Annotated in this window: 61 protein-coding genes, 10 tRNA genes and 4 pseudogenes (1 of these 75 cut by a window edge); 74 read left to right on the plus strand and 1 reads right to left on the minus strand. The window is 41.6% G+C overall.

What is annotated here, in order from left to right; translation table 11 throughout:
• The 74 genes and pseudogenes from G613_RS0112645 to G613_RS0113010 all read left to right on the plus strand — a co-directional run.
• Positions 1-974: the 3' portion of a recombinase family protein gene (locus tag G613_RS0112645; protein WP_029232981.1), read on the plus strand. Its footprint begins 724 nt before the window's first position; 974 of the gene's 1,698 nt are visible here — the last part of the coding sequence; its start codon lies off the left edge, out of view; the stop codon is at positions 972-974.
• On the plus strand, positions 958-2,226 hold the full coding sequence (locus G613_RS0112650) for a recombinase family protein (RefSeq protein WP_029232982.1): 1,269 nt from the start codon (positions 958-960) through the stop codon (positions 2,224-2,226). Before G613_RS0112645 ends, G613_RS0112650 begins: the two co-directional genes overlap by 17 nt.
• Complete coding sequence (locus G613_RS0112655; RefSeq protein WP_029232983.1) at positions 2,210-3,922, plus strand: recombinase family protein; 1,713 nt, start codon at positions 2,210-2,212, stop codon at positions 3,920-3,922. The genes G613_RS0112650 and G613_RS0112655 overlap by 17 nt, the downstream gene beginning before the upstream one ends.
• Positions 3,909-5,459, plus strand: coding sequence for a recombinase family protein (locus tag G613_RS18090; RefSeq protein ID WP_035774726.1), 1,551 nt, complete (start codon positions 3,909-3,911; stop codon positions 5,457-5,459). Before G613_RS0112655 ends, G613_RS18090 begins: the two co-directional genes overlap by 14 nt.
• Positions 5,460-5,589: 130 nt before the next feature.
• Complete coding sequence (locus G613_RS0112665; RefSeq protein ID WP_051151076.1) at positions 5,590-6,240, plus strand: site-specific integrase; 651 nt, start codon at positions 5,590-5,592, stop codon at positions 6,238-6,240.
• A 628-nt stretch (positions 6,241-6,868) separates the two neighbouring features.
• The gene (locus G613_RS0112670; protein WP_155828090.1) at positions 6,869-7,078 is read left to right on the plus strand and encodes a hypothetical protein; all 210 of its coding nucleotides are present in this window, start codon (positions 6,869-6,871) and stop codon (positions 7,076-7,078) included.
• Positions 7,079-7,109: 31 nt separating this feature from the next.
• On the plus strand, positions 7,110-7,388 hold the full coding sequence (locus G613_RS0112675; protein WP_029232985.1) for a type II toxin-antitoxin system RelE/ParE family toxin: 279 nt from the start codon (positions 7,110-7,112) through the stop codon (positions 7,386-7,388).
• Positions 7,389-7,405: 17 nt separating this feature from the next.
• Positions 7,406-7,702 (plus strand): HigA family addiction module antitoxin, encoded by a 297-nt coding sequence (locus G613_RS0112680; protein ID WP_026518461.1) that lies wholly within the window; start codon positions 7,406-7,408, stop codon positions 7,700-7,702.
• A gap of 331 nt (positions 7,703-8,033) precedes the next feature.
• Positions 8,034-8,117: transfer RNA gene (locus G613_RS0112685), tRNA-Ser, on the plus strand.
• 99 nt (positions 8,118-8,216) lie between these two features.
• A tRNA-Leu gene (locus tag G613_RS19540) sits at positions 8,217-8,324 on the plus strand.
• Positions 8,325-8,352: 28 nt separating this feature from the next.
• Complete coding sequence (locus G613_RS0112690) at positions 8,353-8,610, plus strand: helix-turn-helix domain-containing protein (protein ID WP_035774729.1); 258 nt, start codon at positions 8,353-8,355, stop codon at positions 8,608-8,610.
• A gap of 39 nt (positions 8,611-8,649) precedes the next feature.
• Positions 8,650-8,723, plus strand: a tRNA-Glu gene (locus tag G613_RS0112695).
• A gap of 165 nt (positions 8,724-8,888) precedes the next feature.
• A tRNA-Tyr gene (locus G613_RS19545) sits at positions 8,889-8,972 on the plus strand.
• 9 nt (positions 8,973-8,981) lie between these two features.
• A tRNA-Ser gene (locus G613_RS0112700) sits at positions 8,982-9,066 on the plus strand.
• A gap of 344 nt (positions 9,067-9,410) precedes the next feature.
• On the plus strand, positions 9,411-9,632 hold the full coding sequence (locus G613_RS0112710) for a helix-turn-helix domain-containing protein (RefSeq protein WP_027206587.1): 222 nt from the start codon (positions 9,411-9,413) through the stop codon (positions 9,630-9,632).
• Positions 9,633-9,642: 10 nt separating this feature from the next.
• Positions 9,643-9,713 (plus strand) — tRNA-Gln (locus G613_RS0112715).
• Between the two features lie 4 nt (positions 9,714-9,717).
• Positions 9,718-9,789 (plus strand) — tRNA-Cys (locus G613_RS0112720).
• A 6-nt stretch (positions 9,790-9,795) separates the two neighbouring features.
• Positions 9,796-9,868: transfer RNA gene (locus G613_RS0112725), tRNA-Gln, on the plus strand.
• 2 nt (positions 9,869-9,870) lie between these two features.
• Positions 9,871-9,989: transfer RNA gene (locus G613_RS19550), tRNA-Asn, on the plus strand.
• A 533-nt stretch (positions 9,990-10,522) separates the two neighbouring features.
• Positions 10,523-10,996 (plus strand): nucleotidyltransferase domain-containing protein, encoded by a 474-nt coding sequence (locus G613_RS0112735; RefSeq protein ID WP_029232987.1) that lies wholly within the window; start codon positions 10,523-10,525, stop codon positions 10,994-10,996.
• A gap of 154 nt (positions 10,997-11,150) precedes the next feature.
• Complete coding sequence (locus tag G613_RS0112740; RefSeq protein WP_029232988.1) at positions 11,151-12,500, plus strand: MATE family efflux transporter; 1,350 nt, start codon at positions 11,151-11,153, stop codon at positions 12,498-12,500.
• Between the two features lie 182 nt (positions 12,501-12,682).
• Positions 12,683-14,818: a DNA/RNA helicase domain-containing protein gene (locus G613_RS0112745; RefSeq protein WP_029674923.1), complete on the plus strand. Its 2,136-nt coding sequence runs from the start codon at positions 12,683-12,685 to the stop codon at positions 14,816-14,818.
• 7 nt (positions 14,819-14,825) lie between these two features.
• Positions 14,826-16,001 carry an HNH endonuclease domain-containing protein gene (locus G613_RS19715; protein ID WP_029232990.1) on the plus strand — a complete coding sequence of 392 codons (1,176 nt, stop codon included), beginning with the start codon at positions 14,826-14,828 and terminating at the stop codon, positions 15,999-16,001.
• Positions 16,002-16,018: 17 nt separating this feature from the next.
• Positions 16,019-16,402 (plus strand): annotated as a pseudogene (locus G613_RS20130) ((deoxy)nucleoside triphosphate pyrophosphohydrolase); the annotation flags it as partial.
• An 81-nt stretch (positions 16,403-16,483) separates the two neighbouring features.
• Positions 16,484-17,002 (plus strand): annotated as a pseudogene (locus G613_RS20135) (class I SAM-dependent methyltransferase); the annotation flags it as partial.
• A 9-nt stretch (positions 17,003-17,011) separates the two neighbouring features.
• On the plus strand, positions 17,012-18,136 hold the full coding sequence (locus G613_RS0112765) for a macro domain-containing protein (protein WP_029232992.1): 1,125 nt from the start codon (positions 17,012-17,014) through the stop codon (positions 18,134-18,136).
• A gap of 128 nt (positions 18,137-18,264) precedes the next feature.
• The gene (locus G613_RS0112770) at positions 18,265-18,951 is read left to right on the plus strand and encodes a vWA domain-containing protein (protein WP_029232993.1); all 687 of its coding nucleotides are present in this window, start codon (positions 18,265-18,267) and stop codon (positions 18,949-18,951) included.
• A complete protein-coding gene (locus G613_RS0112775; protein WP_196805063.1) occupies positions 18,896-19,741 on the plus strand; it encodes an ADP-ribosylglycohydrolase family protein in 846 nt (281 codons plus the stop codon). The genes G613_RS0112770 and G613_RS0112775 overlap by 56 nt, the downstream gene beginning before the upstream one ends.
• A gap of 158 nt (positions 19,742-19,899) precedes the next feature.
• A tRNA-Ala gene (locus tag G613_RS0112780) sits at positions 19,900-19,972 on the plus strand.
• A gap of 29 nt (positions 19,973-20,001) precedes the next feature.
• Positions 20,002-20,430, plus strand: a complete 429-nt coding sequence (locus tag G613_RS0112785; protein ID WP_029232995.1) for an SWIM zinc finger family protein — start codon at positions 20,002-20,004, stop codon at positions 20,428-20,430.
• 18 nt (positions 20,431-20,448) lie between these two features.
• Complete coding sequence (locus tag G613_RS0112790) at positions 20,449-20,787, plus strand: hypothetical protein (RefSeq protein WP_029232996.1); 339 nt, start codon at positions 20,449-20,451, stop codon at positions 20,785-20,787.
• The gene (locus G613_RS0112795; RefSeq protein ID WP_029232997.1) at positions 20,787-21,296 is read left to right on the plus strand and encodes a pyridoxamine 5'-phosphate oxidase family protein; all 510 of its coding nucleotides are present in this window, start codon (positions 20,787-20,789) and stop codon (positions 21,294-21,296) included. Before G613_RS0112790 ends, G613_RS0112795 begins: the two co-directional genes overlap by 1 nt.
• 308 nt (positions 21,297-21,604) lie before the next feature.
• Positions 21,605-22,015: a peptide deformylase gene (locus tag G613_RS0112805; RefSeq protein WP_029232998.1), complete on the plus strand. Its 411-nt coding sequence runs from the start codon at positions 21,605-21,607 to the stop codon at positions 22,013-22,015.
• 15 nt (positions 22,016-22,030) lie between these two features.
• A complete protein-coding gene (locus G613_RS0112810) occupies positions 22,031-22,576 on the plus strand; it encodes a prolyl-tRNA synthetase associated domain-containing protein (RefSeq protein ID WP_029232999.1) in 546 nt (181 codons plus the stop codon).
• A gap of 2 nt (positions 22,577-22,578) precedes the next feature.
• Positions 22,579-22,950 (plus strand): YccF domain-containing protein, encoded by a 372-nt coding sequence (locus G613_RS0112815; protein WP_029233000.1) that lies wholly within the window; start codon positions 22,579-22,581, stop codon positions 22,948-22,950.
• Between the two features lie 19 nt (positions 22,951-22,969).
• Positions 22,970-23,347 carry a zinc ribbon domain-containing protein gene (locus G613_RS0112820; RefSeq protein ID WP_029233001.1) on the plus strand — a complete coding sequence of 126 codons (378 nt, stop codon included), beginning with the start codon at positions 22,970-22,972 and terminating at the stop codon, positions 23,345-23,347.
• Entirely contained in the window at positions 23,348-23,530 is a 183-nt protein-coding gene (locus G613_RS0112825) for a hypothetical protein (RefSeq protein WP_029233002.1), read from the plus strand.
• Positions 23,531-23,555: 25 nt separating this feature from the next.
• Positions 23,556-24,566 (plus strand): immunoglobulin-like domain-containing protein, encoded by a 1,011-nt coding sequence (locus G613_RS18765; RefSeq protein ID WP_029233003.1) that lies wholly within the window; start codon positions 23,556-23,558, stop codon positions 24,564-24,566.
• Between the two features lie 13 nt (positions 24,567-24,579).
• Entirely contained in the window at positions 24,580-25,179 is a 600-nt protein-coding gene (locus tag G613_RS0112835) for a DUF1349 domain-containing protein (RefSeq protein WP_029233004.1), read from the plus strand.
• 31 nt (positions 25,180-25,210) lie between these two features.
• Positions 25,211-25,819: pseudogene (locus G613_RS20140) on the plus strand (DUF1284 domain-containing protein); the annotation flags it as partial.
• A gap of 27 nt (positions 25,820-25,846) precedes the next feature.
• Positions 25,847-26,149, plus strand: coding sequence for a Dabb family protein (locus tag G613_RS20145; RefSeq protein ID WP_029233005.1), 303 nt, complete (start codon positions 25,847-25,849; stop codon positions 26,147-26,149).
• A 1-nt stretch (position 26,150) separates the two neighbouring features.
• Positions 26,151-27,008 carry an AAA family ATPase gene (locus G613_RS0112845; RefSeq protein ID WP_029233006.1) on the plus strand — a complete coding sequence of 286 codons (858 nt, stop codon included), beginning with the start codon at positions 26,151-26,153 and terminating at the stop codon, positions 27,006-27,008.
• A gap of 63 nt (positions 27,009-27,071) precedes the next feature.
• On the plus strand, positions 27,072-27,251 hold the full coding sequence (locus G613_RS0112850; protein WP_035774730.1) for a hypothetical protein: 180 nt from the start codon (positions 27,072-27,074) through the stop codon (positions 27,249-27,251).
• 55 nt (positions 27,252-27,306) lie between these two features.
• The gene (locus tag G613_RS0112855) at positions 27,307-27,690 is read left to right on the plus strand and encodes a VOC family protein (protein ID WP_029233008.1); all 384 of its coding nucleotides are present in this window, start codon (positions 27,307-27,309) and stop codon (positions 27,688-27,690) included.
• Between the two features lie 21 nt (positions 27,691-27,711).
• Positions 27,712-28,125 (plus strand): EamA family transporter, encoded by a 414-nt coding sequence (locus G613_RS0112860; RefSeq protein WP_029233009.1) that lies wholly within the window; start codon positions 27,712-27,714, stop codon positions 28,123-28,125.
• 23 nt (positions 28,126-28,148) lie between these two features.
• Positions 28,149-28,898: an MmcQ/YjbR family DNA-binding protein gene (locus G613_RS0112865; protein WP_029233010.1), complete on the plus strand. Its 750-nt coding sequence runs from the start codon at positions 28,149-28,151 to the stop codon at positions 28,896-28,898.
• A 132-nt stretch (positions 28,899-29,030) separates the two neighbouring features.
• On the plus strand, positions 29,031-29,336 hold the full coding sequence (locus G613_RS0112870) for a cytochrome c biogenesis protein (RefSeq protein ID WP_029233011.1): 306 nt from the start codon (positions 29,031-29,033) through the stop codon (positions 29,334-29,336).
• Between the two features lie 134 nt (positions 29,337-29,470).
• Positions 29,471-29,632 carry a hypothetical protein gene (locus tag G613_RS19925; RefSeq protein WP_242826146.1) on the plus strand — a complete coding sequence of 54 codons (162 nt, stop codon included), beginning with the start codon at positions 29,471-29,473 and terminating at the stop codon, positions 29,630-29,632.
• Positions 29,622-30,143 carry a hypothetical protein gene (locus G613_RS0112880; protein WP_029233012.1) on the plus strand — a complete coding sequence of 174 codons (522 nt, stop codon included), beginning with the start codon at positions 29,622-29,624 and terminating at the stop codon, positions 30,141-30,143. Before G613_RS19925 ends, G613_RS0112880 begins: the two co-directional genes overlap by 11 nt.
• Positions 30,140-30,346, plus strand: a complete 207-nt coding sequence (locus tag G613_RS0112885) for a hypothetical protein (RefSeq protein ID WP_029233013.1) — start codon at positions 30,140-30,142, stop codon at positions 30,344-30,346. The genes G613_RS0112880 and G613_RS0112885 overlap by 4 nt, the downstream gene beginning before the upstream one ends.
• Positions 30,347-30,527: 181 nt before the next feature.
• Positions 30,528-31,115, plus strand: coding sequence for an HD domain-containing protein (locus tag G613_RS0112890; RefSeq protein ID WP_029233014.1), 588 nt, complete (start codon positions 30,528-30,530; stop codon positions 31,113-31,115).
• A gap of 64 nt (positions 31,116-31,179) precedes the next feature.
• A complete protein-coding gene (locus G613_RS19570) occupies positions 31,180-31,317 on the plus strand; it encodes a hypothetical protein (RefSeq protein WP_155828091.1) in 138 nt (45 codons plus the stop codon).
• A 112-nt stretch (positions 31,318-31,429) separates the two neighbouring features.
• Positions 31,430-31,903, plus strand: coding sequence for a flavin reductase family protein (locus G613_RS0112900; protein WP_029233015.1), 474 nt, complete (start codon positions 31,430-31,432; stop codon positions 31,901-31,903).
• 88 nt (positions 31,904-31,991) lie between these two features.
• A complete protein-coding gene (locus G613_RS0112905) occupies positions 31,992-32,471 on the plus strand; it encodes a YbaK/EbsC family protein (RefSeq protein ID WP_029233016.1) in 480 nt (159 codons plus the stop codon).
• 3 nt (positions 32,472-32,474) lie between these two features.
• A complete protein-coding gene (locus G613_RS0112910; RefSeq protein WP_029233017.1) occupies positions 32,475-32,987 on the plus strand; it encodes a nitroreductase family protein in 513 nt (170 codons plus the stop codon).
• 125 nt (positions 32,988-33,112) lie between these two features.
• On the plus strand, positions 33,113-33,613 hold the full coding sequence (locus G613_RS0112915; RefSeq protein ID WP_029233018.1) for a hypothetical protein: 501 nt from the start codon (positions 33,113-33,115) through the stop codon (positions 33,611-33,613).
• A 143-nt stretch (positions 33,614-33,756) separates the two neighbouring features.
• On the plus strand, positions 33,757-33,975 hold the full coding sequence (locus tag G613_RS19575; protein WP_029233019.1) for a hypothetical protein: 219 nt from the start codon (positions 33,757-33,759) through the stop codon (positions 33,973-33,975).
• Positions 33,975-34,790 (plus strand): nitroreductase family protein, encoded by an 816-nt coding sequence (locus G613_RS0112925; RefSeq protein ID WP_029233020.1) that lies wholly within the window; start codon positions 33,975-33,977, stop codon positions 34,788-34,790. The genes G613_RS19575 and G613_RS0112925 overlap by 1 nt, the downstream gene beginning before the upstream one ends.
• A 217-nt stretch (positions 34,791-35,007) precedes the next feature.
• Positions 35,008-35,529, plus strand: coding sequence for a DUF4256 domain-containing protein (locus G613_RS0112930; RefSeq protein ID WP_029233021.1), 522 nt, complete (start codon positions 35,008-35,010; stop codon positions 35,527-35,529).
• A 191-nt stretch (positions 35,530-35,720) separates the two neighbouring features.
• Entirely contained in the window at positions 35,721-37,496 is a 1,776-nt protein-coding gene (locus G613_RS0112935) for a methyl-accepting chemotaxis protein (RefSeq protein WP_029233022.1), read from the plus strand.
• A gap of 166 nt (positions 37,497-37,662) precedes the next feature.
• Positions 37,663-38,505, plus strand: a complete 843-nt coding sequence (locus tag G613_RS0112940; RefSeq protein ID WP_051151077.1) for a bifunctional hydroxymethylpyrimidine kinase/phosphomethylpyrimidine kinase — start codon at positions 37,663-37,665, stop codon at positions 38,503-38,505.
• A 1-nt stretch (position 38,506) separates the two neighbouring features.
• Positions 38,507-39,034 carry a TIGR04002 family protein gene (locus tag G613_RS0112945; RefSeq protein WP_029233024.1) on the plus strand — a complete coding sequence of 176 codons (528 nt, stop codon included), beginning with the start codon at positions 38,507-38,509 and terminating at the stop codon, positions 39,032-39,034.
• Positions 39,035-39,046: 12 nt separating this feature from the next.
• Positions 39,047-39,643: a TIGR04100 family radical SAM protein gene (locus tag G613_RS0112950; protein WP_029233025.1), complete on the plus strand. Its 597-nt coding sequence runs from the start codon at positions 39,047-39,049 to the stop codon at positions 39,641-39,643.
• Between the two features lie 74 nt (positions 39,644-39,717).
• Complete coding sequence (locus G613_RS0112955; RefSeq protein ID WP_026661844.1) at positions 39,718-39,939, plus strand: hypothetical protein; 222 nt, start codon at positions 39,718-39,720, stop codon at positions 39,937-39,939.
• A gap of 13 nt (positions 39,940-39,952) precedes the next feature.
• The gene (locus G613_RS0112960; RefSeq protein WP_029233026.1) at positions 39,953-40,150 is read left to right on the plus strand and encodes a hypothetical protein; all 198 of its coding nucleotides are present in this window, start codon (positions 39,953-39,955) and stop codon (positions 40,148-40,150) included.
• An 89-nt stretch (positions 40,151-40,239) separates the two neighbouring features.
• Complete coding sequence (locus G613_RS18770) at positions 40,240-40,641, plus strand: flavodoxin family protein (RefSeq protein ID WP_029233027.1); 402 nt, start codon at positions 40,240-40,242, stop codon at positions 40,639-40,641.
• Positions 40,642-40,731: 90 nt separating this feature from the next.
• Entirely contained in the window at positions 40,732-41,268 is a 537-nt protein-coding gene (locus G613_RS0112970; RefSeq protein WP_029233028.1) for a flavin reductase, read from the plus strand.
• 28 nt (positions 41,269-41,296) lie between these two features.
• Positions 41,297-41,425, plus strand: coding sequence for a hypothetical protein (locus G613_RS20000; RefSeq protein ID WP_278246505.1), 129 nt, complete (start codon positions 41,297-41,299; stop codon positions 41,423-41,425).
• Positions 41,426-41,647: 222 nt separating this feature from the next.
• Positions 41,648-42,073, plus strand: a complete 426-nt coding sequence (locus G613_RS0112980; RefSeq protein WP_029233029.1) for a DUF523 domain-containing protein — start codon at positions 41,648-41,650, stop codon at positions 42,071-42,073.
• Positions 42,073-42,174 carry a tautomerase family protein gene (locus G613_RS19260; RefSeq protein WP_081647893.1) on the plus strand — a complete coding sequence of 34 codons (102 nt, stop codon included), beginning with the start codon at positions 42,073-42,075 and terminating at the stop codon, positions 42,172-42,174. The genes G613_RS0112980 and G613_RS19260 overlap by 1 nt, the downstream gene beginning before the upstream one ends.
• A 4-nt stretch (positions 42,175-42,178) precedes the next feature.
• Positions 42,179-42,628 carry a GNAT family N-acetyltransferase gene (locus G613_RS0112990; protein ID WP_029233030.1) on the plus strand — a complete coding sequence of 150 codons (450 nt, stop codon included), beginning with the start codon at positions 42,179-42,181 and terminating at the stop codon, positions 42,626-42,628.
• A gap of 35 nt (positions 42,629-42,663) precedes the next feature.
• Positions 42,664-42,786, plus strand: a pseudogene (locus G613_RS0112995) (TfoX/Sxy family protein); the annotation flags it as partial.
• Positions 42,787-42,797: 11 nt separating this feature from the next.
• Positions 42,798-43,403 (plus strand): HD domain-containing protein, encoded by a 606-nt coding sequence (locus tag G613_RS0113000; protein WP_026654007.1) that lies wholly within the window; start codon positions 42,798-42,800, stop codon positions 43,401-43,403.
• Between the two features lie 101 nt (positions 43,404-43,504).
• Positions 43,505-43,957 carry a GNAT family N-acetyltransferase gene (locus G613_RS0113010; protein WP_029233031.1) on the plus strand — a complete coding sequence of 151 codons (453 nt, stop codon included), beginning with the start codon at positions 43,505-43,507 and terminating at the stop codon, positions 43,955-43,957.
• A gap of 52 nt (positions 43,958-44,009) precedes the next feature.
• Here G613_RS0113010 and tnpA read toward each other — a convergent pair whose 3' ends face one another.
• The gene (gene tnpA, locus G613_RS0113015; RefSeq protein ID WP_051151078.1) at positions 44,010-44,495 is read right to left on the minus strand and encodes an IS200/IS605 family transposase; all 486 of its coding nucleotides are present in this window, start codon (positions 44,493-44,495) and stop codon (positions 44,010-44,012) included.
• Positions 44,496-44,733: the final 238 nt, after the last annotated feature.

Raw genomic sequence — 44,733 nt, forward strand, 5'->3', positions numbered from 1 at the left:
ATGATAATTGCCCCTGGAATCCGAGCACGGTCAGATTCATCCTTACCAACCGAATCTACGTTGGGGATCTGATTCAAGGAAAGATCACGACTCCAAACCATAAGGTAAAGAAGCACTACGTTAAGCCGGAGAATGAATGGACAGTATGCAAGGATAATCACGAACCTATTATTGGGAAAAGAGAGTTTGATCTGGTACAGAGATTACTTGGCATGGACACCAGGACATCACCTTATGAGGAAGTAGTATATCCGCTGAGTGGGCTTGTTATATGCCCTGATTGCGGATTGGGCATGGTAAAAAAGAATATTCCGGTAGCAGGAAGAGAGTATCACTACTATTTATGCAACACAAATAAAAAGACAAAAAAGTGCTCAAGTCACAGAATTCGACAGGAAAAGTTGGAATCAATCGTACTTAAAGTGATACAGACCTTTATAGAAAACATTCTTGATATTCAGAGAATCCTTAAGTATCTGAAGGATGTTCCTCTTCAGGAGATAGATATAAAGGAAATTGAAAAGAAGAAGGAACTTAAGATCAAGGAGCTTAGGAGATGCAAAGAACATAGAAATCTCCTGTATGAAGACCTTAAGGATGGCACAGTGTCTCAGGAAGAGTATAACGAGCTTTACGAATCCTATAACAAAAGGGCCAGAAATGCTGAGGAAATGATACGAACCTACGAGCATGAGATCAGAGACATTATCGAGAACCGATCAGATAAGTTTAAATGGATTGATTATTTTGCAGAGTACCAGAACATACAGGAGCTTACAAGAATTGCTGCTATTGAACTTATAGACAAGATTATTGTTCATGATAAGAACAAGGTTGAAGTGGTTTTTAACTTTGATGACATGTACCAGCAGCTTATTTACGCCCTTGAAAAGCAGGGAGAAATTACCGGTGTAGATGAGAATGGCAGAATACAGCTTGCTACAGGAGAATTTAGTGATGAAACGAAAATATAAAGTTGGTGTATATGCACACTATGATCCTTCATCTTATGAGGAGGAAAAGCATACCAGTCTGAAGCGTCAGCTTCGGACGATACATAGTTTTTTAGATGCGGACAAGGACTTTGAAGTAGTTGAGGAGTACCTGGATACAGGGGACAGATCCAGCGATAACGAGGTCTTTGAGAAGCTGCTCTATGATATCGATGAGTACAAGATTGACTGCGTTGTTGTCAGAAGTATCGAAGTGGTTGGGCGCAACTATCAGGAAGCAGTGGATTTTCTTTCCAAGTACTGTCCGTTTGCGGAAGTTCGTCTGATAGCAGTTAAAGATAATTATGACTCTGAAAAGGACAACAAATGGACCTGGAAAAGAAGATATCATTTGGCAGATGAGACAGTAAGAAGATCCCTTAGCAGGAATATCTTTGATAGCAGAAACCGCAATTGGGAAGAAGGTAAATACCATCTGGGCCCTGTTCCTTATGGATACATCAGGATCGACAATCGTTTATATATTGATCCGGATACAGCGCCTATTGTGAAGAACATTTTTGAGAGATATCTGAGAAATGACAGGGCATATGAAATTGCAAGGGATCTCAAGGAAATGAATGTGTTGTCTCCTAGAGCATATGAAGTGTTTCAGAGAACAGGGCAAGTTACTGACAGATATAACTGGAAGGACTGCACTGTCTGGAGAATCTTAAGAAGCAGGTTCTATGCCGGAGATACTGTTCATACGCAACATAAGAAACATCCTGATGAAGAAAGGGCAAAGCAACATCTTGATAAAGAGGATTGGATAATTGTCCCTAATACGCATGAGCCTATTATTTCCAGGGAGATGTTTGATGAAGTACAGGAACGCATTGCTCAGATAAGTGCGGGAAAGATACTTCCTAAAGGATATTCAGGACCACGAACACATGGTGTTTCCACCAACTGCTATAAAGGAAAGATATTCTGCGGTGTATGTGGAAGACCTGGAAGCTACAGAACAGATGGGAACTACATAGTTTATCGTTGCCGAAGTATAGATGTTAAGGCTACCAATTGTGGCACACGACCGGCACATCTTAAGTATATTAACGAAGCTGTGATAGATGTTCTAAGACTCAGATATGGCTTATGGATCGAGGAACTAACCCAGGAGCATATAGATAAATATGTAAGAAAGATACTGTTTTATGGAAAAGACAGCATCTACGTTGAACTTAATGACGATCACATAGAAGGAGATAGTACAGATGGCAAGGAAAAGTAGAAAAGTTAGCATAGATTACAAACCGGAAGAAAAGGAAAAAGAAGAAGTTGTTGTTATTCCCGCGAAGCAGGAACTTAAGCCTCTTTCGGAATTTGCTGTTTACAGGGCCGGTGTATATGCCAGGCTCTCCAGTGAGAAAGAAGAGGATAGGGAGAGAGGCTCAATCGAGAATCAGGTTCTTATCTGTAAGAAGTTTGTTGAGACACAGGAAGATATAGTTATCCAGAAGCATTACTATGACATCTCTATGACTGGTACCAACTTTGACCGTGCTGGCTTTGAAGAGATGATGGATGATGCAAGAAAAGGCTTTATAAACTGCATCATAGTTAAGGATCTTTCAAGACTTGGAAGAAACTATGTTGACGCAGGCAATTTTATTGAGAGGATATTTCCATTCCTTGGCATTAGATTCATAGCAGTTAATGATAACTATGATTCGGATAAGAACGATGGCTCTATGCTTCTTGGAGTAACCAATATCCTTAATGAGATGTATGCAAGAGACATATCAAAAAAGATACGAGCATCTTACAGAACAGCATGGGAAGATCAAAAATGTGTTGCCGGAAAGCTTCCATATGGCTACAAAAGGGATCCGGATGATAGTCACAAGATGATTATTGATGAAGCAGTTGCTGATAATGTAAGACTTATTTTTGATGATTACATAGCAGGGAAAAGCTGTGCAGAAATTGCCCGTGAATTAAATGATAAAGGCGCACTGACTCCTGAGGAATACAGGAAATCTCTCAGAGGTGCCAAATACAGGAAAATAAATTGGCAGGGACATAATGTAATCAAGATTCTTGATAACAGAGCTTATACCGGTGATGGTATTCACAATAGATACTATACCAGCAAAATTGGGCAGAAAGTTATGCGGGAAAACCCTAAGGAAGAATGGATTATCAATCCCAACGAGCATCCCGCAATAGTCAGTTATCGCACATATCAGCTGGCTGAAAAAGAAACGAAGAAGAGAAGAGAAAAAGAAGTCATTAGTCCCGGAAAGTATTCTGCAAGACATCTCAATTTCTTTAAAGGAAAAATTTTCTGTGCTGATTGTGGATCAACTATGAGTATTGGAAAAGGCTGGGCCAGAGTCAATTATTTCTGTTCGGGCCATGCTTCAAACAGAAAGTTTTGCACACCTCATACAACATGGGACATGACAGTTAATGATCAGGTGCTTAGGGTTATACATACACATATCAATGTTTATACAGATAACCTGGCACTGATAAAGAAAATCAATAGCAGGAAAGATAATGTTGAACAGTACACTATCTTCAATAAGGAAGTGAAACGCCTTCAAAAAGAATTGGACAGACTTGCAACTGACAGACAGCGTTTATATGAGGACTATGTTACTAAGATCATTGATTCTGAACAGTATGTTAAGTTCAAGAAGGAATACGAAGAGAGGGAAAAGTATTATAAGGCAGAATATGCTGAAATGTTTGAAGCCAGAGCAAGATACGATACTAAATATAAGACAAATAAAGAGTGGGATGACTTAATCAATTCATTTAGGGATAAGCGCCTTCTGACCAAGAAGATGGTTGATGCTTTTGTTAAAAAGGTAAGCATTGATGAAGATGGAAATGCTGAAGTTGAGCTCGTATATGACGACATGCTGGCTGATCTTGTTAAGTTTGCCAGAGAGAGGGAAAAAGAAAATGAAAAGAATTGATCCAATAGTGGCTTTGTACATAAGGCTGTCAGATGAAGACGAGGATAATGATGACGTAGTTAAAAGAGAAAGTAATAGCATAACGAATCAGAGATTATTGCTTCGTCAGGTTGTAAAGAATCACCCGGAGTTTAAAGGGATGACTGTTGTGGAATATGCAGATGATGGGTATTCAGGAATGAATTTTGGAAGGCCTCAGTTTAATCTGATGATGACAGAACTTATGCGTGGAAACATCTGCTGTGTCATAGTAAAAGATCTTAGCAGGTTCGCCAGAAACTACATAGAAGGCGGGAACTATTTGGAGAGAATTTTCCCAATGTATCATGTTCGTTTCATCGCTGTTAATGATAATTATGATAGCAATGATTACATTGGTATGACCGGTGGAATGGAAATGGCATTTAAAAACTATATGAATACCATGTATGCAAGAGATCTCTCACTTAAAGTGGTTTCAGGGAGGAACATCATGGCCAGGGAAGGCCTGTTTGTCGGAGCTCACGCGCCATATGGCTATAAGAAAGATCCTAAGAATTGTCACAAGTTAATTATAGATGAAGAATCAGCGGCTATTGTCAGAAGGATTTTCGAAGAGGCAGCAGCCGGCATAAATAAAAGCGCCATTGCCACATATTTAAACAATGACGGTGTTCCAACAGTCATAGAATATCAAAGATCACAGGGGCATGGAAGAAAGTGGGTCATTGAAAAAGAAAAGAAGCTTTGGACCATTACTACAATTAGTGACATGCTTCGAAATAAAGTATACATAGGAACTACTATTACTAATAAGTATAAGCGATTAGAGGTTGGCTCTCACCGTCAAAGGAGGACTCCGGAAAGTGAGTGGATTGTAGTTGAAAACACTCATGAAGCAATTGTAAGTAAGGAGCTTTTCCAAAAGGCAAATGAAGTAGCATTCACTGGTCAGGGACAAAAGAGAATGGAACCAGGAAAACCGCGGTTGTTTATCTGTGGTTCTTGTGGAAGAACAATGGGATTTACCGGTAGCAATATGGCTTATAGGTGCGCAAGAGCAAGTAGCTCAGGCTTACCTGAATGTAAACTCATAAAGCGTAAGCGATATCCTTTTGAAGAAGAGGTGCTTGCGACAGCAAAGAAAAAAGCAGATGAGACGAATGTTCAGCTTAAGAAAGACATCGCCACCTGGAATCACAATATAAGAGAATGGAAAGGTACCACTGAGCTGCGTGAAAAAGCAGAGAAGCTTTCTATAAAGAAGCTTAAGCTCTATGACCAGTACAGGGAGGGGAAAATCTCCAAAAATACATATATGCAAGCGTCTGAGAAAATCAGTGCCAAGCAGATGGAACTGGCAGATCAGCTTGCAGAAATAGATAAGAAGACTTATGAAGCAAACAGAAATCTTGCAGCAAGTGTTGATGTTAAGACAACACTTACGGAGGTAAGAAAGCTTGATTCATTTGATACAGCGGTCTTGAAAAAGATAATTAAGTATGTGAAGGTATATGAAGATCACATCGAGTATGAATGGGCCAATTTTGTAAAATGAAAAAGCGTTCAAAAAATGCCTTAAATGAGTCTGGATTTTAGGTCTGCGAATAGGGTTAAAAGGAATAATTAATAATATGACTAATGGATTTTTTTGACACTTTTGAAAACTGGTCAAAAAAGACCGATTTTTGAAACCCAGATATTTCAAGGCTCGCACGGTTGCGAGCTTTGAGCAAAATCTTTTTTTTAGTCACTGTGATGATTCCGCAGAGGCTTTAGGCCTTACATGGAGCGACCTGAATTTCGAAGAGAGAACAATCTCTATTAATCATGCATTTAGCGATAGACCTGATGAGAATCGCAAGACAAGAAAGCGCATCGAGTCTACCAAGAGCAAGGCTGGAACAAGAACCATTCCAATGTTTGATGAAGTATACCAGGCTTTCCTTGATGAGTATGAGATCCAGAAGTGCATCGGATTCTGTGAAGAAGAGATCGATGGATATTCCGGATTTGTCTTCTCTACAGCTGGTCATACAGTTTATCTTCCTGCTGCTATCAATCATGCAATCCATCGCATTATCACTCATTACAATGATGAAGAGAAAGCGAGGGCAGCATACGAAGATAGAGAGCCAGTATATTTACCTGACTTCTCATGTCATCACCTTAGACATACCTTTTGTACAAGACTCTGTGAGAACGATGTTAATCCCAAGGTAATCCAGGTCATCATGGGACACTCAGATATCACAACTACCATGAACATCTATGCAGAAGTCAAGAAAGAAAAGAAACAGGAGACATTCGAAAGTCTGCAGGGCAAGATTATATTTTGATGATGAGCGGGCGGCATATTACTTGCTGCCCGTTATTACTATCAAATGAGATGTACTGTGACTTCCGGTTGAGATATGTCAGCAGCATGTGTTGTTGTGTGCGTCAAACAGAGACGTGTTGTTGTGGAGTACACTTCAAACCCGCATAAATACTGGGCTTTCTTGAAAAAAGATGGTGACAAAGGTATATAAAAGTGATAGAATAAGAGAGTAATAAATGACATTTCCGAGATGTGCTGTTGAGAGCACGATGTCCTTGGATCAAAGAGATATTGATTAGGACCCGGAAGTCCAAAAAAGTGGTATTCGGAATAGAAGACCACGGGCAGAGGTGTCTGACACACCGGCCACAACACTATTATTCCGCTCTATGGTCTTACAAGACCAGTATTGATGAGAGTTCAAAGGTTCTTATTCCTCTCCATTCGCTCCAATTCTGGATTAGGGGAGGTGTCGAACAAATGTTCCCGACCTTGAAATCACAGAAGTAACACACGGACTCATTAGGAATCACTGAAATCCATAGACGTACTATGTTATCCAAAAATGCAACGAAAGTACTCCTGTATTTCTTGTACGGAACCAGGGCTATGATAAAGTAACCAACTGGATTATTTTCGGCATAACAGTGTTCTTTGCGCTTTTACTGCAGCATATGTTTGTAATTGCCAAGATACTTGCTTCTGTCTTCAGTTGCATGACTATTGCTTTTTTATGCTCAATCTGGAAGAACTATGACACTAAGGCAGCGCAGATTACCGTGGTTACAATTGGAACAATCATAGCTGCTATATGGAATCTGCAGTATTGGACAGATTTTTCAGAAAGGGAAGTTTGACACCTGTAACGTTACAGGTTATAATGTTGATATGATAAAATCATTTGCACATAAAGGCTTAAAGGATTTTTATGAAACTGGCTCTAAGAAGGGGATTCAGCCAGATCATGCGCCTAAATTGGCAAGAATGCTTGACCGATTGGATGCCAGCATTAGTGCTCAGGATATGAATTTGCCAGGCTATAGATTGCATCCACTTAAAGGAGATAAGCAGGATATGTGGTCTGTCACTGTGAATGGCAATTGGAGAATGACTTTTTACTTTGAAGGTCAGGATGCATATCTTGTGGACTATATGGATTATCACTGAGGAAGGAGGAAAGATATATGACTAGAAGACCTACACATCCAGGAAATGTATTCTTGGAAGATGTGATGAAACCACTAAATCTTACAGTTACTGATGCGGCTAGAATGCTTGGAGTCAGCAGAAAAGCTTTATCGGAGTTTGTTAATGAGAAAGCATCACTGAGTCCTGAGATGGCTATCAGAATAAGCAAGGCAACCAATACATCAGCAGAAAGCTGGATGAACATGCAGCAGAAACTGACACTGTGGATTGCACAGCAACACGAACCGTCAAATGTAATACCATTTCCTCTGGATGCAGTTAAAGAGGGATGATATTTTATACTACACGTATAATGCAATCTAAAGAATGATGTGTTACTATACGATATAGAAAGAGAGAAGCGGAGCAAAAATATAAGCTCCCGGAAAGGAAAAACAGAGACATGACAACAATGAATTGCAATTATTGCCTCTATAGCGAAAGTTATGAATCATCACTCCAGAGCAAATCAGAGTGGATGTTTAATTTCATGCGCTCATTTAGAGATAGGCAAATGCGAGAAAATGTTGTTAGGCAAGAATCCTGATAGATAGGATTAGGCTTATAGATGAACATGAACTGCGTACCGCTTACCTTTAGATGAGGCAAGCGGTATTTTTTTATGCAGAGTTGGCTCAATTGGTACAGCAGCGGTCCTGAAAACCGCCATCCTTAACGGGTTTCTGGGTTCGAGTCCCAGACTCTGCGCTCATAGATTCGTGGTGTAATTGGATGCGTGGTCTCCGGGGGAGACCGAGCTACGCATTCGGACGACGCGAAGCGAGGACGCAACAGTCCCAAAACTATGCACGAGTGGCGAAGTTGGTAGACGCACCTGATTTAGGATCAGACGCGGTAACGCATGTGGGTTTCCCTTCCAGAGACTAGCTCCGCGTCGCAATCCCACCTCGTGTACTTGGCTTAGGCCAGAAAGGAGTCAAAAATGACACAGAATATTCCAGCGATCAACATGGTCGCTACGGGACAGAGAATTACAGATTTAAGAGTGGCAGCCGGTATGTCTGTTAGGGATTTACAGGATGTGTTCGGTTTTGCTACTCCACAGGCGATTTACAAGTGGCAGCATGGAACAGCTATGCCGACATTGGACAATTTAGTTGTATTGGCAGCTGTTTTGGGAGTTGCTATGGATGACATTATCGTTACCGAAGGGGAATGGCTTTATTCACTAAGCGCATGAAATGAATATAGATTAGCAGGCACTATATTGCCTGCACATGGTCCCATAGTCTAATGGTTCAGGACACTGGCCTTTCACGCCAGAGATACCGGGTTCGAGTCCCGTTGGGATCACTATGTCTCCTTAGTCTAAATGGATGCGTGACCTCCGGGGGAGGTCGAGCTACGCATTCGGAGGAAGCGCAGCGACGACGGACGCCAGCCTCTCAAGCTGGAGATGTCGGGTTTCCACAAGGGACTAGGCACTACGTGCCGTCGCAGCCCCGCAGGAGCTATTATGGGTGGGTATGCCTAGAAGCGAGGGCAAGAGTCTGTAAAACTCCCACATTAGAAACACCGCAGGTGCAATTCCTGCTCCACCCACTTAAATATGCCGTGGTGGCCGAGTGGTAAGGCACCTGATTGCTAATCAGCGGTTTCCTTCACGGGAAGATAGGTTCGATCCCTATTCACGGCGTTGTGTCATCTGATGACACTATACAAAACGGCCCGTCAGGACGATAATACAAACAGAACAAAGATATGGAGCTGCGGGGAGCAGCAGAAAGTTAAGAGGATTTATTGTAAATGTACTACGGAACTATCAACAAGCAATTTAATAACAAACAGTTCATGCAGTTCTGCAAAAATCAGAAGTGCTTTGTTAGTTATGCAAATTGCAAGTTGGTGGAAAGTGGTCCTGGATATGCCAAATGATGGATGGTCCGGAGCATTAAGAATAAATGAGGTCATTGAGATCTGTAGCCACTTAGCTTGCAAGAGTTAAGTGGTTTTTTTAATGCGAAAAAGGAGATTAAGAAGATGGATTATCCAGTAATTGATATCGAAGGAACAGGAATTAGAATCAGGGAATTAATCAGAGAGAGCGGACATACAGTGCCAGAGGTTTCTGAGTACCTGGGAGCAAGTACATCGCTTGTATATAGATACCTAAGAGGAGAAGTGCTTCCAAGCATCGACAGGATCGTAGCTCTTTCAGTTTACCTTGAAGTTCCGATTGATGACATAATTGCAGTCGATTAAGACTGCACAATGCGGCATGGGGTAATGGTAGCCCACAGGATTTTGGTTCCAGTAACCTTGGTTCGATTCCAAGTGCCGTAGTTAAGACATGGTAGCCAAGCTGGAAAGGCAGCGGACTGCAACTCCGCCATCGTGGGTTCGAATCCCACCTATGTCTCTTAGGGCTTGTAGCTCAATTGGTAGAGCACCTGACTCTGACTCAGGGTGTTGCAGGTTCGAGTCCTGCTACCGTAGCTTTGGACACATAGCTCAATCGGCAGAGCGCCCGGCTGTTAACCGGGAGGTTGTGGGTTCCCTTCGCAAGCTCGGAGTCGCAAGCGTGACATCCCCTGGATGTCTGCGACCCCTCTGTGTCCGCTATTCCAGGATAGCTCAAGAGGTAGAGCATCCGCTTCATACGCGGAAGGTTATGGGATCCCTCGCAGAGCTCGGAGTCGCAAGCGTGGCATCCCCCGGATGCCAGCGACCCGTTCCTGGGACTATTCCTTTTTCTTGCTAGAGATTAATAAACTGGCCAAAAGAGTTACAGGCACAGCAAGTACAGATATGAGCGCAGCAGCTCCTGTACTGATGCTGTGCATATTTTTATTGTTGGAATTGTTATCGCTCATGGTAGATATCCTTTCTTTGAAAATAAGGGATTTTCATACAATAATTATAGTGCTATTACAATGAAATTTGGTGCTGACAATAGTAAAATAGAATGTGAATTATCTCAATAAAGATAGAGATATAATATCTCATAATAACCGACATTAAAGCTAAATAAAAAATGTACAAATTGAGCAGGTGCAATATTTGCACCTGCTCTTGACATTAAAGTGCAAATATTGCATTGTTAAAATGTATCTGGTGCAAAGTGTGCATTTGAATGCTTGATGAGGTGCAAAATGAGTAAGGTTAAAGAACTAAGATTAGAAAAAAAGCTTACACAACAGCAAGTGGCTGATTTAGTGGGTATTTCACTTAGATCATATAAATCATATGAGAACGATAAGGAAAAAGAAGGCACCATCAAATATACTTACATTTTGGATAAACTTAAAGCTTTGAATCCAATAGATGAGGAACATGGTATTTTGGATATGGATTTCATCAGAAATAAGTGTAAAGAAGTATTTGATGAATATCCTGTGCATTACTGTATTTTGTTTGGCTCTTATGCCAAAGGAAAAGCTACAGAATCCAGTGATTTGGACTTTCTTATTTCTTCTGATGTGAAGGGACTTAAGTTTTATGGGCTAGTTGAAAAACTCAGGTTGGCTTTACATAAGAAAGTGGATGTTCTTAATCTGGACCAGCTTAAGGATAACCTTGAACTTACTAATGAAATACTTAGGGATGGTATTAGGATTTATGATTAACTTGCATTCTTTTTTCAAATAGATTAGTATCTCTATATTGAATCGAATAACTGTTAATTCATCGGAGGGTGAGTTGTTCTTGAAACGACAAGCTGGATAAGATGACTGGTTGAAATGCCGGTTTCTTATCCGGCTTTTTTTGGAGGTAATGTACGTGTCTAATCAGCAAAATTTTACAGAAGGTAAAATACTGGGGCCGCTTCTTAAGTTCGCTATCCCTGTGCTTTTGGCACTATTTCTGCAATCACTATATGGCGCTGTTGATCTTATGATTGTAGGCAAATTTGCAGAACCTGCTGATGTGTCTGGTGTATCAACCGGTTCACAGATCATGATGACGCTTACAAATCTTGTAAGTTCATTATCAATGGGTATGACCGTGTTTTTAGGACAAAAGATTGGTGAAAGAAAAGCTTCTGAGGGTGGGAAAATAGTGGCAAATGGAATAATGCTGTTTTTGTCGACAGGTCTTTTCCTGACAGCATTCATTTCATTGTTTGCAGGAAATCTTGCCAGTATCATGAATGCGCCGGAGGAGGCTTATGGTCTTACGGTTTCATATATCAGGATATGCGGAGCTGGAGCAGTGGTAATAATATCTTACAACCTGATAGGAAGTATATTCAGAGGACTTGGAGATTCTGTCACTCCGCTTGTAACAGTGCTTATAGCGTGTGCCTGTAACATTATCGGAGATTTAACTCTGGTTGCAGGATTCAAAATGGGAACAAAAGGAGCTGCTATAGCAACAGTAGCCGCGCAGCTGATAAGTGTTGTGATATCTTTGCTACTGATAAGCAAAAAGGAACTACCATTTAAGCTTGATAGATTCTGCTTTAAACTGAATAAAGAAATAATCAAAAAAATAGTGTTTATCGGAGCTCCGGTTGCGTTGCAAGATCTTCTTGTGGGTATTTCCTTCCTTGTTATTCTGGCTATAGTTAATTCACTTGGTGTAATTGCATCCGCAGGAGTAGGCGTTGCAGAGAAGGTTTGCGCATTTATCATGCTAATACCTTCAGCTTTTGCTCAGTCAATGTCGGCGTTTGTATCTCAAAACAGAGGCGCAGGCAAATATGATAGGGCCTTCAAAGGTCTCAGATATGTCATCGGAGTATCATTCATATTTGCAGTGCTCATGTTTTACAATGCTTTTTTTCATGGAGATTTATTGTCCGGGATATTTGCAAAAGATGCAGAAGTTGTTGCTGCTTCCTGGGACTACCTTAAAGCATATGCCATTGATTGCCTGTTTACTTGTTTCCTTTTCTGTTTTATAGGATTTTTCAATGGGATGGAATATACAAGATTTGTCATGGCTCAGGGCATAGTGGGAGCTTTCCTTGTGAGAATACCTGTATCTTATATTATGAGTAAGCAGGAACCTGTATCGCTCTTTCATATAGGCTTGGCAACACCGTGCGCTACAGTTACTCAGATTATTATGTGCTTTATTTGCCTGTTTGTTTTGAAAAGAAAGCTGAGAGGGAAAATTAGTAAATAATATTGATGTATTACATAGATTAGAGAATACGAGAAAACAGACATTGTGAGTTTTTGTGCTCATAAATGTCTGTTTTTTAATAAACATATAATAAACCGTTAAAGAAAGAGCTTTTAAACATGATAGAATTATTATGATGATCTTTAATCGTAAATAATCTATGAGAATTGGAGCTTATAGTTATGAATAGTTCACGATGTTTGTTTGATAGCGATATAAAGAAGTTTCTTTTGAAAGAGAAAGAAGCGATATTCGGTGTGCTATGCGATAAATATCATGGAGACGCATTAACTACAACGAGAGAGGCATGGCTTAGCGAAATAGATATTCTACAGGGAGTACTTATTCCCTGGAAAGAATCAGAAGGTCGTATCATTTTTGAGTATGATATTCCACGATTAGGGAAAAGGCTTGATGTAGTACTACTTCTAAATGGGATTATTTTTTGTCTCGAGTTTAAGGTCGGAGAAACTAAGATTCTTGAGGGAGATGTTGATCAGGTTCTTGACTATGCTCTGGATCTTAAGAATTTCCATAGATATAGCCATGATAAGTTGATAGTTCCAATTCTGGTAGCAACGAAATATAAAAAGGTATCTTCAGTAATACAGGCTTCTGTTTATAATGACAGAGTTGTAAATCCTCTAGTTACTGGTGAGAAGGGACTTCAGGAGCTGATTACAGATGTTCTAAAGAATTTTCCAAATGAATCTGCCATAGATCCTAACTGGATTATCAGTCCATATGCTCCGACGCCAACAATTATTGAAGCTGCGAAGGCACTCTATGAGAGCCATTCTGTTGAAGACATTACGAGACATGAAGCAGATAAAGTAACTACAGATCGCACGATTGCTTACATACTCGATGTTATAAAAAAGAGCAAAAGGAATGGAGAGAAAAGTATTTGTTTTGTAACTGGAGTTCCTGGAGCAGGCAAGACATTGGTCGGTTTGGATGTGGCAGTGAAACAGACTTATCAAGGATCTGATAAGCCTATAGAAGATGAAGGAGCAGTTTACCTGTCTGGAAATGGACCACTAGTAGCGGTTCTTAACGAGGCCCTGGCTAAAGACAACTATGTTAAGTGCAGGGAAAGAGGGGAAGCAAAGAAGCTTTCTGATTCCAGGCGTGAAGTGGGAAAATTCATCCAGATTATTCACAGATATAGAGATAATATGCTTGCCAAGATCAAGAATCCTGTTGAGAATGGTGTACTTGAGATTGACCCCGCTAAAGCTGTTAAAATGCAGGATGCTGGTTATGGCGAAGTGGAGCATGTTGCTATTTTTGACGAAGCACAGCGTTCATGGACCCATAAACGACTGGCGGATTATTTGAAAAGAGGTGGAACCTACGGAAATAAGCTTAAGGTTCCTAATTTTCCAATGTCGGAGGCAGCCTTTTTGATATGGGCACTCGATCAACGTGAGGACTGGGCGACCATTGTATGTCTTGTTGGCGGTGGCCAGGAGATAAATACAGGAGAGGCTGGAATCACAGAGTGGATCAGGGCATTAAATGATAAGTTTACTCATTGGAAAGTCTATATTTCGCCGCAGCTTACAGAAGCTGAATATGCTGAAGGCAGAGTTAATGAGTTGTTAAAGGAAAATGGAAATGTGACGTTCGCTCCGGATCTCCACTTGGCAGTATCATTACGTTCTTTTAGGGCAGAGAAACTGTCTGCTATGGTTCATGCTCTTCTTTCTATAGATCCATGCGCAGCTGCTATTTACTCTGAGATTAAAGATAAATATTCTATTTTTCTTACAAGAGATATGGAGAAAGCAAAGCGATGGCTCCATGAAAAGGTTAGAGGAACGGAAAGAACTGGTGTATTAATTACAAAAGAATCTGCAAGATATAAGCCTCTTGGTATACATGTTCTTCAGTCAGATGTTGATAACGCAGTTCATTGGTTCTTGGAAGATAAGGCAGATACTAGATCATCTAATTACCTTGAAGATGCAGCAACTGAAATTCAGGTCCAGGGATTAGAACTAGATTATACTTGCCTCTTGTGGGATGCGGACATGCGTTATGATAATGGAGAGTGGCATTACTACAAGTTTAATGGTAAGGAAAAATGGAATGAGGTTGTTGCAGATAGCGAAAGCAGACTTGAGCAGATAAAGTATATGCTTAACGCATATAGGGTATTACTTACAAGAGCAAGATCTGGAATGATTATTTGTGTTCCTGAAGGAAATGCACATAAAACATCAACTGGATTCTGGGAGGATGAAACTCGTCTTCCGGAATACTATAATGGAACTTATGAGTATTTAAAGAGTATCGGATTCGAAGAAATATAGGAAAAACATGGCTGAGCTTTATTCCAATAAAATCGAATATGGCTTAAGGATTGAAGGAGACTACTATAACCATCTGGATATAGAAGGCTTCTCTCTTATGATGAAGAATCCGTCTTATTGCTATAAGTTCTACTGGCTTGAAGCTATTGTTAATCTGATTTCTGAAGATGTGACAGAGACAACTTTCGATGAGATTATAAATGAGATGATCGCTAATGCCTGGTACTCTGTATTGGAGTTTCATATCCACCTTAGTGGCATTGTGCTTGGAGATGTGAAAGATGGTCTTGAAAGAGCAGTCAAAAAACTCAGTGATATAAGTGGACTTCCGGCAAATGCATCTAAGCTTGAGATTAAGAACGCAATTAAGGAGCATGATGCGGAGTTAAAGTCAGAAAAAGAACAGCTTACCAATATGGTGCCGTATAGAGCGCTTGCAGGTTTCTTTAGCAAGTTCGATGAAACCGCAGATTGGGAAAGCACACGCAGGATGATTGCCTATATTGAGCGGGTTAATAAAGTTAACATCCTGCCATACACATTGGGGAGTAGTAGCAAGCTTAAGAAGGAAGTGTATTTTAATCCTTCATGGATTAAGATGATAAATGATAATACTGTAGCTATATTGGGCTGGATACAGTTTGAAAAAGTAAAGTGGCTGCAGAATAATAATCCTGAGGTTCCCGGACTTGTTTATAAATTGGCGCCTATGGATGAGAAAATGCGCAAGCTAAATGCTGTAAGAAAACTCTGGGATGCTGTACTTGAACTAAAACAGATAGTAGATGTCTTTACAGACAAAGCTATCGATCCTAAGGGATATGATGTAGATCATTTTATCCCATGGTCTTTTGTTATGAATGATGAGCTATGGAATCTTATGCCTATGGATTCATCACTCAATTCATCGAAGAGCAACAAGCTTCCAGCATGGGATCCATTTTTTAGCAGGTTTTCTCAGAATCAGTACCTTCTATATCAGCTAATACATGATGAGAATTACCCGGGAATGCATAAACGTTTTGAGGCCTGTTACAAGGATAATATTCATTCAATATGGGCCAATCAGGAATTATATAGGCCTGGGAATACACCGGAAGAATTTGGCACCATCCTGGAAAAGAATATGCGTCCAGTTTATGACTCTGCCAGAAGACAGGGGTATGAACTGTGGAAAATATAGAATAAGCGAGTGAGTGTATGAAAACAGTTAACGTGGTCGCAGCTATTATCTGCGACGATTACAAGAAGAAAACAAAGGTTTTCGCAACCCAGCGAGGATATGGTGAATTCAAGGATGGATGGGAATTTCCTGGGGGAAAGATTGAAGAAGGTGAAACACCACAGCAGGCTTTGGTTAGGGAAATCAGAGAGGAGCTAGGAGCCGAGATTGAAGTACATGACCTTATCGATGTTATAGATTATGATTACGAGAAGTTTCATCTTCATATGAACTGCTACTGGGCTACAGTTGAGGAGGGAAAACTGCAGCTTCTTGAACATGAGGCCGCAAAGTGGCTTGAATATAGTGACCTTAATAGTGTTGATTGGCTTCCTGCAGATCTGGCGCTTCTTCCAAAACTTGCTGAAGGAATGGTTGATAATAACGTAGAGTATTATAACGTAAACGCAGATTCCTTTTATGAAGGAAGCGTGAATGCAGATATGTCCGATGATAGAAATAAGTTCACGGCCTATCTTCCAGAAAATGCACTCATTTTGGATGCCGGATGCGGAAGTGGAAGAGATAGTAAAGCGTTCCTAGATGCTGGATATGATGTAGTTTCTTTTGATGCGTCTATTGAGATGTGCAAGCGAGCATCAGAGTTGACCGGCAGAGAAGTCAAGAACATGAGATTTGAGGATATGTCTTTTGAAAATGAGTTCGATGGTATATGGGCATCAGCAACTCTTCTGCATGTACCAATGGCTGAAATTCCTATAATTATGCAGAAAATGAATGCTGCACTTAAGGATGGCGGAGTTATATATGCATCATTTAAGTATGGCGATGGAACAAAGATGCGTGGAGAGCGTAGGTTTAGCGACTTTAACGAGAAGAGTATAGTTCCACTTTTTGAAAATGCGGGTTTTACAATACTCATAAATGAGGTAGGCCATGATAACAGACCTGGAAGAGAAAAGGAGATGTGGGTTCAGGTAATAGCCAAGAAGGAGTCTTAGAAGGGAACTATGCCATTTCAGATTATCAGAGCGGACATAACAAAAGTAAAAGCAGATGCCATCGTAAACACAGCTAATCCGGCTGTGGCTATTGGTGATGGAGTTGATTCTGCCATATATAATGCTGCAGGCAGAGAGAAGCTTCTAGAAGAGCGTAAGAAGATCGGCACTTTGGAGCCTGGAGAGGTTGGTATCACGCCGGCCTTTGATCTAGATGCCAAGTACATTATTCACGCCAGTGGCCCCTGGTGGGATGGCGGCAAGAATAATGAGGTGCAGCTTCTTAGGGCTTGCTATGACAAGTCCCTTCAGATGGCTTATGACAGTGGATGCAAGAGCATTGCTTTTCCTCTCCTTGCTACGGGAACCTATGGATTTCCCAAGGAGCTGGGACTTGATATAGCCGTTAGTTCTTTTACCAGATTCCTGGAAGATCACGAGATGGACATAACACTTGTGGTATTCGGGAAAAAAGCTGTGGACGTATCAGGAAGGCTTTTCGATGAGGTAAAGAGCTTTGTTGATGACGATTACGTAGAGAGTGCCACTTCTGAAGAATACAGGCATGATAATGCTATAAGTTATACCGGAGCCAGAAGGCACGAAAAGGGCAGCAGGCGTGGCCTGTTTGCGGCAAGGAAGGCGGAGGAGACTTTCCATCTTGATGATATTGAAGGTGATGGATCAGACTTTGACATGGTGGGTTCTGCACCTTCTGAGATGATGATGTGCAACGCGGCGCCTATGATGGCGGAGCATACAGGAAAAGATCTTGAGGATGAACTCAAGGACATCTACACAGACTCTTTTGCCAAGCATCTTCAGCAGCTTATCAACAAGAAGGGACTCAAGAATTCTGAGGTTTATGCAGCTGCGAATATTTCAAAGCAGTATTTTTCTAAGCTTATAAAGGGGCAAGTCAATCCTTCCAAGGAAAAGGTCCTTGCCCTGGCAGTTGGACTACGCTTGAATCTTGATGAGGCTATGGATTTCCTTAAGCTTGCCGGATATGCTCTTTCGCCTATATCCCAGACGGATAAGGTGGTGGAGTATTTCATCAGGAAAGAGGAATACAACGTAATGAAAATTGATATTGTGCTGTTTGATTATGGCTTGGAGCCGCTTTCTAACTGATTTTTCAATGGTCGCCTTCGGGTTGACCATTTTTCTTTTCCCAGGAAGTATTATTACCTTACAAACAAACGAAAGCTCTACTGCAGGGAGCTAAATGAGTGATTAAACCGGAAAGGTAGGGTAATGATATGAGTAAAGGATATACAGAGATTGTTTACATACTTGATAGATCAGGTTCAATGGGAGGCCTGGAGTCAGACACCATTGGAGGCTTCAATTCCATGATGGAGAAGCAGAAGAAAACCGGAGAAAAGGCGGTTGTATCAACAGTTCTTTTTGATGATGAGTGCGAAGTGATCCATGACAGGGTTCCTATTGAAAAGATCGAGAAAATGACTGACAAGCAGTACTATGTAAGAGGATGCACAGCGCTTCTGGACGCAGTTGGCGGAGCAATTCATCACATTGGAAATGTTCACAAGTATGCCAGAGAAGAGGACAGGCCGGAAAAGACCATATTTGTCATTACTACAGATGGTATGGAGAACGCCAGCAGTCGCTATTCCCGTGAGAAGATCGAGAAGATGGTCAAGAAGCAGCAAAAGAAATATGGCTGGGAGTTTATTTTTATCGGAGCCAACATCGATGCTTATGCTGAGGCTCAGAAGTACGGAATCCGTAAAGACAGAGCTGTTAATTATGTATGTGACAGCGTTGGTACAGCCAATGTATATGCGGGAGTTTCAAAGGCTGTTTGCTCAGTAATGATGGCAGAGAAGGCCTGCGACGTGGAAGGCAGCCTAACCGGAAGCGGATGGAATGACGAGATTGAAGAAGACTACAATAGACGTGGAAATAGAAAGGCGAAAAGGTGATCGTATGGCAATAAAAGGAGCAGTTCTTGGAGATATATTAGGTGCGCAGTACGAGTTCGATAGACCAAAGAACCTGGATTGGAAGAATGTACCACTGACTATCGGAGATGCTATTGGTTTCACGGATGATTCCGTAATGTCACTGGCAATTAAGAAGGCCCTGGTAGAGGGAAAAGATCTTGTGGAGACCATGGTGAGTGTTGGGCGAGAGTATCCTTTCTGTGGCTATGGCGGAAGATTCTATAACTGGATCAATGGCCAGAATCATGAGCCTTACAATAGCTGGGGCAACGGATCTGCCATGAGAGTTTCATTTGTGGGTGAGTTTTACGATGATTATGATGAGATGCAGAAAATGGCGGAGGCCACAGCTGTAGTTTCACACAATCACCCTGAAGGAATCAAAGGAGCAGTTGTAACTGCAACTTGCATCTGGATGGCAAGACATGGTAAGAGCAAGCAGGAGATCTACGATTACGTATTGGAGCAGTATCCAAAGGCTGATTATGAGTACAGCATCGCTTACAGCCTTGATGAGATCCGCCCTCGCTATAAGTGGAATGAGAGCTGTCAGGGCTCAGTACCTGCAGCAATGAGATGCTTCTACGAGAGTGACGACTACGAATCCTTTATCCGAAATGTCTTTTCCCTGGAATGTGATTCTGATACCTTCGGAGCAATTGCAGGCGGCGTAGCAGAGGAGTTCTATAAGGACTTTGGCAAGGTGGATGCGGAAGGAATTCTGAAGAAGTATCTGACACCGGAGCTGTATGAGATACTGATTGCATAATATATCCCATAACGTAGTACAGGGAAGAAATCCAAGAATATGGACCATTCCTCCCAACATCAACCCGCTTATAAAAGGGGATTTAGCATAGATGCACTTTCATGACTCATATAGCATGGAAGTGTTTTTTTGCATATAATAGAGTAAGTTGGAAATTAGGGGCATTGGCGCAGCTGGGAGCGCGCTTCCATGGCATGGAAGAGGTCACGAGTTCGAGCCTCGTATGCTCCATGAATAAGAATATTTAAGGGGAGTGTTGTATGGGGCTGATTGAACTTGCCAGTGGAAATTCAGTATGGCGTGGAATGGATTATTACAATGCCAAGAAAACGAAATCTGTAGAGAAGACAGGTCCGTATACATACGATGGAACTGTTCGTGGTGAGCAGCTTTATCATGTTCACATAGACAAGGAGCATCCGAGGAGATCTACGTGTACATGTCCTTTTGCTGAGGGTAGGAGAGTTATCTGTAAGCACATGATAGCTCTTTATTTCACTGCGGAGCCAAAGGCGGCAGAAGACTTCCTTAAGCAGGTTGAGGAATGGGAAAAAGAGGAAGAAGAGGAAGAACAGCGCCACTATGAGGAGCTTAGAGAGTATGTTTATAGTTTAAGCAAGGCAGAACTGCAGCAGCTATATCTTGAGGTGCTTATTGAAGAGGAAGAACGAAGGAATAGGTATTGGTGATTAGGAGGTTTGTTGGGGATGCAGGGGAAATATTCGGTAATTACGCTGTGTGGGAGCACACGTTTTAAAGATCAGTTTATGGAAGCCCAGAAGAAGCTGACGCTGGAAGGCAACATAGTAATCAGTGTTGGATTGTTTGACCATTCAGGGGATTCTGAAGTCTGGGAAAATATGGATGAAGGTACTCTTACCAAGACCAAGGAAATGCTGGATGATATCCATAAGCGCAAGATTGATATGTCTGACGAGATCTTTGTTATCAATGTCGGAGGCTATATCGGCGACAGTACCAGAAGTGAGATTGAGTATGCTTTGGCTCATGGAAAGAAGGTTAGGTATTTGGAGGAACAAAAGTAATGTGGGAAATGGATTATGAAAAAGCAGCATCAGTGTGGTTAGAAAAGGATAAGGAATCTGTCCACATGGAGGAAGATGTTCTTAAGGATAAGATTGATGAGTTTATAAAGGCACACAATACATGTGCATTGGCTGTCGCATCAGGGGATTTTGTGAGATGTACTCCGATTGAGTACAACTATGTGGATGGCAGCTTTTATCTCTTTTCCGAAGGAGGTCTGAAGTTCAAGGCTCTGAAGGATAATAAGCATGTGGCATTTGCTATCTATGAGCCCTATGGTGGATTCCATCAGCTTAAGAGTCTTCAGGTGATGGGACTTGCCAGCATGGTTGAGCCCTTCACGGATGAATACCTGAAGATCATGGAGCACAAGAAGATTCCTGTAGAAGCGATGAAGAAGCTTCCGATGCCTATGAATCTGATTAAGATTGCACCGGAGAGTTATGATCTGCTTGATTCAGATCTTAAGAAGGATGGCTTTGGAAACAGGCAGCATTTTGAAGTTTGAGCGGCGACGCTTTAACGAACAATAAACAAAAAGCAAGATTGGAGGAGAAACAAATGGGAAGTATTTTGGACGTAGCAGACATTATCAAGAAGATCAATGGTAACAAAGAGCTCAAGGATCTTGCAGGTGGATTGTTCAAGAAGTAATTAAGTGGTTTAAGCCGCGATTCCTACGGGGGTCGCGGCGAACTAATAAGCGCGAAAGGAAAGAGAGAAGCAAGGAGTTTACAACGATGGTGACGCGCTACACGACATGTATATTGGTGAAGTGGTTGATATTATTAAGTGATTAAGGTAAGGGGAACGAGAATGGTTAAGAAGATAGTCAGAGACCAGTTCTTTTTACAACAGAAGTCAGAGCCTGCAACAGAGGCAGACAGGCAGGTTGTAGAAGATCTTTTGGATACATTAAGAGCAAATCAGGACAGATGTGTGGGCATGGCTGCGAATATGATCGGTGTAAAGAAGCAGATTATTGTTGTGGCTATGGGACCATTCATTTTTCCTATGATCAATCCGGTTATTACAAAGAAGACCGGAGAGTATCAGACGGAAGAAAGCTGCCTTTCTCTGGATGGGGTAAGGCCCTGCACAAGATATAAAGAGATTGAGGTTGATTACCTGGATCAGGACTTCAAGCCAAAGCATGGGAAATACAGTGGTTTTACGGCTCAAATAATCTGCCATGAGTGCGATCACCTAGCCGGACGATTGATATGATGAGGGTTAAAGAAAATGGAATTGTTTGATGGAAGACCAGTAAGCTGTGAAGGCCGTTTGCCCAGAGAGGTCAAGGTATATGACTATTTGGATAAGATTGGGATAGAGTATAAACGAGTTGATCATGATCCTGCTACAACTATGGAAGCCTGTGAAGAGGTGGATAAGGTACTGGGCACATTGATGTGCAAGAATCTTTTTCTTTGTAACAGACAGAAGACCAGGTTTTATCTGCTGCTCATGCCGGGGGATAAGAAATTTAAGACAAAAGAGCTCTCGAATCAGATAAACTCAGCCAGGCTTTCTTTTGCCGAAGCAGAGGACATGCTGAAATATCTGGATATCGAGCCCGGAGCAGTAAGCGTGATGGGGCTTATGAATGATAAGAACCATGAAGTGCAGCTCCTTGTGGATGAGGAGCTTAAAACATCAGAGTTTTTTGGTTGTCATCCATGTGTATGTACATCAAGCTTGAAGATCAGGACGGCTGATATTTTTGAGAAGTTTTTGCCAGCTGTGGGGCATGAACCACAGACAGTGCATCTTGTGGGAGAGGATTGATTATGAGATTTCTTGGTAATTTGATTTGGATTTTGTGCGGAGGGCTGCTTAGTGCCCTGGGATGGTGGATTGTAGGACTTCTTTGGTGCTGCACAGTTGTAGGAATACCTGTAGGGCTCCAGTGTTTTAAGCTTTCTTCAATATCACTGAATCCTTTTGGAAAAGAGATTGTGGACGAAGGCGGAGCAGTATCTCTGCTTCTTAACATCCTTTGGATTTGTCTTTCCGGGATTGAACTTGCGATTGCAAACGCGGTGATTGGCTGCATTTTCTGCATTACTATTATCGGAATACCTTTCGGTAAGCAGTTCTTTAAGATTGCGAGAGTAGCTCTTTTACCATTTGGAGCAAAGGTTGTGAGAGTACATTACTAAGAACGGAGCGAGGAAGTAGATGTTTTTTATCATGGGAATAACAGATGGCAGGAAGGATTTTGATTTTAATCAGCTGATTACCTGCGCAATCTGTGGGAAATATGGACGCTTCAACGTGTTCATGACATATACAGTGCTGTCTCTTTTCTTTATACCGACCTTCAAGTGGAACATGCATTACTACGTGCAGACCAGCTGCTGCGGAACTGTTTATGAGCTTGATCCGGAGATTGGTAAGATGATCGCAAGAGGCGAAGAAGTGGAGATTCTGCCAAGTCATCTGACTCAGGTAAGCGGCGGAAGAGGATTCACGACCGGTTATAAGAGATGCAGACAGTGTGGATACGAGACAACAGAGGACTTTGATTTTTGTCCTAAGTGCGGAATGAGGTTCTAAATGAAGATTAAACAGATTTTTGATGGGGACTATGGCTGCGAGGAACTGCAACCAGGTCAGAAGCCAAAGGTGTCCGTTACACTTGTAGATGATGCCGGTAATGAGAAATATGTGTCAGTGGAAGATGACTGGCTTACGGAGAATAGATTAGACGTTGGCTCGGAGTGGCCAAAGGATATATGAATGCGTTAAGCGTTGGAGGAGCAGTATGAAAAGATTTTGTGTTGTTATGGTAATGCTTATGACGATTGCTGCTGTAGGATGTGGAAACAATAAAGTGGCAGATAGGACTGCTTCCAGCACAGTGAGTGAACCGGAAGCGGTTGAAACCAGCACTCTTGGTGTGCCTGCGGTGAAAGACGGAGTTTATGGCGAATGGAGCTCTTTTGCCACAGGAAGTGCTTATGAAAAGCAGATAGTTTCAGTGGGCGGACCCTATGGAGAGATGTCTGTAGTTGTTCCGGAAGGATGGACAGCGGAGATTTCTGCAGTGGATGATGGGAAGCTCACTTATGGTTTATACGGATTGATACTAAAATCAAAATCTGCAGATGCAGGGCAGATAGAGCTCTTTTGCTCAGACAGTTTTGGCGTTTGCGGAACAGGACTTTCCCAGAAAGAGATTACATTAGCGGGATATACTGCGCATGCTGGCACATATGATGATCATGAGCATTGGGATTTCATTACTTTTGGAGATGAGCGTCCGCAGATAGTTGCCCAGAGCATAGACTGCGATTCCTGGATAAGCCATATGTGGGAAGAAGCAGATACCATTTTGGATACACTTAAGTTTGATACCAGCAAGACTGAAGGCGGAATAGGACAGTACATTTCGGATTCTGAAGTTGAGGCTCTTGGGCTCATGATGAGTGTGAGTAATGTGACGGCCTTAGGATTGACAGTTCATTTCAGGCAATACGAAGATAAGAATACCGGCGAGCTGATATATGGAGAAGACTACACGCTTGAGAAGCTTGAAAGCGAGAAGTGGGAAGCTGTTCCGATGGTAATTGATAACGGTGTTTTCACTGATATCGGCTACAATATCCCTAAGAATGGGGAAGCTGAGATTGAAACTAATTGGGAATGGCTTTACGGAAATCTTGAACCTGGGACATATAAGATAACGAAGACAGTTTTGGATTCAGGAGCTAGCAGCGAAGGGGATAACTTAAATCGGTATACTATGAGCGCACAGTTTTTAATTGCCGGATGAGGGAGAATGAGATATGTTGAAATTCACTTGGACCAGAGAACCGAAGAGTTACAGCGTGACAGAGGATAAGATTACTGTGACGACATTGCCACATACAGATCTGTGGCAGAGGACGTACTATCATTTCAGGAATGATAATGCTCCTGTGTTTCAAATGGAGACAGAGGAGAAGTTCTTTTCCTTTGTGGTGAAAACAGATTTTGCTGACAGCCATCACCGCTTTGATCAGTGCGGAGTTGTGATGTACCTGGATAGTGAGAACTGGCTTAAGGGCTCAATTGAGTATGAAAACGAGGAGTTCCAGCACCTTGGATCAGTTGTTACCAACCACGGTTATTCTGACTGGGCAACTACTGAGATTCCTGCGTCAGTGAAGTCTATGTGGTATAGGCTGAGCCGCAGGGAAGATGATTACTGTATCGAGTGCTCAGATGATGGAAATAAGTGGAAACAGATGAGAGTTTGCCATATGCATGAGGGTGCTGGCAAAGTGAGATTTGGAATATATGCATGTTCGCCGGAAGACAGCTCTTTTACCGCAGAGTTTACAAAAATAGCCCTGACAGAGTGTGCGTGGAAGGCACATGATGGACAGAAGCCGGATGAGGAATAAAATGAATAAATGTTTAAGACCCCACCATGGGATGTGCTTTCAGTTTTATGAAGGCAAGGGCTACAGTGCTGATTTCACGGACCACATGGGAAGGATAATACGGGAGATGGAAACAGAGCCTTCTCAGATCATAAAGCTTCAGGTAGGGACTGATATTGTCTGTGAGAACTGCCCCAACAATGAGGCAGGAGATTGCACTACCGCTGAAAAGGTTAAAAAATATGATGAAGAAGTCCTGAAGGCTTGCGGTTTAGTAGAGGGTGATGAGATTTCTTTTGCCGAGTTTACCGAACTGGTGCGGGAGAAAATCATTGATGCCGGTATCAGAAGCGGCATTTGCGGAGACTGCAGTTGGGACTACATCTGCAGGGAAAAGGAACGGATTCTTAGAGCTGTAAGGCGCATCTTTAAAATGGAATCCATTCTTGATGAAGCTTTGAGAAGAATGGATGACGCTGAGGAAGCTCCACAAGAGTTCTTGGACTATCAGTCAGAGATAAAGAAGCTTGAAGAGTATTACTCCGGTCAGGAGTGGAAAGACGATTTTGTCCTGGATGAAGAGGGGCTTTTGCCAAAAGATCTGAAGCGCGGAGTGCTTTCTGAAGATGGCATCTATGATGCGCTTGAGCGGAACAAGGAATTGATGGAAAGGATAAGGGGAACGAGAATGGTTAAACATGTGATTTTATGGACACTTAAGGATGAACTTTCTGCAGAAGAGAAGATGACAATTAAGCAGGGGATCAAGGAAGGCCTTGAAGGATTAAAGGGCAAGGTTCCTGGAATCGTTGATATCAAGGTTAATATCAACGGCCTTGAGTCTTCCAATGCAGACCTGATGCTGGATTCTACTTTTGAGAGTGTAGAGGCACTTAAGGGATATTCAGTTCATCCTGAGCACGTAGCTGTAGCTGATTCCAAGGTAAGACCTTATACCAAGATCAGAAGCTGCCTGGATTTTGAGGTTTAAAATGAGATATATTGACTCATTTAAGTTTCCAGGAGTGGAAAATGAAGAGCAGTTTGTAAACTATATAAGAAGAACGTGCTATACCTCGTTCTATCCGTTTGGGGTGTTTGCAGAGAATGAGCTTCGAGAGCTGTCTTTTTCTGAAATAACGATTTTGTATGGAAACAATGGCTCGGGAAAGAGCACAGCCCTGAACGTTATGGCAGAGAAACTGAAAGCCGAAAGAGATACATTGTTCAACAGAAGTAGTTTCTTTGGTGATTATATCGGTATGTGTGATTTTGAGATGACACATGAAGGCAGACCTGAAGAAATCAGGATGATCACAAGTGATGATGTATTTGATTTCATGCTTAACTTAAGGGCTCTGAACGATGGCGTTGACCGGAAGAGAGAGCAGGCTTTTGATGAATGGATTGAGAATAAGCATTCAAAGTTTCAGATGAAGTCACTTGATGATTATGATCAGCTCAAGAAAGTTGTGGATGCCAGATCCAAGACACAGTCAAAGTATGTCAGAGATACGATTGGAAATAACATTATAGAGCACAGCAATGGAGAAAGTGCTCTGAAATATTTCTCCGAAAAGATTAAAGATAATGGACTTTATCTGTTGGATGAGCCTGAAAACTCACTCTCACCTCAGAGGCAGTTGGAATTGCTTGAGTTTATCCAGAATTCAGCAAGGTTCTTTGGATGCCAGTTTATAATAGCAACACATTCCCCATTTTTGTTGGCGTTAAAAGGTGCACTGATTTATGACCTTGATGAAAGGCCAGTAGATATCAAGAAGTGGACGGAGCTTGAGGGAGTAAGGACTTACTTTGAGTTTTTTGAAAAGCATAAAAACGAGTTTTGATGAGGATTTGAACATGAATGAAATGGAAATGAAAGGAGCAACTTTTAAAGAGGTTGTTAAGTGATGAAGATAAAGCAGATCTTTGATGGGGACTATGGCTGCGAAGAACTGCAGCCAGGCCAGAAGCCCAAGGTATCAGTTACACTTGTAGATGATGCTGGCAATGAGAAATATGTGTCAGTGGAAGATGACTGGCTTACAGAGAATGGATTAGACGTTGGCTCAGAGTGGCCGGAAAAATGATGGAGATGCTCAAAACTATGGGCGTGAATGGAGGGCAAACTGTGGGAGGAATGGCATGAAGATTGAGCATGTTGCAATGTATGTAAATGATCTGAAAGCAGCCAGGGATTTCTTTGTGAAATATCTTGGTGGTAAGTCAAACGATGGCTACCACAACGTGAATACAGATTTCAGGTCTTTCTTTATCTCTTTTGATGATGGAGCAAGGATCGAGCTGATGAATAAGCCTGGACTTGTTGATTCTGAAAAACAGCTTACCAGGACCGGATATATTCATATTGCCTTTTCTGTTGGTAGCAAGGAGAAGATTGATGAGCTGACTGATCGCCTTAAGAACGATGGCTTTGAAGTGGTCAGTGGCCCAAGGACTACCGGCGATGGATATTATGAGAGCTGCATCGTTGCTATTGAAGGAAATCAGATAGAGATTACAGAGTAATGTAAGCGGGGGATAAATGATATGTGGCTTTTATTTGCGGTTCTTTCAGCGGTGTTTGCAGCACTGACATCAATACTTGCCAAGGTCGGCATTGAGGGAGTTGATTCTAATCTGGCTACAGCGATAAGAACTTGCGTTGTTGTGGTGATGGCCTGGGTTATGGTGTTCATTACGAGTGCTCAGGGCGGTATAAGTTCGATCAGTAGAAAGAGCTGGATCTTTTTGATTCTGTCAGGACTTGCTACTGGTGCATCCTGGCTATGCTACTACAAAGCTCTGCAGATGGGTGAAGCTTCGAAAGTTGTGCCTATCGATAAGCTGAGTGTTGTTATTACGCTGGTGCTGGCATTTGTCTTTTTACATGAGGAGTTCACAGCAAAGTCTTTGATCGGTTGTGTGCTGATCGGAGCAGGGACGCTGATTATGGTGATTTGATGGCGGATGATAAATGAGGTTTGATGATGACTTCAATTCGTGAAGAAGTAGTTAAGTACATAGAGAAAAAATATAAAGCCTCTCCTGAGAATCTTTGGAGGAGTTATCCGGACTATGCTGTTTTCAGGCATGATGATAATCGGAAATGGTTTGCAATCATCATGGATGTTGACGCAGATAAACTTGGGCTTCCGGGAAATGAGCGAATTGACATCATTGATGTGAAGATTGATGATCTAATGCTCAGAGATATTCTTTTGCAGCAGGAGGGATATCTTTCTGGCTATCACATGAATAAGCAAAAATGGATAACCATAATGCTTGATGGAAGTGTGGACCTGCAGCAGGTTTGCAGAATGATTGATGCCAGCTTCCTGGATACGGCTTCAAAGAAGAAAAAGGACAAGTTCAGACAGCCAAAAGAATGGATAGTCCCTGCGAATCCCAAGTATTACGACATTGAGGCAGCATTTGAATCATCTGATGAGATCGATTGGAAGCAGGGAGCAGGAATCATCAAAGGCGATACGGTATTTATGTATGTTGGAGCTCCGGTATCTGCAATCCTTTACAAGTGCAAAGTTACAGAGGTTGATATTCCGTATGACTACGAGGATAAGAATCTTAAGATCAACGCGCTTATGAAGATCAAGCTTTTGAAGCACTATAAGCGTGATGCATTCACGTTTGAAAGGCTTAAATCAGAGTATGGAATCTATGCAGTGAGAGGGCCGAGAGGCATTCCTAACACTCTCAGCGCTGCTTTGAAATAAGATGGAGATTAAGATATGTGGGCTCCAGTACTAAGAGTGAGATTGAATACGCGATAGCTAACGGTAAAGAGGTCAGATATTTGGGAAAACCATAATTCATAAGCAATATAAGGACAACATCAAGGAGTGACTATGTATAAGATAGAGACTTTTATACCAAAAGGATCATTGCAGGATATCCGAAAAGCATTACTTGAAGTTGATGCAGGTCATATCGGTAACTATAGGGGATGTCTGTCTTATTTCCCTGTTACGGGAGTCTGGTTTTCAGAAGAAGGATCCAATCCTACTATAGGTCAGCAGGGAGAGTGGAGCGAAGAGCCTGAACTGAAAGTTGAGGTAAACGTAGAAGATGAAAACAAGGACAGGACCGTGGAAGCAATAAGGAAGGTGCATCCGTATGAGGAACCTGTTATAAATGCGATAAAGCTGATGTAAAGTAAACATACATTTTCATTTTTGTAGAAATTAGGGGCCATTATTTTGCTGCTATTTGCCTATATTCCTCGCCGTGGCTGTACTATCATTTATCATGTAAGGAGCGTGTCCTTACAGAAGGAGAATGAGATTGTATGAAAAACAGGAAGTTATTGGCAGTTGTAGCTTTAGTTGGAGGTGCAGCGTGGGTATTTATAGCATTAACCAGCTGGAAGCCGATATTTACTTGTATGGCAGCTCCATTACTCTATTTAGCATATTACCTTTTTATGAAGAGCGAGAAAGATGAGCAGTAATGTGAACTATTCAAGAAGACTTGAAAATATGGATCTTCTTGACGGTAATAAGATGGACATTTCGGATGTGTCCGCAGAATTCAGGAAGGACTGCATAAAGCTACTACGTAGTTATGTGGTTCTTTTCTTGGTTTCTATGATTCCCTTTGTGTGCGTGCTAATACTCAGAGAGGATGTTTTTGCTGATGTATCAATTACATTACAAACAGTATTATTGATGGCCATATTTTCAGGAATGGTCATATTTTATGCTCATGGGATAGTGGGCTTATGGAAAGCAATAGATAAAAATGCCTTTAGAGGAATCCGTGGAACATGTGACAACGTGGTTAAGAATTTTACAAGGTATGGTTGTTACCATGTTTATCACTGCACTACAGAGTCTGGTGAGCAGGGCATTGCTTCTGTGAAAGGGATACGTCAGAGGGCATCTGTTGGTGATGAAATAGTCTATATCAGGATTGTAGATCATGACCTGATATATATTGATAAGAGGTGTGATGAAAGATGAAATGCATTCATTGTGATACTGAAATGATTACTGCAAATATGGAAACAGAAATCCCATCAGGATCAGTATTCTTTCTATGGAATAAAAAGAAGGGAATCTCGAATCCTATGAGGAAATCTCCGGTTACAGTCTATGTCTGCCCTGAATGTGGATACATAGAGCTTAGGGCTGATAAGCCAAAAATCCTTATCATAGAAAAATAATAGATCCATGCTGTGATAAGGAATAAATGGTGAGAAGTATCCCCTTTGGAGAGTGGTGCTTGGCAGGGGCGATACATCTTTTGGTGTAACAGGGTATATGGTGGTCAAAAATCACTGTATGCCTTTCTTTATGCGATAAAACAAGCTATAGTTTTAGTATGTGTTTGATGGAGGAACGGAAATGGACGAGAGACTAAAGAAACAGCTTGATTTTGCATTAGAAGTCGATAAGGAAAAGAATATTTTCAGACAGACACATCTTTCCGGTCATGGCAGAAATGAGAATGACGCAGAGCATGCCTGGCACATGGCTCTTATGGCTTATCTTTTAAAAGAGTATTCTAATGAACCCGTGGACATTGCAAAAGTCATGCTTATGTGCATGATTCATGATGTGGTGGAAATCGATGCCGGAGATACTTATGCCTATGATGCGGAAGGCCTCAAGACTCAGAAAGAGCGTGAAGATAAGGCAAAAGAAAGAATCTTTTCTCTTTTACCTGATGACCAAAAGGCGGAGCTGATATCTCTTTTTGATGAGTTTGAAACATATGAAACACCTGAGTCAAAGTATGCTCATGCCATGGATAATCTTCAGCCACTGCTTCTCAACAACAGCAATGGAGGCTCGGATTGGAAGGAGCATGGCGTTACTATTGATCAGGTCTATGGTAGGCAGAGCAAGACAAGACTTGGTTCTGAGAAACTGTACCAGGAAGTTACTGATAAGCTGATCCAGGAGCATATCAGAAAGGGCAACATCAAGTGACAATGAAGACTATCGTTTATTATTCCAAGCACCATCTTTGTTATCAATGTCGGAGGCTATATCGGTGACAGTACCAGGAGTGAGATTGAGTATGCTTTGGCGCATGACTGTCTGTGAAGACTATTACTATGCGCATATGCTTAATATAGATGGAAAGCTTGAAGCAGCAAAAGAATTCGGGAAAAGTATGATTGAGAAATAGGAAGAAGAGGCCTGCGAAATGCTATCCTACAGTAGTTAAGAAGAGATTTCTGGAAAAGCAGGTTATGTATTTTGGAGACTAAGTTTTTAAGTGAGCAAAGGAGTGAGAAACGATGGAATTAACAACAGATATTTTCAGTCAGTTTGATAAGAAGTGGGCGCTACTCACAGCTGGAGACAAAGATAAGTTCAATACGATGACTATCAGTTGGGGCGGCCTTGGAACATTGTGGGGGAAGCCTATAGCTACAACATATGTAAGGACATCCAGGTATACTCACGAGTTCATGGATAATAACGAATATTTCACAATCAGCTTTTATCCTGAAGAGTATAAGAGTACTCTTGGAGTGCTTGGTTCAAAGTCTGGAAGGAATATCGATAAGATGCATTCATCAGGACTCACTGCTAAAGAGGTTAATGGAACCATGACTTTTGAAGAGGCAGAAGTTACGCTTGTTTGCCGAAAGCTCTTTTGCCAGAGGCTTGATCCTAAGAACATGAATCCAGATATTGCTAAGCAGTTCTATGAAGGTGATGCTGAGCACGACATGTATATTGGAGAAGTTGTGGACATCATCAGTTGATTATAGGCTATGTTTATTGCTGACAATAAACAAAACGTATTGGAAAGATGCGGCGTTTCTGTTTATCATTTAAGATGAGGTGATTAGGATGATAAACGCTAAGGTAAAAAAATTTTTGGATATAAAAGGGTTTGGAGACAGGCTGACAGAGCATTCCGAGACGATAGATACTGTTGAGCATGCGGCACAGCAGATTGGATGCACAGAGCCCGAGATTGCCAAGACGCTGTCATTTATAGTCGAGGAGAAGCCGGTTATTGTTGTGATGGCTGGCGATGGTAAAGTAAACAGCTCCAAGTTCAAATCTGTTTTCCATACAAAGCCCCATATGATACCAAGGGACCAGGTGGAAGATATAACTGGATTTCAGCCAGGCGGAGTGTGCCCGTTTGCAGTTCCTGCGGGGATTCCTATATGGCTTGATGTTTCAATGAAGAGATTTGAATATGTACACCCGGCTGGAGGAAATGAGTTTACATCGGTCAAGATAACTCCCGGTGAGCTTGAAGAGATTACTGAAACTCAGGGCTGGTGTGATGTTTGCAAAGGATGGGAAGAGGAGGAATAAAAGTTGGAATTTAAAGACGTAGTAAAGAACCGCTATTCATGTAAGAAATACAGTGAGAGAAAGGTTGACAGAGCAAGACTTAATGAGATCCTTGAAGCAGGTCGTCTTTCACCTACAGCCAAGAATCTTCAGGAGCAGCGCATCTATGTCGTTGAGTCAGAAGAGAACTTGGCCAAGATTGATAAGGCAACTCCTTGTCGCTATGGCGCTCCAACAGTACTCGTTGTAGCTTTTGATAAGAATAATGTATTCACATACCCAGGTGGCAAAAGAGATTCTGGTATTGAAGATGCTTCTATTGTAGCAACACATCTGATGCTTGCTGCAGCAAACGAAGGAGTGGACAGCTGCTGGCTCAATTTCTTTGACCCGGACGTACTTGCAAGGGACCTCGGACTTCCAGAGAACGAGGAAATCCTGATGCTTCTAGATCTTGGTTATGCTGCAGAAGGAGCGGGGCCACTTGATAATCACAACAGCAGAAAAGAACAGTCAGAGACAGTAAGTTATATTTAAACCATAAACGTAGAAGATGAAAACAAGGACAGGACCGTGGAAGCAATAAGGAAGGTGCATCCGTATGAGGAACCTGTTATAAATGCGATAAAGCTGATGCAAAGTAAGGAGGCTGAGGGCTGAGCATGAAAAAAATAATATTGGTTGCACTGCTAATGATAGCAGTAGGAACTGTGGGATGTGGAGCAAAGACGGATAAAGATGTGACAATAATTGGCGGTGCGGATGGACCGACTTCTATTTTTCTTGCATCAAAGAATGGAGAAGACAAGATTACTGAAGATCTTGATCTTTCCATTCCGGGAACCTGGCAGACTGCATCAATAGGATATGTGGATGGCGACGATATGCAGCCTGAGTATTATGTGCAGTTTACAGAGACTGAGGTAAATTATGGTCACATGAAGGATGGAGTTTTTTCCGTGGACCATTCTGATAAGATCAGCGAATTTGAGAAAACTGCTAAGGGTGAATACAAAGTGAAGGCAGAGTCTGCTAATGGAGTTCAGTATACATATCAGACTGCTGAAGGTGATGCTGATGTACTTGAGTATTTTGAGACCTGGAATGAGGATGATTTCTCAGAAATGTATAGAGGCGGAGCATCATTAAGCAGAACTAATTGATGAATTAAAATATTAGAGTAACGCTTTCTGTTATTCTGTTGATGTATCTTGTAATTGTACTGGTCAAAAAATCTCTTGCAAACAGATAAATATGTGATACAATCATATTGCACAAAATGCAATATGTTTTTTGAGGTATCACAATGAATAATTTATCAGAGAGACAAAAGAGACTGAGCATAGTTCTAAAGCTTGTTGTAATAGTATCTGCCCTGGTAGGCACATTCTTGAGTGCCTATGCCGGAAGGCTTTCTTTCATGGGTGGATCCAGAGTCTTTATGTATTTCACAATTCAATCAAACATCGCCATTGCGATCATATGCGGTATAGGCCTTTGTTTGCTAAGGAAAGGAGGCTATTGATGAGCAATTTTTTAGAACTGGTAAAGAGTAGGAGAAGTGTCAGGACTTTTGACGGGAGAATGCCAGAGAACTCAGTGATAGATGAACTTAAGACTTTTTCTGAAGGTATCAACAATCCTTATGGTATTCCTGTCAGGTTTGTGTTCCTTGATGCAGCTGAACATGGGCTTTCAAGTCCGGTGCTTTCGGGAGAAAAGCAGTATGTAAGTGCTTGTGTTTCAAAGGGAAAAGATGCAGATGTGGCTTATGGATATTCGTTTGAGGCACTTCTCATGAAGGCTCATGAGATGGGGCTTGGTACTGTCTGGATTGGCGGTACTATGCCAAGGGAAAAATTCGAGAAGGCTTCCTGTCTTGCTGACGATGAGGTAATGCCATGCGTCAGTCCTCTTGGGTATATATCCAAAAAGATGTCAGTAAAAGAGACGCTCATGAGAAAGGGAGTTAAAGCTGACATCCGTTTGGATTTTGAGGAACTGTTCTTTTCGGAAAGTTTTGAGACTTCGTTAACTAAAGGAAAAGCCATGGAAGCAGGGCTCTTTGATGCATTGGAAAGTGTAAGGCTTGCTCCTTCAGCTGTAAATAAGCAGCCCTGGCGAGTGGTTATGGATCAGAATGCAGCTCATTTCTTTGTAAAACATGATAAGGGATTTACAACGCCTGACTATGATCTGCAGAGAATTGATGTGGGGATTGCACTCTATCATTTTGAACGCGAGTTGATTGAAGAGGGAAGGAATCCCAGACTGGAAACAAATACACCCTCAATAGCATTACCGCAACAAATGGATTATGTTGCCTCTTACAGATGGTGAGCGTAATCGGAATATTATAAATATAGGCCAGTACCCTCCTACATGGAGAGCACTAGCTTTATCAATGCAAACTTTATCTATATATATTCATATGTTTATCGGTATTTTATAAGATTCTGATATAATTACTGTGCGGCTCTATATCAATTTGAAATACTATATCAACTTACTCAGACCAACAGAAAGGTAAACAAATCGGAGATTGGAGGGGGAAACTATGTTAGAAATATTAAAAGCGAGGTTTCAGGATAATAAGAATCTTCATATGGAACTGAGTTGGCTTGACGTGGAGAAACGTTTGCTTGAGCATCAGGGCTCCATGGATGTTTTGAGAAGGATGGAGGAGAGCGGCGGAGAACCGGATACCATCGGCTATGACGAAAAGACGGGAAAGCTAATTTTCTGCGACTGCGCAAAGGAGTCCCCTTCTGGGCGCAGAAGCCTGTGCTATGACGAAAAGGCATTACAGGGGCGTGCTAAAAACCCGCCGTCAGGCAGCGCCGAATGGAAAGCAAAAGAAATCGGCATTTTGATCATGACGGAGGAACTCTATCGCCGACTGCAAAGTCTCGGGGAATTTGATTTGAAAACGTCAAGTTGGATCACTACGCCGGATGATATTCGCGACAAGGGCGGTGCATTGTTCTGCGAACGACGTTACGGAAGGGTTTTCACATTCCATAACGGGGCGGATTCGTACTATTCCGTGCGCGGGTTCAGAGGTTATACGCTTATATAAATTCAGGTTTGTCGACCTAAAATATTGAACGTTACATAGCAGTTATCTCAATCGAGATAGCTGCTTTTTTGGTTGTTTTTATGCATTTTTTATATAATTTTATTAAAAAAAATATTAAACGTAAAACAATGCGTTATTTATCTGTATAATGTATATAGGTGGATGTTTATTATATTGAAAGGAGTGTCGCTATGTCAATGACAACTGAAAACAAGAAGAATAAGGTCAGTTTTTTCAAATCTATTCCGGTTCAGATTTTGTTCTTTAATATTCTGATGTTGCTGGTATTTAACATAGTAAGCTACATTGTTAACGATGGAATATCAGCCATGTCTGACAGTGCTCAGGGTATAATTGCCGGAGTAACCGAGCTGGTTCATAAAGAGGGAACAGTTAAGGAAGATCTGGCCAGGATTGACGGAACGATCCAGAGCGCACTGGGGCTATGGGCATATTACACTGATGCTGATAAAGAGAGAATCGGAAGCGAGCTTAAATCCTACGAGAGCGAAGTGACCACTCTTGTAAAAGAAATCGGCGATGAGTTTAATATGTATGGCAATCCAAACGCAACGACACAGCTTGATGCTTCGGCAAAGGCTCTTATTGCGAACGTTGATGAAGTGTTCAATATCATGATGACAACCGGCGATGGACGTGTTGCCTCGGAGATACTTACCGGAGATTATATGACTAACATGGAAGGTGTCAAAGCAGGCATGACAACCCTTGATGAATCGGTGGATTCACTTCAGGGTAATGTTTTAAATTATATGGCACAGTCAAAAAGTAAGATAACTGTCATGAATGTAACAGGAATGGTTGTGTTTATCGTGTGCCTTCTTTTGAACCTCTATGTTTCATTTGTTCTTATCACCAAAGTTATTGTTAAGATTTCCGACTCTGTTCAGGAAATTATAAATGATATCAACGCCGGAAAGGGTGACCTTACAGCAAGAGTAAATGTTAAGACCGGAAATGAGCTTGTATTTATAAGAGACGGCATAAATGATTTTATTGAAACCCTGCAGGGCGTAATGAAAGATGTTAAGAGCGGAACACTCATTCTTACAGATTCCGCAGACAAGATGACCTCACAGATTGCTTTGGCTAACGACAACATCACCAACACATCAGCGGCGCTTGAGGAGCTTTCAGCCAGCATGGACAATGTGTCAACTACAGCTTCTCACATTAAGGAGCAGCTCAATGATGTAAGAGATGCGGTGGAGAGCATCAATGATGAGGTTGCTTCAGGAAAAGAGCGTGCAGGCGAGATCCAGAAGGAAGCTGATACCATTAAGAATGAGGCTATGCAGAAGAAGGAGAATACAGGTGCCAGAGTTGAGGCACTCAGCAAGACCCTTGATGAGTCAGTAAAGGAAAGTGAGCAGGTTAATCAGATCGGAGAACTTACCAAGGTTATCCTCGATATAGCTTCCCAGACAAACCTTCTTGCACTTAACGCCAGCATTGAGGCTGCAAGAGCAGGAGAAGCCGGCAAGGGCTTTGCGGTAGTTGCGCAGGAGATCAGTGCACTTGCCGATAACAGCAGACAGACAGCCGGAAATATTCAGACTATAAGTGAGAATGTGACAAAGGCTGTTCAGGAGCTTTCGAATAATGCCATCGAGGTTGTAGATTTTATCAACAATACTGTTATTGCCGATTATGAAGCCTTTGTTGAGACAGGAGAGAAATACGAGAGTACAGCAGAGATAATGAATGAAATTCTTGAAGGCTTTACTGAGAAGGCAGACTCTCTTGATAACACAATGCACAGCATGGCAGACTCAATTCTTACAATCACCGATTCCGTTGAAGAGTCCACACAGGCCATCAGCCTTTCAGCTTCCAACTCTACGGAGATTGTGGGAGAAATTCAAGAAATCGGAGAGGCCATGGATAATAACAATCAGGTTACGAACAAACTTAGCGACAGTACAAAGAAGTTTATAAACGTATAATACTATTTGATAGTTTTTTTAATAAAAATAGTACACCAAGTGGTGTACTATTTTTTTGTTCCGAAATCTGGTATTATAAAAATCTTTGATTCTGAATATTTATATATCATCAGATATAAAGTAAAGTATCCATTAAATAATTTAGATGTTGGGAGAGACAGATATCATGAGGGTTGCAGCAATCAATGATTTGTCAGGCTTTGGAAAATGTTCGCTTATGGCGGACATAGGTGTGTTATCAGCCATGGGGATTGAGGTTTGTCCGGTGCCAACAGCTGTGTTGTCGGCTCAGACAGGTTTTCCGGATTTTCACTTACTTGATACCTCAACTCTAATAGATAGGTGCAAAGAGGACTGGCTCAAGATGGGAGTTAGGTTTGACAGCATCATCACAGGGTATATTCCACAGGAAAGAGACGCGGATGACATAATTTTTTTTGTTAAGGCGTTCAAAAAAGATGGAACAAGCCTTTTGGTGGATCCAGTTATGGGAGATGGCGGAAGATTCTACTCAAACTATTCAGATGAGATGCTTAGAAAGATTAAGCTCTTGGCCGCTACGGCAGAGATTATTACGCCAAACCTGACGGAGCTTTGTATCCTTGCAGGCTTTGAGGCAGGTAAGGCAAAAGAGCTTGAGGCTATCGAAGATCAGGATCAGATGATCCGTAAAATCGAGGCAATTGCTGAAAATGTCAGAACGAGCAAGGCTCAGAACATTGTAGTGACCGGCATTCACAAAGGTGACCATGAGCTGTGCAACCTTGTTGTGAGCGGAGATGGTAATGAGGTAGTAGAGTGCAAGACCAATGGCAAGTGCTACTCGGGGACAGGAGATCTTTTTGCGGCAACGCTTCTAGGCTATATATTAAAGGGCAAAAACACTATAGATGCAGTGAAACTTACTACAGAGTTCATTAGTAGCGCAATTGAGGCTACAGGTGATAAAGACAGGAATTACGGAGTTGATTTTGAAAAGGTTTTAGGATACTTAAGCGGAGGAGACTGACATGAACAAGACATTCAAAGACTCAAAAGTAAGACTGATAACCATGACAGGGCTCATGGCGGCAATGACAACTATCTTTACAGCCTACATTTTCCACATTCCAGTTGGAACAAATGGCGGCTACATTCACTTTGGCGACTCTATCATTTATCTTGCAGCGGCTATGCTTCCAATGCCATACGCAATGCTGGTTGGAGCCCTAGGCGGTGGAATAGCAGATCTTTTGACTGCTCCCATGTGGATGATCCCTACAGTTATCATCAAGATGCTGATAGTGATCCCTTTCTCAAGCCGCAGAAATACTATTATGAGCAAAAGAAATCTGATAGCGCCTATCATCTCTTTCTTTATTTCAGCAACTGGATACTATATCGCGGAGGCAATCCTCTTTGGAACCAAAACAGCTATAATTTCAGCCTTTTCGGGAAGCTTTATTCAGTCTGGTGGAAGTGCACTTTTCTTTTACCTTGCTGCAGCTGCCTTTGACGGGGCAGGAGTTAAAAGAAATCTATTCCAATTTGAAGGTTAAGGAGACGGGAACATGGCAGACATCTTGTACACATACAAAAATTCAGTTTACGCAAACATAACAAATAAGTGCAATTGCAGTTGTACCTTCTGCATTCGCTCGCTTAAAGACGGCGTTGGAAGTGCAGATACTCTGTGGCATCAGCAAAATCCAACAACTGATGAGGTTCTTAATGCTATCAGAAATTATGATTTTGAGGGCTTTGACGAACTTGTCTTTTGCGGCTATGGTGAGCCTACCTGCGCGTTGGAGACTCTTTTAGCAGTGGCCAAGGTTGCCAAGGAGGAAAAGAACTTAAGAACAAGGCTCAACACTAACGGACTTGGCAATGAGGAAAACGGCAGGAACATCGTTCCAGAGATAGCCAAGGTCATTGATGCAGTGTCTATCAGCCTTAACGCTCCTGATAGTCAGAAGTATTCAGAAGTTACCCGTCCAAAGTATGAGGGGGCTTTTGATAAAATGGTGGATTTTGCCATAAAGTGCAAGGAAGAAATCAAAGACGTAAAGTGGTCTATAGTAGATGTGCTTCCAGAGGAGGACATTGAGAAATGCAAGGCCCTTTCTGAAAGCACAGGAATAAAGCTCCGTATTCGTCATTTCACATGAAATGAGCCCTAGGGACGGAGGCAATGTCATTTAGATAGCAAAAATCTTGATAAATGCTACTGGGAGGATGAGTGATGAAGTCTATCCTTATCAAAGATACAACTAAAGAAGAACGGGAACAGATAGTGAAGAACTCTCTTGACTGCGGTGGTGGCTGTGAAAATTGCTCTTCATGCTGGCTTGGGGGTGGAAGTCCCTGGGACATATACCAGGATTACATTGACGGTAAAAAGGAAATTCGAGAGATAAACATGGAGTATATGGAAAAATATCGCCAAGACCGGCAGATACACTGAGGAGATTATTGTTATGGCAGGTGAACCTGAGATAGGAAATTCCACTTTGGAAGAGCGCAGAGCATATATAAAAGAAAGATATCCATGCATTTCTGACTGTGACATGTGCGGACTTTGTAAGGTGTTTCGCGGAAAAGATGCAGAAACAGCATATAAAGATTACATAGATGGCAACAAGAGTTTTCTTGAAGTGTCTGCGTATTACAAATAAATAATGATATATTTGACCTCTTGAAATTAATGATACATATGATACAATCATATTGCGCAAAATATATAATTTCAAAGAGGTTTTTTGTTATGGATATAGCAGTAAGATACTGTTCTAAGACTAAATTTGGGAATACAAGGAGAATTGCAGAGGCAATAGGTGATGGGATTGGTGTAAAGGCAGTCAGTATAGCTGATGAACCAAAGCTCAAGGAAAAAGTAGATATTCTTTTTCTTGGTGGAGCTCCATATGCAAATATCATGGCTCCCGAGCTTAAAGAATATGCGGAAGAGCTTGATTCTAAGATGGTTTCAAAGGTAGTCCTTTTTACAACTTCAAACTGGTCAAGAAGAACAGTTCTGGCGCTTAAGAAGATGCTTAAGGGGAAAGGGATAACTGTCTGTGAAGACTATTTCTATGCGCATATGCTTAATATAGATGGAAAGCTTGAAGCAGCAAAAGAATTCGGGAAAAAGATGATTGAGAAATAGGAAGAAGAATGCTCTGATGGAACCTTTGGAGTTCCGGAGAGTGTGTTTAGGATCAAGAAGCTATTGTTTTGAATTATGGAGGGTACGAAAATGAAGGAAAAAATCAATGTAACTGATTACGCCAACATTATTACAAAGGCACTTCCCAAGGGAATCCTATTAAATACATTTGCAGATGACAGGTTTAATTCAATGGTAATCGGCTGGGGACATCTTGGAACCCTGTGGAATAAGCCAACCTTTCATGTGTATGTCCGTCAGGGAAGATTTACCAAGGGACAGCTTGATAAGGCTGGCGAATTCACAATCAGCGTTCCACTTGAAAATCCGGATCCTCAGATAAACAAGATCTGCGGATGGCAGTCAGGTTTTAATATCGACAAAGTAAAAGAGGCAGGACTTGAGCTGGTGGATGCTGATACCATCAAGACTCCTGGTGTTAAGCAGTATCCTCTGACTATCGAGTGCAAAGTCCTGTATGCGCAGGATCAGGACCTTTCAAAGATTCCTGAAGATATAAGAGAAAAGACATATCCTCAGGATGTGGACGGGACTTATCCCATGGCTAACAGAGATTTCCATACCATGTATGTTGGCGAGATAGTTGATGCATATATCATCAAATAAAGAAGTTGGCAGATAGGCAGGAGGGAAAATGTTAAAGGTATATGAAAGTGAGATGTGTCCGGATTGCATAGAGTGTAAGTACAATCTGGACAGAAACAACATAGAATACTCCGTTTCTCAGGAGATTTCTATGCTTCTTATGATAAGGTTGGAATGATAGTCGTTATAGCAGTAATGGCTGTGACAGCCATAGGATGCTTTGTAAGAGACAGACTTGAATTGGTCTAAACATAAATGAATTCGAGAGCCATCTGGCGGATAAAATACCGTCAGGTGGCTTTTTTTCTTTTATAAAAACAGATATAGTAGAAGATAAGTATTTTGAAAAAATAGCCAATTTTGGACTAGAGTCAGACAATATGAGTCTTGGAGCTAACAGATGAAAATAATGGTCAGTGCCTGCTTGTTGGGGCAGAATTGCAAATATAATGGTGGCAACAATTACAGTGAAAAAGTTGCGGAGTACATAAAAGGGCATGAGGTCATCCCTGTATGCCCTGAAGTGGAAGGTGGCCTTCCGGTACCAAGGATCCCATGCGAAATAGTAAATGGCATAGTAACTAATAAGCAGGGAGAAAGCAAAGATAAAGAATTCAGATCCGGTGCTGAGAAATGTCTTCAAAAAGCCATTGCAGAAAAAGTAGATCTGGTGATTCTCCAGTCAAGGAGCCCTTCCTGTGGGGTGAAGCAGGTATATGATGGTAGTTTTAGCGGTAAACTTATTGAAGGCAAGGGTATCTTTGCAAAACTCTTGGCTAAAAATGGTATTAAAACTATAGATTTGAGTGAATTGTTGGAGGGATAATGCCACACGTTGAAATAAAGTGTTTTACAGGAAGAACTGAAGAGCAGAAAAAAGAATGTGCTGAAAGAGTTTCAGCACAGAAAACAATGCAAGAGGCATAAGAACATGAGTCTACAATTTGTAAAAGCAAGCACTTCTGATGCTTTGACACTAAATGGAATATCTAAAAGAGCTTTTGACAGCGATGTTCAGGTCGGAGCACCTTCAGCAGGTGGACCTCCTGGATATATGTCTGTGCCTTATCATACCAAGATGGCCAGATCAAATCATTTGTACAAGTTAACCGATGATGGATTGATTGTTGGCGGAGCTATTCTGTTTCCTGATAAAGACAAGCTGAACGTCGGAAGGATATTTGTAAGTCCAGAGCATTTCCGTAAAGGCTATGGAATCTACATGATGCAGGAAATTGAGGCGATGTTTTCAGATGCAAAGGAATTCACGTTGGATACGCCCATTTGGAATGTCAGAACAAATGCATTTTATTCTAAGCTTGGGTATACAGAAGCAAGACGTGATAACGAGTTTATTTATTATTTTAAGAAACATGAGTGAAAGAGGTAAGTATGGCATCAACTAAAGAGTATCTGGAGCTTCCTTATGAAGGAGCAAAAGATATGCTGCTTGTGGATGATGTTGATAATAAGGAGTTTCTGAAAGAGCTTTTTGAAGCAATGTATGATGAACTTCCGGCTCCAAAGAAAAAGAAGTGAGGAGGAACTGTATGATCACAAGGGATGAGGCATTTGAACTTTTAAAGAAATATAACAAGGATCCATTTCATATCCAGCATTCATTGACAGTTGAGGCTGTTATGAAGTGGTATGCAAATGAACTGGGATACTCTGATGAAGCAGAGTACTGGGGGATTGTAGGTCTTTTGCATGATATAGACTTTGAACTGTATCCAGAAGAGCACTGCCTGAAGGCTCCTGAACTCCTAAGAGAAGGTGGTGTCAGTGACGACATTATTCACTCTGTATGCTCGCATGGCTATGGAATAACTGTTGGATGCGGGACAACTATAGATGTGGAACCCATTCACGAAATGGAGAAAGTTCTTTTTGCAGCAGATGAGCTTACCGGACTTATCTGGGCAGCGGCGCTCATGAGACCGTCCAAGAGCACCAAGGATATGGAACTTAAGTCTCTCAAGAAAAAGTACAAGAGCAAGGGCTTTGCCGCAGGCTGCTCCAGAGAAGTAATTGAGCGAGGCGCGCAGCAGCTTGGCTGGGAACTTGATAAGCTGCTTACCATGACTCTTCAGGCTATGGCAGCAAGCGAAGATCTGATAAACGAAGAATTTGAGGAATACTCATGTGGAAGATAAAGCAGATTTTTGATGGAGACTTTGGCTGCGAGGAGCTCGCACCCGGAGAAAGGCCAACTTTAACTTTCAGTTGTGCGCCCTAACTCGTTAAGGGGGATAAAGTGGATATCATATATAAGAAACTTACGGAAAATGAATTAGATACATTTATTCAAATGAGGATTAACCAACTTCGAGAAGAAGGTGCGACTGAAGACATAGATTTAGTCCCAAATCTGAAGGATTATTACAAAAGACATATGTCAGATGGAACATTTGTCTCATGGCTGGCAATGGATGGTGATGAGATTATAGGTACAAGCGGAATGTCTTTTGTCGAAAAGCCTCCGTATTTTGGATGTCCTTCTGGAAGAATAGGTTTACTTTCCAGTATGTTTACTAACCCGAATTACAGGAGAAAAGGTATAGCCAAGGAATTGCTTTCAAGAGTAGTAAATGAAGCTAATGAATATGGTTGTGGTACTGTTCAGATTACTGCCTCAGATATGGGAGTAAAGCTATATACCGATTTTGGATTTAAGCATAACGGGAACTTTATGTATTATAAATTATAAATATCGTGCGAGAAAACCCCTTCCGATGAAGTCGGTTGTGGGATGAATCGCGCTAGCTTTTCTTTTTGTACTTCCCCGTCTTAATGTATTTGCGTTTGTGTTCCTCTGTTCGCTGATCTTCAATATATTTCTTAACAGTATCAAGAGAAACACTTCCGGTAGTGGCACAGAAGTAACTTGCACTCCAGAAGGGTGAATCTCCCCATAGGTATTTCTCAACGTGTGTTCTATATGTATTTCTCACTTCTTTGGACAGCTGTGATTTTAACGAGTTGATGAGTTTTACAGGTGCAACATCAGGTGGCATGGAGATCAGCAGATGCATGTGATCGACATCTGTCTCTGCTGAAATGAGTTCGCTGTTCATGCGTCCACAGAGGTAAGCGGCGTAATTCTTCATGAAATCACCAATCTCATCTGTGATCACTTTCTTTCTGTACTTGGTTACAAAGATCACATGATAAGTAAGTTTGTATACGGAATGTGAGCCTCTTCTGTACTCGCTCAGGATATCTGATTCCAGCATCGATTTCTGCATAAATTTACTCCTTATCCAAAAAGAACATATGTTTGTACTTTTCTGAAAAGTGTGCTATAATACTAACTATAGAATACTATCAAGGAATTTACAACCGTGTACAGAACAAGGCAATACAGGATAAACCAAAACCACATACTCTATGACTATTGCAGGGATATCTGCAGATCATCAGCCGTTCTGTACAACAGGGCAAATTTCATCTTAAGGCAGTATTCGTCTGCAGTAGATTCAATGG

This window comes from Butyrivibrio sp. VCB2006 (genome assembly GCF_000420945.1).
In the GTDB taxonomy this organism is placed as follows: Bacteria; Bacillota; Clostridia; order Lachnospirales; family Lachnospiraceae; genus Butyrivibrio.

Bases quoted from the DNA above. Each gene is read 5' to 3' on its own strand.
- G613_RS18090 (WP_035774726.1), top strand. From the start codon at position 3,909: ATGAAAAGAATTGATCCAATAGTGGCTTTGTACATAAGGCTGTCAGAT.
- G613_RS0112820 (WP_029233001.1), top strand. From the start codon at position 22,970: ATGTTTTTTATCATGGGAATAACAGATGGCAGGAAGGATTTTGATTTT.
- G613_RS0112880 (WP_029233012.1), top strand. From the start codon at position 29,622: ATGAGCAGTAATGTGAACTATTCAAGAAGACTTGAAAATATGGATCTT.
- G613_RS0112905 (WP_029233016.1), top strand. From the start codon at position 31,992: ATGATAAACGCTAAGGTAAAAAAATTTTTGGATATAAAAGGGTTTGGA.
- G613_RS19575 (WP_029233019.1), top strand. From the start codon at position 33,757: ATGAATAATTTATCAGAGAGACAAAAGAGACTGAGCATAGTTCTAAAG.
- G613_RS0112850 (WP_035774730.1), top strand. From the start codon at position 27,072: ATGAAGATAAAGCAGATCTTTGATGGGGACTATGGCTGCGAAGAACTG.
- G613_RS0112835 (WP_029233004.1), top strand. From the start codon at position 24,580: ATGTTGAAATTCACTTGGACCAGAGAACCGAAGAGTTACAGCGTGACA.
- G613_RS0112955 (WP_026661844.1), top strand. From the start codon at position 39,718: ATGAAGTCTATCCTTATCAAAGATACAACTAAAGAAGAACGGGAACAG.
- G613_RS0112795 (WP_029232997.1), top strand. From the start codon at position 20,787: ATGTGGGAAATGGATTATGAAAAAGCAGCATCAGTGTGGTTAGAAAAG.
- G613_RS0112810 (WP_029232999.1), top strand. From the start codon at position 22,031: ATGGAATTGTTTGATGGAAGACCAGTAAGCTGTGAAGGCCGTTTGCCC.
- G613_RS0112855 (WP_029233008.1), top strand. From the start codon at position 27,307: ATGAAGATTGAGCATGTTGCAATGTATGTAAATGATCTGAAAGCAGCC.
- G613_RS0112930 (WP_029233021.1), top strand. From the start codon at position 35,008: ATGTTAGAAATATTAAAAGCGAGGTTTCAGGATAATAAGAATCTTCAT.
- G613_RS0112945 (WP_029233024.1), top strand. From the start codon at position 38,507: ATGAACAAGACATTCAAAGACTCAAAAGTAAGACTGATAACCATGACA.
- G613_RS0112655 (WP_029232983.1), top strand. From the start codon at position 2,210: ATGGCAAGGAAAAGTAGAAAAGTTAGCATAGATTACAAACCGGAAGAA.
- G613_RS0112950 (WP_029233025.1), top strand. From the start codon at position 39,047: ATGGCAGACATCTTGTACACATACAAAAATTCAGTTTACGCAAACATA.
- G613_RS0112960 (WP_029233026.1), top strand. From the start codon at position 39,953: ATGGCAGGTGAACCTGAGATAGGAAATTCCACTTTGGAAGAGCGCAGA.
- G613_RS0112980 (WP_029233029.1), top strand. From the start codon at position 41,648: ATGAAAATAATGGTCAGTGCCTGCTTGTTGGGGCAGAATTGCAAATAT.
- G613_RS0112970 (WP_029233028.1), top strand. From the start codon at position 40,732: ATGAAGGAAAAAATCAATGTAACTGATTACGCCAACATTATTACAAAG.
- G613_RS0113000 (WP_026654007.1), top strand. From the start codon at position 42,798: ATGATCACAAGGGATGAGGCATTTGAACTTTTAAAGAAATATAACAAG.
- G613_RS20145 (WP_029233005.1), top strand. From the start codon at position 25,847: ATGGTTAAACATGTGATTTTATGGACACTTAAGGATGAACTTTCTGCA.
- G613_RS0112890 (WP_029233014.1), top strand. From the start codon at position 30,528: ATGGACGAGAGACTAAAGAAACAGCTTGATTTTGCATTAGAAGTCGAT.
- G613_RS19715 (WP_029232990.1), top strand. From the start codon at position 14,826: ATGGCTGAGCTTTATTCCAATAAAATCGAATATGGCTTAAGGATTGAA.
- G613_RS0112915 (WP_029233018.1), top strand. From the start codon at position 33,113: ATGAAAAAAATAATATTGGTTGCACTGCTAATGATAGCAGTAGGAACT.
- G613_RS18765 (WP_029233003.1), top strand. From the start codon at position 23,556: ATGAAAAGATTTTGTGTTGTTATGGTAATGCTTATGACGATTGCTGCT.
- G613_RS0112885 (WP_029233013.1), top strand. From the start codon at position 30,140: ATGAAATGCATTCATTGTGATACTGAAATGATTACTGCAAATATGGAA.
- G613_RS0112815 (WP_029233000.1), top strand. From the start codon at position 22,579: ATGAGATTTCTTGGTAATTTGATTTGGATTTTGTGCGGAGGGCTGCTT.
- G613_RS0112935 (WP_029233022.1), top strand. From the start codon at position 35,721: ATGTCAATGACAACTGAAAACAAGAAGAATAAGGTCAGTTTTTTCAAA.
- G613_RS0112650 (WP_029232982.1), top strand. From the start codon at position 958: ATGAAACGAAAATATAAAGTTGGTGTATATGCACACTATGATCCTTCA.
- G613_RS18770 (WP_029233027.1), top strand. From the start codon at position 40,240: ATGGATATAGCAGTAAGATACTGTTCTAAGACTAAATTTGGGAATACA.
- G613_RS20000 (WP_278246505.1), top strand. From the start codon at position 41,297: ATGTTAAAGGTATATGAAAGTGAGATGTGTCCGGATTGCATAGAGTGT.
- G613_RS0112775 (WP_196805063.1), top strand. From the start codon at position 18,896: ATGACGAGATTGAAGAAGACTACAATAGACGTGGAAATAGAAAGGCGA.
- G613_RS0112865 (WP_029233010.1), top strand. From the start codon at position 28,149: ATGATGACTTCAATTCGTGAAGAAGTAGTTAAGTACATAGAGAAAAAA.
- G613_RS0112710 (WP_027206587.1), top strand. From the start codon at position 9,411: ATGGATTATCCAGTAATTGATATCGAAGGAACAGGAATTAGAATCAGG.
- G613_RS0112860 (WP_029233009.1), top strand. From the start codon at position 27,712: ATGTGGCTTTTATTTGCGGTTCTTTCAGCGGTGTTTGCAGCACTGACA.
- G613_RS0112790 (WP_029232996.1), top strand. From the start codon at position 20,449: ATGCAGGGGAAATATTCGGTAATTACGCTGTGTGGGAGCACACGTTTT.
- tnpA (WP_051151078.1), bottom strand. From the start codon at position 44,495: ATGCAGAAATCGATGCTGGAATCAGATATCCTGAGCGAGTACAGAAGA.
- G613_RS0112900 (WP_029233015.1), top strand. From the start codon at position 31,430: ATGGAATTAACAACAGATATTTTCAGTCAGTTTGATAAGAAGTGGGCG.
- G613_RS0112870 (WP_029233011.1), top strand. From the start codon at position 29,031: ATGTATAAGATAGAGACTTTTATACCAAAAGGATCATTGCAGGATATC.
- G613_RS0112940 (WP_051151077.1), top strand. From the start codon at position 37,663: ATGAGGGTTGCAGCAATCAATGATTTGTCAGGCTTTGGAAAATGTTCG.
- G613_RS0112765 (WP_029232992.1), top strand. From the start codon at position 17,012: ATGCCATTTCAGATTATCAGAGCGGACATAACAAAAGTAAAAGCAGAT.
- G613_RS0112690 (WP_035774729.1), top strand. From the start codon at position 8,353: ATGACACAGAATATTCCAGCGATCAACATGGTCGCTACGGGACAGAGA.
- G613_RS0112675 (WP_029232985.1), top strand. From the start codon at position 7,110: ATGATAAAATCATTTGCACATAAAGGCTTAAAGGATTTTTATGAAACT.
- G613_RS0112825 (WP_029233002.1), top strand. From the start codon at position 23,348: ATGAAGATTAAACAGATTTTTGATGGGGACTATGGCTGCGAGGAACTG.
- G613_RS19925 (WP_242826146.1), top strand. From the start codon at position 29,471: ATGAAAAACAGGAAGTTATTGGCAGTTGTAGCTTTAGTTGGAGGTGCA.
- G613_RS0112805 (WP_029232998.1), top strand. From the start codon at position 21,605: ATGGTTAAGAAGATAGTCAGAGACCAGTTCTTTTTACAACAGAAGTCA.
- G613_RS0112925 (WP_029233020.1), top strand. From the start codon at position 33,975: ATGAGCAATTTTTTAGAACTGGTAAAGAGTAGGAGAAGTGTCAGGACT.
- G613_RS0112745 (WP_029674923.1), top strand. From the start codon at position 12,683: ATGAATAGTTCACGATGTTTGTTTGATAGCGATATAAAGAAGTTTCTT.
- G613_RS0112680 (WP_026518461.1), top strand. From the start codon at position 7,406: ATGACTAGAAGACCTACACATCCAGGAAATGTATTCTTGGAAGATGTG.
- G613_RS0112990 (WP_029233030.1), top strand. From the start codon at position 42,179: ATGAGTCTACAATTTGTAAAAGCAAGCACTTCTGATGCTTTGACACTA.
- G613_RS0112770 (WP_029232993.1), top strand. From the start codon at position 18,265: ATGAGTAAAGGATATACAGAGATTGTTTACATACTTGATAGATCAGGT.
- G613_RS19260 (WP_081647893.1), top strand. From the start codon at position 42,073: ATGCCACACGTTGAAATAAAGTGTTTTACAGGAAGAACTGAAGAGCAG.
- G613_RS0112845 (WP_029233006.1), top strand. From the start codon at position 26,151: ATGAGATATATTGACTCATTTAAGTTTCCAGGAGTGGAAAATGAAGAG.
- G613_RS0112785 (WP_029232995.1), top strand. From the start codon at position 20,002: ATGGGGCTGATTGAACTTGCCAGTGGAAATTCAGTATGGCGTGGAATG.
- G613_RS0112735 (WP_029232987.1), top strand. From the start codon at position 10,523: ATGAGTAAGGTTAAAGAACTAAGATTAGAAAAAAAGCTTACACAACAG.